The organism is Nocardia sp. BSTN01, assembly GCF_015354405.1.
Taxonomy (GTDB): domain Bacteria; phylum Actinomycetota; class Actinomycetes; order Mycobacteriales; family Mycobacteriaceae; genus Nocardia.
On sequence record NZ_JADKYP010000056.1, the window covers coordinates 1 to 41,793 of the forward strand.

33 protein-coding genes and 4 pseudogenes are annotated in these 41,793 nt (G+C 68.6%); 22 read left to right on the forward strand and 15 right to left on the reverse strand.

The genetic code is table 11. The features are described from left to right. The first annotated feature begins 286 nt into the window (after positions 1-286). Positions 287-1,246, forward strand: coding sequence for an alpha/beta hydrolase family protein (locus IRT45_RS29755; protein ID WP_194809140.1), 960 nt, complete (start codon positions 287-289; stop codon positions 1,244-1,246). A gap of 66 nt (positions 1,247-1,312) precedes the next feature. Here IRT45_RS29755 and IRT45_RS29760 read toward each other — a convergent pair whose 3' ends face one another. Further along, entirely contained in the window at positions 1,313-1,537 is a 225-nt protein-coding gene (locus IRT45_RS29760) for a DUF397 domain-containing protein (protein WP_223273481.1), read from the reverse strand. Between the two features lie 311 nt (positions 1,538-1,848). On the opposite strand from IRT45_RS29760, the gene IRT45_RS29765 reads away from it, so the two are divergent. From IRT45_RS29765 to IRT45_RS29775, 3 genes are all read left to right on the forward strand, one after another. Next, positions 1,849-2,061 (forward strand): hypothetical protein, encoded by a 213-nt coding sequence (locus IRT45_RS29765; RefSeq protein WP_063065915.1) that lies wholly within the window; start codon positions 1,849-1,851, stop codon positions 2,059-2,061. Between the two features lie 99 nt (positions 2,062-2,160). Beyond that, positions 2,161-4,338: a S9 family peptidase gene (locus IRT45_RS29770; protein ID WP_194809141.1), complete on the forward strand. Its 2,178-nt coding sequence runs from the start codon at positions 2,161-2,163 to the stop codon at positions 4,336-4,338. A gap of 105 nt (positions 4,339-4,443) precedes the next feature. Next, positions 4,444-5,163 carry a DUF2334 domain-containing protein gene (locus tag IRT45_RS29775; RefSeq protein WP_194809142.1) on the forward strand — a complete coding sequence of 240 codons (720 nt, stop codon included), beginning with the start codon at positions 4,444-4,446 and terminating at the stop codon, positions 5,161-5,163. 6 nt (positions 5,164-5,169) lie between these two features. Here IRT45_RS29775 and IRT45_RS29780 read toward each other — a convergent pair whose 3' ends face one another. Then, positions 5,170-6,615, reverse strand: coding sequence for a glutamate decarboxylase (locus tag IRT45_RS29780; RefSeq protein WP_194809143.1), 1,446 nt, complete (start codon positions 6,613-6,615; stop codon positions 5,170-5,172). Between the two features lie 163 nt (positions 6,616-6,778). On the opposite strand from IRT45_RS29780, the gene IRT45_RS29785 reads away from it, so the two are divergent. Continuing rightward, complete coding sequence (locus tag IRT45_RS29785; RefSeq protein ID WP_194809144.1) at positions 6,779-8,149, forward strand: dipeptidase; 1,371 nt, start codon at positions 6,779-6,781, stop codon at positions 8,147-8,149. Between the two features lie 27 nt (positions 8,150-8,176). Here IRT45_RS29785 and IRT45_RS29790 read toward each other — a convergent pair whose 3' ends face one another. After that, positions 8,177-8,821 (reverse strand): MBL fold metallo-hydrolase, encoded by a 645-nt coding sequence (locus IRT45_RS29790; protein WP_194809145.1) that lies wholly within the window; start codon positions 8,819-8,821, stop codon positions 8,177-8,179. Positions 8,822-9,014: 193 nt separating this feature from the next. On the opposite strand from IRT45_RS29790, the gene purS reads away from it, so the two are divergent. Both purS and purQ read left to right on the forward strand, forming a co-directional pair. Next, the gene (purS, locus tag IRT45_RS29795; RefSeq protein WP_194809146.1) at positions 9,015-9,248 is read left to right on the forward strand and encodes a phosphoribosylformylglycinamidine synthase subunit PurS; all 234 of its coding nucleotides are present in this window, start codon (positions 9,015-9,017) and stop codon (positions 9,246-9,248) included. Beyond that, a complete protein-coding gene (purQ, locus tag IRT45_RS29800; RefSeq protein WP_036497761.1) occupies positions 9,245-9,931 on the forward strand; it encodes a phosphoribosylformylglycinamidine synthase subunit PurQ in 687 nt (228 codons plus the stop codon). Before purS ends, purQ begins: the two co-directional genes overlap by 4 nt. A gap of 12 nt (positions 9,932-9,943) precedes the next feature. Here purQ and IRT45_RS29805 read toward each other — a convergent pair whose 3' ends face one another. Further along, positions 9,944-11,086, reverse strand: a complete 1,143-nt coding sequence (locus IRT45_RS29805; RefSeq protein ID WP_194809164.1) for a Glu/Leu/Phe/Val dehydrogenase dimerization domain-containing protein — start codon at positions 11,084-11,086, stop codon at positions 9,944-9,946. A 367-nt stretch (positions 11,087-11,453) separates the two neighbouring features. On the opposite strand from IRT45_RS29805, the gene IRT45_RS29810 reads away from it, so the two are divergent. Continuing rightward, positions 11,454-12,452 carry a LysR family transcriptional regulator gene (locus IRT45_RS29810; protein WP_194809147.1) on the forward strand — a complete coding sequence of 333 codons (999 nt, stop codon included), beginning with the start codon at positions 11,454-11,456 and terminating at the stop codon, positions 12,450-12,452. A gap of 20 nt (positions 12,453-12,472) precedes the next feature. Here the strand turns inward: IRT45_RS29810 and IRT45_RS29815 are convergent, their stop codons facing one another. After that, positions 12,473-13,540 carry a substrate-binding domain-containing protein gene (locus IRT45_RS29815; protein WP_194809148.1) on the reverse strand — a complete coding sequence of 356 codons (1,068 nt, stop codon included), beginning with the start codon at positions 13,538-13,540 and terminating at the stop codon, positions 12,473-12,475. 45 nt (positions 13,541-13,585) lie between these two features. Here IRT45_RS29815 and IRT45_RS29820 point away from each other — a divergent pair, with 45 nt between their 5' ends. Both IRT45_RS29820 and IRT45_RS29825 read left to right on the forward strand, forming a co-directional pair. Next, the gene (locus IRT45_RS29820) at positions 13,586-14,020 is read left to right on the forward strand and encodes a MarR family winged helix-turn-helix transcriptional regulator (RefSeq protein WP_039776008.1); all 435 of its coding nucleotides are present in this window, start codon (positions 13,586-13,588) and stop codon (positions 14,018-14,020) included. Positions 14,021-14,089: 69 nt separating this feature from the next. Then, the gene (locus IRT45_RS29825) at positions 14,090-15,388 is read left to right on the forward strand and encodes a M18 family aminopeptidase (RefSeq protein ID WP_194809149.1); all 1,299 of its coding nucleotides are present in this window, start codon (positions 14,090-14,092) and stop codon (positions 15,386-15,388) included. A 52-nt stretch (positions 15,389-15,440) separates the two neighbouring features. Here the strand turns inward: IRT45_RS29825 and IRT45_RS29830 are convergent, their stop codons facing one another. Continuing rightward, positions 15,441-16,736, reverse strand: a complete 1,296-nt coding sequence (locus IRT45_RS29830) for a glycosyltransferase 87 family protein (protein ID WP_309241215.1) — start codon at positions 16,734-16,736, stop codon at positions 15,441-15,443. 160 nt (positions 16,737-16,896) lie between these two features. On the opposite strand from IRT45_RS29830, the gene purL reads away from it, so the two are divergent. Then, the gene (gene purL, locus IRT45_RS29835; RefSeq protein WP_194809151.1) at positions 16,897-19,191 is read left to right on the forward strand and encodes a phosphoribosylformylglycinamidine synthase subunit PurL; all 2,295 of its coding nucleotides are present in this window, start codon (positions 16,897-16,899) and stop codon (positions 19,189-19,191) included. Between the two features lie 30 nt (positions 19,192-19,221). Here the strand turns inward: purL and IRT45_RS29840 are convergent, their stop codons facing one another. Further along, positions 19,222-19,503 (reverse strand): YiaA/YiaB family inner membrane protein, encoded by a 282-nt coding sequence (locus IRT45_RS29840; protein WP_039776015.1) that lies wholly within the window; start codon positions 19,501-19,503, stop codon positions 19,222-19,224. Positions 19,504-19,642: 139 nt separating this feature from the next. Here IRT45_RS29840 and IRT45_RS29845 point away from each other — a divergent pair, with 139 nt between their 5' ends. The 3 genes from IRT45_RS29845 (at position 19,643) to IRT45_RS29855 (ending at position 22,714) form a co-directional block, all read left to right on the forward strand. Next, on the forward strand, positions 19,643-21,400 hold the full coding sequence (locus IRT45_RS29845) for an alpha/beta-hydrolase family protein (protein WP_194809152.1): 1,758 nt from the start codon (positions 19,643-19,645) through the stop codon (positions 21,398-21,400). 55 nt (positions 21,401-21,455) lie between these two features. Further along, positions 21,456-22,127: a CPBP family intramembrane glutamic endopeptidase gene (locus IRT45_RS29850; RefSeq protein WP_194809153.1), complete on the forward strand. Its 672-nt coding sequence runs from the start codon at positions 21,456-21,458 to the stop codon at positions 22,125-22,127. Between the two features lie 200 nt (positions 22,128-22,327). After that, on the forward strand, positions 22,328-22,714 hold the full coding sequence (locus tag IRT45_RS29855) for a sterol carrier family protein (protein ID WP_194809154.1): 387 nt from the start codon (positions 22,328-22,330) through the stop codon (positions 22,712-22,714). Between the two features lie 19 nt (positions 22,715-22,733). On the opposite strand, the gene IRT45_RS29860 is transcribed toward IRT45_RS29855, so the two are convergent. Beyond that, positions 22,734-24,011, reverse strand: coding sequence for a YhgE/Pip domain-containing protein (locus IRT45_RS29860; RefSeq protein WP_194809165.1), 1,278 nt, complete (start codon positions 24,009-24,011; stop codon positions 22,734-22,736). Positions 24,012-24,150: 139 nt separating this feature from the next. On the opposite strand from IRT45_RS29860, the pseudogene purF reads away from it, so the two are divergent. Next, a pseudogene (gene purF / locus IRT45_RS29865) lies at positions 24,151-25,611 on the forward strand (amidophosphoribosyltransferase); the annotation flags it as partial. 288 nt (positions 25,612-25,899) lie between these two features. Here purF and IRT45_RS29870 read toward each other — a convergent pair. Then, positions 25,900-26,523 carry a TetR/AcrR family transcriptional regulator gene (locus IRT45_RS29870; RefSeq protein WP_194809156.1) on the reverse strand — a complete coding sequence of 208 codons (624 nt, stop codon included), beginning with the start codon at positions 26,521-26,523 and terminating at the stop codon, positions 25,900-25,902. Then, complete coding sequence (locus tag IRT45_RS29875; RefSeq protein ID WP_194809157.1) at positions 26,510-27,376, reverse strand: alpha/beta fold hydrolase; 867 nt, start codon at positions 27,374-27,376, stop codon at positions 26,510-26,512. The genes IRT45_RS29870 and IRT45_RS29875 overlap by 14 nt, the downstream gene beginning before the upstream one ends. A gap of 183 nt (positions 27,377-27,559) precedes the next feature. Here IRT45_RS29875 and purM point away from each other — a divergent pair, with 183 nt between their 5' ends. After that, complete coding sequence (gene purM / locus IRT45_RS29880; protein ID WP_194809158.1) at positions 27,560-28,678, forward strand: phosphoribosylformylglycinamidine cyclo-ligase; 1,119 nt, start codon at positions 27,560-27,562, stop codon at positions 28,676-28,678. Between the two features lie 296 nt (positions 28,679-28,974). Here the strand turns inward: purM and IRT45_RS29885 are convergent, their stop codons facing one another. The 4 genes and pseudogenes from IRT45_RS29885 to IRT45_RS29900 form a co-directional block, all read right to left on the reverse strand. Next, complete coding sequence (locus IRT45_RS29885; RefSeq protein WP_036497777.1) at positions 28,975-29,181, reverse strand: DUF3073 domain-containing protein; 207 nt, start codon at positions 29,179-29,181, stop codon at positions 28,975-28,977. A 185-nt stretch (positions 29,182-29,366) separates the two neighbouring features. Continuing rightward, positions 29,367-30,329 (reverse strand): asparaginase, encoded by a 963-nt coding sequence (locus tag IRT45_RS29890; RefSeq protein WP_194809159.1) that lies wholly within the window; start codon positions 30,327-30,329, stop codon positions 29,367-29,369. Positions 30,330-30,514: 185 nt separating this feature from the next. Next, positions 30,515-31,153 (reverse strand): annotated as a pseudogene (locus IRT45_RS29895) (MOSC domain-containing protein); the annotation flags it as partial. A 23-nt stretch (positions 31,154-31,176) separates the two neighbouring features. Further along, entirely contained in the window at positions 31,177-32,292 is a 1,116-nt protein-coding gene (locus IRT45_RS29900; protein WP_375540168.1) for a YgfZ/GcvT domain-containing protein, read from the reverse strand. 165 nt (positions 32,293-32,457) lie between these two features. Here IRT45_RS29900 and IRT45_RS29905 point away from each other — a divergent pair, with 165 nt between their 5' ends. The 6 genes and pseudogenes from IRT45_RS29905 to IRT45_RS29935 form a co-directional block, all read left to right on the forward strand. Next, positions 32,458-33,372 carry an aminodeoxychorismate lyase gene (locus IRT45_RS29905; protein ID WP_194809160.1) on the forward strand — a complete coding sequence of 305 codons (915 nt, stop codon included), beginning with the start codon at positions 32,458-32,460 and terminating at the stop codon, positions 33,370-33,372. A 168-nt stretch (positions 33,373-33,540) separates the two neighbouring features. Then, positions 33,541-34,989 carry a cytochrome ubiquinol oxidase subunit I gene (locus tag IRT45_RS29910; RefSeq protein ID WP_194809161.1) on the forward strand — a complete coding sequence of 483 codons (1,449 nt, stop codon included), beginning with the start codon at positions 33,541-33,543 and terminating at the stop codon, positions 34,987-34,989. 10 nt (positions 34,990-34,999) lie between these two features. Continuing rightward, positions 35,000-36,061 (forward strand): cytochrome d ubiquinol oxidase subunit II, encoded by a 1,062-nt coding sequence (gene cydB, locus IRT45_RS29915; RefSeq protein ID WP_194809162.1) that lies wholly within the window; start codon positions 35,000-35,002, stop codon positions 36,059-36,061. Between the two features lie 6 nt (positions 36,062-36,067). Next, positions 36,068-37,897, forward strand: a pseudogene (cydD, locus tag IRT45_RS29920) (thiol reductant ABC exporter subunit CydD); the annotation flags it as partial. A gap of 332 nt (positions 37,898-38,229) precedes the next feature. Continuing rightward, on the forward strand, positions 38,230-40,113 hold the full coding sequence (cydC, locus tag IRT45_RS29930) for a thiol reductant ABC exporter subunit CydC (RefSeq protein WP_375540169.1): 1,884 nt from the start codon (positions 38,230-38,232) through the stop codon (positions 40,111-40,113). 516 nt (positions 40,114-40,629) lie between these two features. Further along, positions 40,630-41,142, forward strand: a pseudogene (locus tag IRT45_RS29935) (Uma2 family endonuclease); the annotation flags it as partial. 13 nt (positions 41,143-41,155) lie between these two features. Here the strand turns inward: IRT45_RS29935 and IRT45_RS29940 are convergent. Then, a partial coding sequence (locus tag IRT45_RS29940) for an FABP family protein (protein WP_228535498.1) occupies positions 41,156-41,793 on the reverse strand: 638 nt, incomplete at its 5' end.

The following is a 41,793-nucleotide window of genomic DNA, read 5'->3' on the forward strand; positions in this document are numbered from 1 at the left end:
CTGCACGTCATTCCGCGCACGCCCGGCGACGGCTTCGGGCTGCGCAATCGCGCGACCACGCCGCCGCGTGCGGACCTGGACTACCTGGCCGCATCGATCCGGGGTGCGGCCGGGCGGGCGCAACCGAATGCCGCGAGCGGACAGGACGGAAAGTGGTGGCTCACCTGAGTCGTGCTGCGGACCGGGCGGTTTGCTGAGGAAACGCCAGGAGGTCGAAAGCTCCGCGCGGCACCACGGTGTGCGTTACTTTAAGTAGCAGTTGTGGTGGGTCGACGGAGGTGGGGACATGCGACGTTCACTCGTTGCTGCGGTTGCGCTGACAGTCGGACTGGGCGTCTTCGGTCCCTGGATGGGCCCACAGCCACGCGCATCGGCGGCGCGGGTGGTCGGAACAAACGATATGAGCCCGACCCGGACGGCGCTGTTCATCGACTCTCCAGCCATGGGACGCACCGTTCAGGTCCAGGTCCTGCATCCGGCCGGCGGAGGTTCGCGGCCCTCGTACTATCTGCTCGACGGGCTCGATCCCGGTGTGCAGCAGAGCACCTGGACCAACGCCACCGATGCCGAACCCTTCTTTTACGGTAAGAACGTCAATGTCGTCCTGCCGATCGGCGGGCAGGCGAGTTATTACACCGACTGGCAGCGCGACGATCCGCATTTCGGCCGCTACCGGTGGGAGACCTTCCTGACGCGCGAACTTCCGCCGATCATCGACGCCACCTTCTCCGGCAACGGCGTGAACGCGATCGGCGGCCTGTCGATGGGCGGAATCGCGGCGTTCGTTCTGGCCGTTCGCCATCCGGAGCTGTACGAGGCGGTGGCGGGCTACAGCGCGTGCCCGGATCTGGGTATCGCGCAGGGGGCGATCATGTTCTCGATCGCCAACCGCGGGGGCAATCCGTTCGATATGTGGGGTGCGCCGGGAAGTCCGGAGTGGGGTGCCCACGATCCGGCGCTGCTGGCGGATCGGCTGCGCGGCAAGACCGTCTACCTGTCCACCGGCACCGGCATCCCCGGCCCGCACGAGACCGAGATCAAACCGCAGTTGCCGGAGAACATCGTCCTGGGCGGGCCGATCGAGGCCGGGGTGGACGTCTGCGTCACCGCCTTCGAACAGCGACTGCGCGGTTTGCGCATTCCGGCCCGGGTCGATCACAGCCCGGTGGGGACGCATTCCTGGTCGTACTGGCAGGACTATCTGCACGCGTCCTGGCCGACCGTCGGCGCGGCGATCGGAGCCTGATCACCGGGCGTCCGATCGGCGCGGGACCGCGTCGGCCCGCGCGACCGGATTTCGTCAGGGCTCGGTTCAGTGCGGCTGGGCGCCCGGGCGGTTGAATTCGCCGTCCTTGGCGCCCGCGACGAACGCCCGCCACTCGCCGGGTGTGAAGATCAGCGCCGGCCCGTCCGGATTCTTGGCATCGCGCAGCCCGATATTGCCGCTGGCCAGGAAGGCCACCTCGACACCGCCCTCCCCGTCACCGCTGCGCTGCCAGACCGCCCCGGGCTCGATCTCGCGATTCTTCGCTTCCAACCTGTGCTCCTGCATCGATGTGATCGCCCGCCGGAATCCGCGCGGACGCTGCCGTCCCCGAGCGTAAGCGGTCGGAAGCCGCCGCACCGGCGTCGTTTCCGAATCCGCGCGTGTGGGCATGGCCGGAATCACACCGATATGCCGACCTGCGGAATGTGGCATTCGTCCACCTGTCCCGGCAACACCGCTGGTTTACGCCGCAACCTGATCGGAAACCCCATCCACTGTGGCAGTTGGAGGGCGTCGACTGGTCAAGAGACCGAGAGGGCGTGCCCTGCCGCACTGAAGGGACGACAAGGATGGAGCACCGCATGGCACCCGTCTTCGACAGTTGCGCGGTGGTGCCCCGGCACCTCACCGTCGAGCAGGCACACAACATCCTGCACAGTCACAGCAGCTGTCCCACCGACCAATGCCCACGCCGCAAAGCCGCACTGTTCTTCCTGATGGAATCTCGTCGTTCGGCCCGCGGCAACGGGCGTGACCTGCGTCGGCCCGCACCACGGACCACCGGGCTGGGGTAGCGCGGACCGAGTTCGCGCCCCCGCACTCGCCGATCCGCTCGTGTCGGCGGGCGTGGGGGTGCGCGCCCGGACTCGGCCACCGCGATTACGGTGGTCACCATGGCTCTCGACAGTGGTACCGGAACCATCCAGAACGCCGGCGACGACACGGCGGCGGTGACCCCGCCGGTGGCCAAGAAGGTCCCGGCCGAACGCACCCATCACGGTGACACCTTCGTCGATTTCTACGAATGGCTGCGGGACAAGGACGATCCCGAGGTCATCGCCCATCTCGAGGCCGAGAACGCCTACACCGACGCCCAGACCGCCCACCTGGCCCCGCTGCGCGCGCGGATCTTCGACGAGATCAAATCGCGCACCCAGGAGACCGATATGTCGGTTCCGGCGCGGCTGGGCGACTACTGGTACTACTCGCGCAGTTTCGAAGGCAAGCAGTACGGCGTGCACTGCCGCTGCCCGATCGCCGACCGCGACGACTGGACTCCGCCGCAACTCGACGTCGACATCGAGATCCCCGGCGAGGAGATTCTGCTCGACAGCAACGTGCTGGCCGAGGGACACGACTTCTTCGCCCTCGGCGCCTATTCGATCAGCCACGACGGCACCCTGCTGGCCTATTCCACCGACACCGTCGGTGACGAGCGATATGTGCTGCGGTTCAAGGATCTGCGCAGCGGCGAACTGCTCGGCGACGAGATCCCCGGCACCGCGCCGGGGGCGACCTGGTCGCTGGACGGAACCCACGTCTTCTATCAGACCGTCGACGAGTCCTGGCGGCCCGACACCGTGTGGCGCCACCGCCTCGGCACCGCGAAGACCGACGACGTCACGGTGTTCCACGAGCCCGACGAGCGCTACTGGGTCAGCATCGGCGCCACCCGCTCCGAGAAGTACCTGATGATCTGGGTCGGGTCCAAGATCACCACCGAGGGCTGGATTCTGGAATCCGACGATCCGGAGGGTGAGTTCCGGGTGCTGCTGCCGCGCCGCGAGGGTGTGGAGTATTCGGCCGAACACGCGGTGATCGGCGGCCGGGACCGGCTGCTCATCCTGCACAACGATGTGGTCGACGGCGTGAAGGCCGAGAATTTCGTCCTCACCGAGGCGCCGGTGGACGATCCGGCGGCGATGACCATGCTCATCGGCCATCGCGACGATGTGCGGCTCGAGGACGTCGACTGCTTCCGCGATCATCTCGTGCTCTCGTATCGGCGTGAGGCGCTGCCGCGAGTCGCGGTGTGGCCGTTGACTTCCGAGGGCTACGGCGAACTGCGCGAGCTGGAATTCGGCCTGGAGCTGTTCTCCGCCGGCGTGGGTTCCAACCCGGAATGGGCGCAGCCGACGCTGCGGCTCGGCGTGACCTCGTTCATCACCCCGATGCAGGTCTTCGACTACGTACCCGCCACCGGTGAGCTGATGCTGCGCAAACAGCAGCAGGTACTCGGCGGCTACGACCCGGACGACTATGTGCAGCACCGGGATTGGGCCATCGCGACGGACGGTACGAGGATTCCGATCTCGGTGGTGCGCCGCCGCGACAGCGAGGGGTCCGGTCCGAAACCGTTGCTGCTCTACGGATACGGCTCCTACGAGGCCAGTATCGACCCCGGTTTCTCGGTGTCGCGGCTGTCGCTGCTTGACCGCGGCATGGTGTTCGCGGTCGCCCATGTGCGCGGTGGTGGTGAGATGGGCCGGCTGTGGTACGAGAACGGCAAGACGCTCACCAAGAAGAACACCTTCACCGATTTCGTCTCCTGCGCACGCCATCTCGTCGACACCGCCGTCACCACGCCGCAGGTGCTGGTGGCCGACGGTGGCAGTGCGGGTGGGCTGCTGATGGGTGCGGTGGCCAATCTGGCGCCCGAACTGTTCGCGGGCATCCTCGCCAACGTGCCGTTCGTGGATCCGCTCACCTCGATCCTGGACCCGTCGCTGCCGCTGACGGTCATCGAATGGGACGAGTGGGGCAATCCGCTGGAGGATCCGCAGGTCTACGCCTATATGAAGTCCTATTCGCCGTACGAGAACGTAGCGGCCGTGGACTATCCGGCGATCCTGGCGATCACCAGCATCAACGACACCCGCGTGCTCTACGTCGAGCCCGCGAAATGGGTCGCCGCGCTGCGGGCGACGAAAACCGGCGATGCCCAGCTCCTGCTGAAGACCGAGATGAGCGCCGGGCACGGTGGCGTCAGCGGGCGCTACGAGAAGTGGAAGGAAGTCGCCTTCGAATACGCCTGGGTGCTCGACCGCGTCGGGCTCGGCGAGGTCGGCTGAGGACGGCTTCGGCCGGTCCGTGCGGTCGGGTGCCCGCTCCGGGAATTCGTCGGGGCGTCACCTCGGCTGCACGGGGCCGACACCTGCCGCGCGCACAGTGGAGTCATGAGCGGCAACGACCGGGGGTCCGGGCAGCTGATCGTCTCGGTGTCGGGTATTCGCGACACCACACTGGACCAGGCGCGTGCCTTCGCGGCCGAGATGGACGGCCGCGGGGTTCGGCTGTCGCTGCTGGTGGCGCCGCGGTTGAAGGGGAAGTACCGGCTCACCGAGGATTCGCGCACCCAGCAGTGGCTGCGGGATCGGCGTGCCGCGGGTGACGCGATCGTGCTGCATGGTTACGACCAGGCCGCGACCAAACGTCGCCGCGCCGAATTCGCCGCGCTGCCCACCCACGAAGCGCGCCTGCGCCTCACCGCCGCCGACCGGGTGATGGAACAGATCGGCCTGCGCACCCGGCTGTTCGCGGCACCGCGCTGGACGGCCTCCGAGGGTGCTGTCGCCGCCCTGCCCGAGGTCGGCTTCCGGCTGGCGCTCGGATTGACCGCCATCCACGATCTGGAACGGGATACGGCGCAACGCTGCTGGGTGCACGGTGTCGGTGAGGGTTTCCGGGCCGAACCGTGGTGGTGCCACGCACTGATCATGAGCGCGGCCCGTATCGCGCGGCGCGGCGGAACGCTGCGGCTGGCCGTCTCGGCCGCGCAGCTGTCCCGGCCCGGACCGCACCAGGCGATGCTGGACGCGGTCGATCTGGCCCTGTTCCACGAAGCGGTTCCGGACGTCTACCGGTGGGAGCCGTACGCCATGCCGCACGCGGCCTGAACCGTCTCAGCGAACATCGGCCGGATCCTCGTCGGCCGTGCGCCGCATGTCCTGCACCGCGGTGACGATCGCCTCGTCCGATACGACGGCGGTGGCGTCGTGGGTGAAGCCGCCGGCCTCCTTGCGGGTGAGTGAGGTCGACAGCGGATGCTTGTTCAGCTGGTCGATGCAACGGTCGATATCGGCCAGCAGCAGATCGGCCATATCGTGGGTGAAGCCGTGCCGGACGACCGCGCGCATGATCGTCTCGTCCTGCCGGTCGGCGGGGAGCGGATAGGCGGCGATCAGCCAGCCGCGCGAGCGCAGCCGTTCCGACAGGTCGTACAGATTGAAGCCGGGATCCTCGCGCAGCCGCCACGACACCGCGCTGATGCCCCGGGTGGGGTTGCCGTCGTGGATCATCTCGAACAGCCCGGTCTCGGTGAGTCCGTGGGCCAGATGTTCGGCGACGCGATAGATCGCCGACTGCAGCCTGGTGTATCCCGTCCGGCCGAGCCGGATGAAGTCGTAGTACTGGGTGATGGCCTGGCCGCCGGGGCGGGAGAAGTTCAGATTGAACGTGGCCATACTGCCGCCGAGGTAGTCGACGTCGAACACGAGTTCGTCCGGAAGGTCGGCGGCCGTGCGCCAGAGCGCCCAACCGGCGCCCAGCGGGGCCAGGCCGGTCTTGTGCCCGGAGGCATTGATGGACTTCACCCGCGTCAGCCGGAAGTCCCACACCAGATCCGGCGCCGTGAACGGGGCGAGGAACCCGCCACTGGCGGCGTCGACGTGCAGCGGGATGTCCAGGCCGGTGCGGGCCTCCAGATCGTCGAGGGCCGCGCACATCGCGGCGACGTCCTCGAACAGGCCGGTGAAGGTCTGTCCCATCGTCGCGACGACCATGATCGTGTTCGAATCACACTGTGCGGCAATGTCTTCCGGCTCCAGCGTGTACCGGTTCCCGCGCAGCGGCACCTGCCGGATCTCGACGTCGAAATAGCGCGCGAACTTCTCCCAGCACACCTGCACCGGGCCGCAGACGAAATTGGGGATGCCCTGGCCGCCGTTCTTGCGCCAGCGCGTCTTCGCGGCCAGCCCGCCGAGCATCGCCGCCTCACTGGACCCGGTGGTGGAGGTGCCGCGCGTCGACCCGGGATCGGGGCAGTGCCACAGGTCGGCCACCATGCGCACGCACCGGCGCTCGAGTTCGGCGGTCTGCGGGTATTCGTCCTTGTCGACGATGTTCTTGGCCAGGCTCTGCGCCATCAGCCGTCGGGCGTTGTCGTCGATCCACGTGGTGCAGAAGGTGGCCAGATTCATCCGCGACACCCCGTCGAGCATCAGCTCGTCGTGCACGATCTGATAGGCCTCCGGACCCGGTATCTCGCGGTGCGGAAAGTGGTCTTTGGGTGCGCCGCGATCCAGATCGGGCATCGCGAACAGGTCGTCGGATTCCGATGATGCAGACATCTCGTCCTCTCCGGTGGTCGGATCGCGGTCGAGCTCTCCCTCATCATGCCCCGCTGGGGTTGCGGGACGGTCGCGAACGCGAGGGACGAATCGGGCGAATTCCGGCCCGCACCGCGCCCGGCGCCGATGCGGCCGATCCGGGAAAGGGGGTTAGGTTGGGTACATGACCGACGAATCTCGGACGGCGGCCCTGCGCGAACAGGTGCGCGCCTTGATGCCGCAGGCGAAAGCCGATCTGGCCCAGTTGGTTTCGTATCGCTCCGTGGCCGATGCGCGGCAGTTTCCGCCGGAAGAGTGTCATCGGGCGGCGCGCTGGGTCGCCGACGCCTTCGCCGGCCTCGGTCTCACCGACGTCGGCCTGCACGAGACGCCCGACGGTAGCGAGGCGGTCGTGGCCCGGTATCCGGCTCCGCCCGGCGCTCCCACGGTGCTGCTGTACAGCCACTACGACGTACAGCCGCCGGTGGACGAGGCGGCCTGGGAGACGCCGGTGTGGGAGCTCACCGAGCGGGACGGGCGCTGGTACGGGCGGGGCGCGGCCGACTGCAAAGGCAATATCGTCGTCCATCTGACCGCGCTGCGGGCGCTGCGGAACACACTGGGAGACAAGGGATATCCGGTCGGTGTCACGGTGGTCTGCGAGGGGTCGGAGGAGCAGGGCACCAGCGGCCTGGAGGAATTCGTTCCGCAGCACACGGATCTGCTGCGCGCCGACGCACTGCTGATCGGTGACTGCGGCAACTTCGCGGCGGGCGTGCCGACCCTCACTCAGACTCTGCGCGGAAACGTGAATGTGCTCGTCACCGTCGAAACACTGTCGGGGCCACTGCATTCCGGCATGTTCGGCGGGGCGGCGCCCGATGCCGTCGCCGCGCTGATCCACGTCCTCGCGACGCTGCGGGACGAACACGGGAACACCACGGTCGGCGGGTTGCCGGCCGATCAGGTCTGGGACGGCGCGCAGTATCCGGTCGAGCAGTTCCGGGTCGATGCCGGCATCCTCGACGGTGTGCAGGTGCTGGGCAGCGGCAGTATCTCGGACATGCTCTGGGCGCGCCCGGCCCTGACCGTGCTGGGCATCGATGTGCCACCGGTGGTGGGATCGGCGGCGGCCGTCCAGCCGAGCGCGCGGGCCCGATTGAATCTGCGGATCCCGCCCGGGGTCGATCCGGCTCCCGCCTTGAAAGCCCTTACCGCGCATCTGGAATCGCATACGCCGTGGGGTGCGCGGGTGCGGGTCGAGACCGAGGGGACGGGTGCGCCGTTCCGCTCCGGTACCGGCGGCCCGGCGCGGCTGGCGATGGAGGACGCCTTCGCCGCCGCCTACGGTCGCACCGCCACCACGCAGGGGCAGGGCGGTTCGATTCCGCTGTGCAACGTCTTCGCCGAGACCTATCCCGACGCCGAGATCATGCTGCTCGGCGTCGAGGAGCCGAAATGCCTCATCCACGCCCCGAACGAGAGTGTCGACCCCAGCGAGATCGAGCACATGGCGCTCGCGGAGGCGTTGTTCCTGTCCTCGTATACGCGGTGACAGGTATGCGAGGACAGGAACAACCCGCTAGAAGGTCTTGTTGTCCTCCGGTTCGATGAGCGCGAATTCAGTGTCGGCCGGGCGCATTTCGGACAGGCGGCCGAAGTAGATGCCCTGTGCCTCCGGCGCGATGATGCCGTAGTGGATGGGGACGGCGGTGCGCGGCGCCACGGCGCGCAGATAGTCCACCGCCTCGCTGATCTTCATCCACGGCGCGACCGCCGGCACCGCCAGCACTCCGACCGATACCGGCGGCACCCACAGCGAATCGCCCGGGTGCACGAACTGTGCCGGATCGTCGGCGGTGCCGAGCTGGAAGACGGTGTTGTCGATGACCGGCAGCTCCGGATGGATCACCGCGTGCTTGCCGCCGCCCCCGGTGATCTGCAGATCGCCGAGGGTGACGATATTGCCCGCGTGCACGGCCTGCCACGGTTCTCCGCGCTGCTGTGCGGTCTGCGGATCGCTGAGCAGGCGGGCGCTCGGATTCGCGTCGACCAGGGCCTCGATCCGGTTGGGATCGATGTGATCGGGATGTTGATGGGTGATCGCGATCGCGTCGAGTCCCGTGATGCCTTCGAAGCCGTGCGAGAAAGTGCCCGGATCGAACAGGATCTTCGCGCCGTTCAATTCGACGAGGACGCAGGAATGACCGAAGTGGGCGATGCGCATGGATTCACGCTATATCCCCCGGCCGCGGCGTGGGCCCGGAGGCGGCAGCCCGCGTAACCACGGAGGGGCCGCGCGGAGTCCGGCCGACAGGCGCTGTGACGTCCCTCGCAGCGGCCGCGGCCCGGCGCGGCGCCCGGGAGTAGCCCCGATTAAGCTGTTGTGGTAATCCCCCCACCAGCTTGAGGAGCAACGCGTGGCACGAGTTGTGGTCGAGGTGATGCCGAAGGCCGAGATCCTGGATCCCCAGGGTCAGGCCATCGCCGGCGCGCTCGGACGTCTGGGTTTCCCGGGTGTGTCGGATGTGCGGCAGGGCAAGCGGTTCGAACTCGACATCGACGACAGCGTCAGCGATGCCGAGCTCGAGAAGATCGCCGAGGCCCTGCTCGCCAACACGGTGATCGAGGACTGGAAAGTGGTGCGGCTGTGACCAGCTCTGCGCGCATCGGTGTCATCACCTTCCCCGGCACGCTCGACGACGTCGACGCGGCGCGCGCGGTCCGGCTGGCCGGCGCCGAAGCGGTGAGCCTGTGGCATGCCGATGCCGACCTCAAGGGTGTCGACGCGGTGGTGGTGCCGGGTGGATTCTCCTACGGCGACTATCTGCGCGCCGGTGCCATCGCACGGTTCGCGCCCGTGATGGGCAAGGTCGTCGAGGCCGCCGGTAAGGGTATGCCGGTGCTGGGAATCTGCAACGGTTTCCAGGTGCTGTGCGAGGCCGGGCTGCTGCCGGGCGCGCTGACCCGCAACGAGGGTCTGCACTTCGTCTGCCGGGATCAGTGGCTGCGGGTGGAGTCCACCGCGACCGCGTGGTCCTCGCGCTACGACGCGGGTGCGCAGATTCTGGTCCCGGTGAAAAACGCCGAGGGCCGCTACCAGGCCTCGCAGGCCGTGCTCGACGAACTCGAGGGCGAGGGCCGGGTGGTCTTCCGCTACGTGGGCGGCAACCCCAACGGTTCGCAGCGCGATATCGCCGGCATCGCCTCGCCGAACGGTCGCGTCGTCGGTCTCATGCCGCACCCGGAACACGCCACCGAACCGCTGACGGGGCCGAGTGACGACGGACTGGGAATCTTCCTGTCGGTCCTCGACAGCCTCGTCACCACGGCCTGATCGGCCCGTCGCTCAGGGAATCACGACGGCATCGGTGGCCGGTGCCGGGTCTTCCGCCCAGCGTCGACCGGTCTCGCGCGGCGTGATGACGTCGTCGGTCCAGGCGGACAGCAACCGCGCGACCTTGGTGTGCATGGTGGTGCGCAGGCGATCGAAGGACGTGTCCGGCACGTCGTCGACCTGACCGAGCAGCAACCACCACGCCCAGGCGACCGCACCGGCATTGGCGACGAAGTCCGGCAGCACCGGAACGCCGCGGGCGGCGAGCATGGCCTCCGCCTCCGGGGTGGTGGCGGCGTTGGCCGCCTCGACGACGACGCGGGCGCGCACGTCGAACGAGTTGTCCGGCGTGATCGCGTACGAGATAGCCGCGGGGACCAGAATGTCGACCTCGGCGGACAGCACCGCGGTGCGTGGCAGTTGCTCGACATCGGCCGGCAGCCGGGAGCGATCGATTTCGCCGTAGTCGTCGCGCAGCGCCAGCAGTGCCGGGATATCCAGTCCGCCGGCCCGGTGCAGGGCCCCGGCGGCATCGGCCACGGTGGTGACGCGCATACCCGCCTCGTGCAGGTAATAGGCCGCGGCACCGCCCATCGTGCCGACGCCCTGAATCGCGACCGTCGTCTCCGCCGGCATCCGGCCCCAGGAGACGGCCGTGGCGAGGCAGGCGTGCGCGACACCGTAACCGCCGATCACATCGCCCAGCAGGAAACCGCCCTCGACCGCCGCGTTCAGGCCGTCGCGGACCCGTTCCAGGGTGGCGGCCGGATCGGCGGCGCGGCGGATCGCGGCGTGATAGCTCTGGCCCAGGCCCAGCTTCTCGAAGACCTCGTCGATCAGATGCTGCGGGACACCCAGGTCCTCCGCGGTCACCCAGTGCGCGTCGATCCACGGGCGCATGGCCTCGCAGAATCGCTCCAGCACTCCGACGGCGCGCGGATCTTTCGGGTCGAAGTCGATGCCGCCCTTCGCACCGCCGATCGGCAGATCGAAGGTCGCGGTCTTGGCGGCCATGCCGTGCGCCAGATCCTCCACCTCGCTCAGCGTGCAGCCGGCCCGCATGCGAGTGCCGCCCGTGGCCAGGCCGCCGCGCAGGGTGTGGACGACGAGGTAGCCGACGGCACCGGTGGCCGCATCGGTCCACTGCAGTCGCATGTACGGCTCGGGGCGGCGGTTCACGGGGATTGCCGGGGCGGTCGCGGGCACTGCCGGGACGGCGTGTGCGGTGCTCTCGGCCGGGTTGTGGATCGTCGTCACGGCGAACTACCTCCTTCGGGTTCGGATGGTCCGACCACCATCCGCGCGGAACGTCGAGTCGCGCGACGATCGGCGTCCGGACCACGTCGTCCCGGCTGGTGATTCGCTGTCACCAGCGTGCGTCCCGCCCGGTCACACGTCTATTTACGGTTCGTTCACGGCCATGTTCAGTGTTTCTGCACAGCGCTCCTGGTTTCCGCACAGCGCTTCCGCGCAGCGTCGTCAGCCGCGCGTACGGTTTCCGTTCACCGCTTACGCTCGATGCATGGATCTGTCGCTGGCCCGACTGCGCATGCTGCGCGAGCTCCATCGGCGCGGCACGATCACGGCGGCCGCGAGTGCGCTGCACTACACGGCGTCGGCGGTGTCGCAGCAACTCGCGCAGTTGGAGCGGGACGTGGGGTTGCGCCTGTTCGAGCGGCGTGGGCGCCGGCTGCAGCTCACCGATCGCGGGGTGCTGCTCGCCGAGCACGCCGAGGAGATCCTCGCCTCGGTGGAGCGAGCGACACAGGCACTCGAGGAGTCCGGGGAGTCGGTATCGGCGACACTCACGGCGGGTGTGTGGGCCTCGGTCGCCTCGGGGCTGCTGCCCGACGCGCTCACCGCGCTCGCCCGCGCCCATCCGGGCATTCTGGTGCGGACCAGGGAACTCGTGCCGGAGGCGACGGCCGCCGCGGTGCGCGACGGCACGTTGGACCTGTCGTTCGTACTCGACTATTCGAATTATCCGATGACCTGGGATCCCGGTCTGGAACGTGCCGTCATCGCGGTCGAGCGGCTCTACGCGGCGGTGCCGGCCGGAGCGGTGCCGGCACGGACGGCGACCTTGGCGGATCTGGCCGAACATCCGTGGATCCTCGCGCCCGCTCGCTCCCATTTCGGTCACGCGGTTCGGCTGGCCTTCCAATCCGGCGGGGTCGAACCGCGCATCGACCACGAGGTGGAGGAGCAGTCGACCGCGATGGCGATGGTCGCCGCCGGACTCGGTGTCACGCTGGTCTCGGATCTGGGACTGGCGCTGCGACCGGCGGGCGTGGACATCGTCGGACTCAACGAGGGGCTCACCAGGACCGTCTCGCTGGCCTACCGCACCAATACCGCACGCCGGGCGGCGCTGCTGTTCGTCGTCAACGCGTTCCGGGCCGCCGCCGTCGACAAGGGACTCGGTCCGGACCGGCCGCTGCTCGCCGCGCCGGACCCGGAAACCGTTGTGCCACCGAACGATTCGGTCGAGGTCACCCACAAGGCGCTCGGACTCGAGTGAGCCGGACGCGGTGCGCGGCGTCAGTACAGCGTGTCCAGAATCCGCAGGTCCACGCCCTCTGCGCGGGCGATCAGGCTGGGCGGGCGGACCACGTGATTGTCGCGGTACATCCGCGCGCCCGACGGCGTCTCCAGCACCACACCGTCCTCGAGCGCGGCCCGCATCCGCGGCACCTCGAGGGAGCCGACCGCATGGGCCATCGCCCGCAGCGTGTGCAGCGCCTCGTAGGCGGTGTTGCCGAAGTAGGTGAGTTTCGGCGCGAAGCGGCCGTGCATGTGGTGGTAGCGCGCGAGCCGGTCGGGATCGGCGTTCACATCCGGGAACAGACTGGACGCGACATAGAGATCGGTATTGGCGCCGGGGCCGGCGGCGAGCAGGAGTTGTTCGTCGACGACCGGGCTGACCCGCAGTTGCGTCGCGGCCCGGCCCATCGCGGTGAACTGCTGATTGAACCGGACCGCGTCCATTCCGACCAGCAGCATCACGATGCCGTCGGCCCGGTCCAGCAGCGGATCGGTGAGGATCGATCCGAAATCCCGGGTGCCCAGCGGCACATAGCGCTCGTAGTGGATGGCCTCGCGGTACGCGGCACGGACGTCACGGCCGGTGGCCACCGGCCAGATGTAGTCGTTGCCGATGATCGCCCAGCGCCGGGTGCCGAATTCCCGCGACAGCCACCGCATGGCCGGCAGGATGTGGCCGCTGGGCGCCTCGCCGATCATCACCACCTCGGCCGGTTCGTTCGGCAACTCCTCGTAGACGTTGGCGAACAGATAGGGGACCCGCCCGCCGGTCACCCGGGCAACCGCCTGGCGTACCGCCGAGATGTGCCAGCCGGTGATGGCATCGACCATTCCGGTGGCCAGCAGCGCCGAGACCTCGTCGGCCACCTCGGCCGGACTGCGGCCGCCGTCGATGGTCGTCACCCGCACCTGGCGGCCCAGAATTCCTGTGCCACTGTTGATTTCTTCAGCGGCCAAGGAAATCGCGGCTTCACAGGACGGCGCGACAATTCCGACGGGGCCCTGCAGCGGGACGATATTCAGTACCTCGACCACTTCGTCCGGGCTCTCGCCGAAGGAGAACATTCGGTACCCTTCTTCGTATCCGAGCGAAATGATGGGGCGGAGAATATGTCGACCATTGTAAGTGGCGCTGCCACGCTGCACGGGGCGCTGCGCGCTGCGGAACGCGGTTGGCTCCGGCACCTCGACGCGGCACTGTGTGCCAGGCAGCTGACCGCCGACCAGTGGGCCATGCTGTCGAATCTGTCCGACCGCTCCGGCATCACCATGAGCGAGCTGGCGGTTCGCGCCCAGCTACCGCCCTCGTCGGCCACCCGCCACGCCGACGCCCTGGCCGAACGCGGCCTGATCTTTCGAATTGCGGCCGAGGACGATCGCCGCCGCATTCTCATCGGTTTGACCCACCGCGGCAAGGATCTGGTGGATTCGGTTCGCGAGCAGGAGTCACTGGCCGAAGAGGAATTGCGGAAACGAATCGGCGCGCGAAATCACGCGGAATTGCTCCGGCTACTCGAGTTGATGGTCGAGACGCAGTCGGAGTGATCCCGTTCGGGATGCGACGGCCGACTCGGCAAAAATACGGCAATTCCGGCAGCCGTTAGGATCGCCGGTATGCCGGTCTCCACCACCGCGACGGCCTCCGGGCTGTGCGCCTTCGTCGATGCCTCGCCGTCCCCGTTCCACGTATGCCGCACCGTGGCAGCCGAATTGGCGGCCCACGGATTCACCGAACTGCCCGAGGCCCGGCCGTGGGCCGAGGCGGCGCAGACGAACGGGGGAGTGGGCCGCTACTTCGTGATCCGCGGCGGATCGCTGGTGGCATGGGCCGCGACCGATACCGATCCGGCCGGGGCGTTCCGGGTGGTCGGCGCGCACACCGACAGCCCGAACCTGCGCGTCAAACAGCACCCCGACCTGGCCGTCGCGGGCTGGCAGATGATCGGCCTGGAGCCCTACGGCGGCGCCTGGCTCAATTCCTGGCTGGACCGCGATCTCGGCATCTCGGGCCGGCTCACCGTGCGCGAGGGCGACGGGCTGGGTCAGCGGCTGGTCCGCATCGATGATCCGCTGGTCCGCGTGCCGCAACTGGCCATCCACCTGTCCGAGGATCGCCGCGGGGTGACATTGGATCCGCAACGCCACGTCAACGGTATCTGGGGGCTGGGGGAGCGGCCGCGCTCGTTCATCGCCTACATCGCCGAGCAGGCCGGCGTCCGCGCCGACGACGTGCTCGGATGGGAACTCATGACCCACGACCTGGAACCGAGCCGGGTGGTCGGCCGCGACCAGGATCTGGTGAGCGCGCCGCGGCTGGACAACCAGGCCACCTGCTATGCCGGACTGCATGCGTTCCTGGCCGCCGCCGACCGGGACGGCGAGGTCACCCCGGTGCTGGCGATGTTCGACCACGAGGAGGTCGGCAGCCAATCCGATCGCGGCGCGCAATCGGATCTGCTGCCCGCGATCCTGGAGCGGATCGTGCTCGCTCGCGGCGGTGGCCGCGCGGATTACCTTGCGGCACTGGCGGGTTCGATCTGCGCCTCCGGCGATATGGCCCATGCCACCCATCCCAACTATCCGGACCGGCACGAGCCCTCCCATCGCATCGAGGTCGGCGGTGGCCCGGTGCTGAAGGTGAATCAGAATCTGCGCTACGCCACCGATGCGGTCGGTGCCGGAGCCTTCGCCCTGGCCTGTGCGCAGGCCGGGGTGCCGCTGCAGCGGTACGTGCATCGCGCGGATCTGCCGTGCGGTTCGACCATCGGCCCGATGACCGCGGCGCGCACCGGCATGCCGACCGTCGATGTGGGTGCACCGCAGCTGGCGATGCATTCGGCCCGCGAACTGATGGGAGCCGCGGACGTGCCCTCCTATTCGGCGGCGCTGGCGGCCTTCCTCACCCCGGCGTGAGCGGCGCGGCCCGGAGGCGGCAGCGCGGCGCAACCACGGAGGGCCGCGTCGCTCACGCCGAATCGGACCCCGCGGGCCGATAGGCGATCGCCGCGATCACGAGGGCGGCGAAAGTCACCAGCACATAGCTGCTGCCGATGATCTGCTGCCACCACGCCCAGCGCAGTTCGCGGTCGGCGTTGTGCGGCAGCACCCACTGCGGGCCGACCATGAACAGCACGGTGATCGCGGCCGTGACCGCGATCCACATCCGTCGCCGCCGCGCCGCGCGTCCCGGGGTGTCCGGGGCGTCCGCGGCCGGCATCCGGGCGATCAGGTCGCCCGCGACCAGGAGCGCGGGCGCGACCCACACCCAGTGGTGCGACCACGAGACCGGCGAGACGAGCAGGACCGCCGCCGAATTCACCAGCAGCGCGGACACCTCATGGCCGGCGTCGAGCAGCCGCTTCATCCAGAGCGCGGCCAGTCCGATCGCGATGAGCGACAATCCGATCCAGATCCCCGTCGCGGCCGCGTCGGAGACGCCCAGGCGGAATGCGAAACCCTTGAGCGACTGGTTGCCCGCGTACTGCGGCGGCCCGATGCGACCGGTATCGATCAGCGTGTGGAACCAGTATTCGGTGGAATCGTGCGGGAACAGCAGGTATGCCAGCGCGATCGCGCCGATCGCCGAGCCGATGAGCGTGAGGCAGGCGCGCCAGTCCCGGCGCAGCAGGAAGTAGAGCAGATAGCCGGCCGGGATCAGCTTCACCGACACCGTGATTCCGATCAGCATGCCGCGCGGCCAGAACGGTTTGCGCACCAGCGCGTCGAGCGCGACGGCCGCCATCAGGATCAGATTGATCTGGCCGAAGTTGTAGGTCTGGCGCACCGGTTCGGACAAGCCGAGCAGGGCGAGCGCCCCGATCACCAGGATCACCCGGGTGGAGCGGTCCATCCGCGGCCGCACCCGGACCAGCACCAGCCACAGCGTGACCGCCAGGCTCGCCATCGAGGTGAGCAGCACCAGCCATTCGGCGACGGCGAGCGGCATCAGCGCGAGCGGCGCGAAGAACAGCGCGGCCAGCGGCGGATAGGTGAACGGCAGGCCGATGCCCTGGACCTTCGGCATCGGCCCGTACAGGTCGCCGCCGTCGAGCCAGGTGTGCGCGCCGTTGCGGTAGACCTGGAGATCGATGTAGCCGGTCCAGATATGGGTGGCCCAGGAGACGATCGCCGACGCGGCGAACAAGGCGATCGCGATGATGAGCAGCCGTCGTTGCCGAGTCGTCAGCCCCCCGGTGGACCGCGCGGACGACGAGGTCGCGGGCAGTTCGTCCGGATCTGCGACCCTGGATCGATCGTTCACCGGCCCAGCGTACCGGTGAACAGGTGCTGCCTGGTCGGGGTGGGTTTGCCACCCATTAGACTGGCCTGGACTCCCCATCCGCGTGCATTCCGTCTCTCACTCCAGCGTCGGAGCTCGTAGCTGCACGTTTGCCCGGCCGAAAGGACCTAGGTAGCCCACCGTGACTGTCCACGTCGACACCGTCAGCGCCGCCGCAGCCACTCCGGATACCCCGCAGCCGTACAAGGAGCTGGGTCTCAAGGACGACGAATACGCGCGCATCCGCGACATTCTGGGCCGCCGCCCCACCGATGCCGAGCTGGCGATGTACTCGGTGATGTGGAGCGAACACTGCTCCTACAAGTCCTCGAAGGTGCATCTGCGCTACTTCGGCCAGACCACCACCGACGAGATGCGCGCCTCCATGCTGGCCGGTATCGGCGAGAACGCGGGTGTGGTGGACATCGGTGACGGCTGGGCGGTCACCTTCAAGGTGGAAAGCCACAACCACCCCTCCTATGTCGAGCCGTATCAGGGTGCGGCCACCGGCGTCGGCGGCATCGTGCGCGACATCATGGCGATGGGCGCGCGGCCGATCGCGGTGATGGACCAGCTGCGCTTCGGCGCCGCCGACCACCCCGACACCCGGCGCGTGGTCGACGGTGTCGTGCGCGGTGTCGGCGGCTACGGCAACTCCCTCGGTCTGCCCAATGTCGGCGGCGAGACCGTGTTCGACGCCTCCTATCAGGGCAATCCGCTGGTGAACGCGCTGTGCGCGGGCGTGATGCGGGTGGAGGATCTGCACCTGGCCTTCGCCTCCGGGACCGGCAACAAGATCGTGCTGTTCGGCGCGCGGACCGGTCTGGACGGCATCGGCGGTGTGTCGGTGCTGGCCTCGGACACCTTCTCGGATGACGAATCCGGTTCCGGCCGTAAGAAACTGCCCAGCGTGCAGGTGGGTGACCCGTTCGCCGAGAAGGTGCTCATCGAGTGCTGTCTCGAGCTGTACCACGCCGGTCTGGTGGTCGGTATCCAGGACCTCGGCGGTGCCGGATTGTCCTGTGCGACATCGGAATTGGCGGCGGCCGGCGACGGCGGCATGCGCATCGATCTGGACCGGGTGCCGCTGCGCGCGGCGAATATGACTCCGGCGGAAGTGCTTTCGAGCGAATCGCAGGAACGCATGTGTGCGGTGGTGACGCCGGACAACGTCGAGGCGTTCATGGCCGTGTGCCACAAGTGGGATGTGCTGGCCACCGTGATCGGCGAGGTCACCGACGGCGACCGCCTGGTGGTGAACTGGCACGGCGAAACCGTGGTGGACGTGCCGCCGCGCACCGTCGCGCACGAAGGCCCGGTCTACGAGCGGCCCGTGCAGCGCCCCGAGGAACAGGACGCACTGGTCGCCGACACCACCGCCGGGCTGGCCCGGCCGAAGTCCGGCGACGACCTGCGGGCCACGCTGCTGAAGCTGATCTCCAGCCCGCCGCTGTGCAGCCGCAAGTGGATCGTCGAGCAGTACGACCGGTACGTGCGCGGCAACACGGTGCTGGCCGAACATGCCGACGCCGGTGTGATCCGCATCGACGAGGCGTCCGGCCGCGGTATCGCCCTGGCCACCGACGCCTCGGGCCGCTACACCAAACTCGACCCATACACCGGCGCGCAGCTGGCGCTGGCCGAGGCCTACCGCAACGTGGCCAGCACCGGCGCCACCCCGAAGGCCGTCACCAACTGCCTCAACTTCGGTTCCCCCGAGGATCCGGGCGTGATGTGGCAGTTCCAGCAGGCCGTGCGCGGCCTCGCGGACGGCTGTGTGGCCCTGGGCATTCCGGTCACCGGAGGCAACGTCAGCTTCTACAACCAGACCGGTCGGACCGCGATCCTGCCGACCCCGGTGGTCGGCGTGCTGGGCGTCATCGACGATGTGCACCGGCGCATTCCGACCGGATTCGGCACCGAACCCGGTGAGACGCTGATCCTGCTCGGCGAGACCCGCGACGAATTCGACGGATCGATCTGGTCGCAGGTCGAGCACGATCACCTGGGCGGTGTGCCGCCGCGGGTGGACTTCGCCCGCGAACAGTTGCTCGCCGAGGTGCTGACCGCCGGTTCTCGCGACGGAATGATCAGCGCCGCACACGATCTCAGCGAGGGCGGACTGGCCCAGGCGGTGGTCGAAGGAGCGCTGGCCGGTGAAACCGGTGTGCGCATCCTGCTTCCCGAGGGCGACGACCCGTTCGTCACCTTGTTCTCGGAATCGGCCGGACGTGTCCTGGTCGCCGTACCCCGGTCGGAGGAGACGCGTTTCACCAAGATGTGCACCGCCCGCGAACTGCCGTGGGTGCGCATCGGCGTCGTGGATCAGGGCTCGGACTCGGTCGAGGTGCAGGGCCAGTTCTCGATCACGATGGATGAACTGCGCACCGCCCACGAGGGCACGCTGCCCGCGCTGTTCGGCGCCACCGCGGAGTGACCCGATGCGGACCGCGGCGCCGCGGTCCGCTCACATCCGGAACGGATCGTGCTCGGCCATCAGCTTTTCCACTCGGGCCTCGTCGATGCGCTGATGTACGCGCGCGGATTCGAACTGGTCGCGGATCACCTTGGCGAGGGTGAACGCGCTCGAGACCATGAACAGCGTGGTCATCAGCAGGAAACCGCGTTGCCAGATGTCCAGCGGCAGATAGACGATGCCGGCGGTGGCGGCGACGAAACTGACACCGAAGGCGATCGCGGCCTGGGCCAGGAACGCGGGGCTGCTCTTCTGCTGGGTGGGAGTGCTCATACCCTCGAGTCTGCGGTCCCGGGCCGCGAGGATCGTGCGTAGAACTACTCGAGTACCCCGGGTAATTCCCGTTGTAGCAGTTGTTTGCCTCACGTCGAGAGGTCCCCGATTTCCGCACGCCGACCGCCATACTTGACGGGTGCTCGATACCGCCGAGACTCTCACAACGCTGCGTACGCGCGGCGTTGTGGTCTATCGGCGAGGTTTGCGCCTGCTGCGGCGGCTCGAGGACGACATCATCGCGCTCAATTACGTCGGACTGGTCACCGCGACAGTCTTTTTCGCCTGGTCGGTAACGCCGTCGCTACTGCCGCGCGACTGGCTGTTCCAAGGCCTGATCAGCGGTCTGAATGCGGCCATCGGTTACGGCGTGGGCTGTCTGCTGGAGTGGGGCTTTCGCAGACTGATCCGGCCGCGCTTGCGTTTTCGCACACCGTCGCTGCGGATTCGCTATGCGGTCAAGGTGACGATCCTGACGATCTGCCTTCTCACCGCGATCTACATGCTCGTCCTCTCCGCCGACTGGCAACGGCAGATCTACGACCTGATGGATATGGAAGGCACCACGCGTGCCGCCTATCTGCGCACCGGTGGGCTCAGTGTCGCGGTGGCCGCGCTGGTGGTGGCGATCTATCGCACGGCGCGGTGGATCGTGCGGTTCTTCGCCCGGCTGCTCAGCCGCTGGGTGCGGGTGCCGCCGCAGCTGGCTCCGAGCGTCGGCGCCATCGTGCTGGCCGTGGTGGCGGTATTGCTGTTCAACGGTGTGCTGTCGGAGGCGTTCTTCACCGTCGCCAACTCGGCGTTCAGCGTGCGCAACGACAAGATGACGCCGTACGCGGTGCAGCCGACCGACCCCGGGCGCTCCGGCAGCCCCGCATCGCTGGCCGAATGGGACACGCTCGGTTCGGAAGGGCGATGGTTCGTCTCGCACGGACCCGATGCCTTCCGGATCGGCGCGGTGACGGGTAAGCCCGCGCGCGAACCGGTCCGGGTCTACGTCGGTCTCGGCTCGGCGGGCGAGGGGCGGACCCAGGAGCAGCTGGCGGTCGCCGAACTCGAGCGCACCCACGCCTTCGACCGCAAGGTGCTGGTCATCGTCACCACCACCGGAACCGGATGGGTGAACTCGACGTCCGCGGGTGCGCTCGAGTACATGTACGGCGGCGATACCGCGATCGTGGCCTCGCAGTACTCCTATCTGCCCAGCGTGCTGTCGTTCCTCGCGGACCGGGAGAAGGTCGCGGTGGCCGGGAAGAAGATGTTCGACGCGGTGTATGCCGCCTGGTCCGCGCGGCCACCGCAGTCGCGGCCGAAACTGCTGGTCTACGGGGAGAGCCTGGGGTCGCAGGGATCGGAGGCGGCCTTCGACGGGCTGGCCGATCTGCGCACCAAGGTGGACGGCGCGCTGTGGGTGGGACCGCCGAATACGAATCGGCTGTGGAAGCAGTTCGTCGAGCGCCGCGATCCCGGCACCCGCGAAGTGGAACCGATCTACGCCGACGGCCTCGTGGTCCGATTCGCCTCCGGTGCACCGGATCTGGCGAAACCGTCGCCGGAATGGCGGCGTCCGCGCATCGCCTATCTGCAACACCCGTCCGATCCGATCGTCTGGTGGTCGCCGGATCTGATCTTCTCCCAACCGGATTGGCTCTCCGAACCGCGCGGCTCGGACGTGTCCACGCAGATGCGCTGGTGGCCGCTGGTCACCTTCTGGCAGGTCGCCGCCGACCTGACCAACGCTCAGGGGGTCAGCGACGGGCACGGCCACAACTACGGCACCCTGGTCCTCGACGGCTGGGCGGCCGTGCTGCCACCGCCGGATTGGAATCCTCGACTGGAGGAGAGCATTCGGACCCAGCTGGAACTGTCGGAAGCGTTCGAACGCGTGGTGAAATGAGCGGCGGAACCTTCGCCGCCACGGCGGACGACACGCACTCGCACGGTGCGGGTCGATGAGTCGCCGAGGCCCGGTCCGCACCCTCCTGGCGGCCTCCGTCGCCCTGGTGTGGAGCAATCTCGTGCTGCCGCGGCTGGGGTCGGGTATACGAGGCCGCACAGTGGCCAACGCCGCGTTCGCGACCGGATACGCCGCTGTCTTCGCCGGTAGGCCGGAGTGGATCTCGCGGCGCGGATTCACCTGGGGCGCAGTCGCATTGGGGTCGGTCGGTGCTGCGTACGGCGTGGGCCTCGCCGTGCCGGGAATCCGTGCCCGGATAGCGGCGGTCGCCGATCGCGAGCCGGAGGTGAGTACGGCCGAATGGGTCGGCCTCCACATTCCGGTCGGCACCGTCTACAGCGAGGAGCTGATCTTCCGCGGCACGCTGGATCGGCTGTTCGAGGATGCGGGGCCTGTACGAAGGCATGGCGGCGCACTGGTATTCGGTCTCTGGCACATTCATCCGGCGCGCTCGGCGGGCGACAACGTCGCGGCCACCGTCGCCGTTACCACCGCCGGTGGCCTGGTCTTCTCGTGGCTTCGCCGCCGCACCGGCAGCGCGACGGCGCCCGCCCTCGCCCACCTCGCCCTGAATGCCGGCGGCGCGCTCGCTCCCCGGGCGGCCCGCGCACTACGGAACCGCCGCGCCAGGACTCCTCCTCGCGCCGAAGGTGGCGCTCCGCGTTAGCGAACCAGTTCGCCGGGCGTCGCATCCACCGCCGGAGCCCGGGCTCCCGACTCCGCACGTCGCCCGCACCGGCAGACGTCGTCGGCCCGGTCTGTCCATGAGCAGCCCTGTTGACAGTTGTGGACAGATCGCGTCGGGCATGCGACCGATGCCCGGCCCACCGGCGCGAGATGTCCGGCCCGCTCGCTACCCTCGGTGGAATGGCGCGACATTCGGCTGTGGACCCTGCTCAAGTGCGTGATTCGGTGGCCGCGGTCGGTGCGTGGCTGCGCGACGAGTCGGCAGCACAGCCGGGGCGGTCGGAGCTGGCGGCGGCCGTGCGCGGGACCGCGCGGAGTCTGGCCGCGGCGGCGCCGGGCGCCTCGGTGGAGGTGCGGGTTCCGCCCTTCGTCGCGGTGCAGTGCATCGAGGGTCCCCGGCACACCCGGGGGACGCCGCCGAATGTGGTGGAGACCGATCCGCGGACCTGGCTGTTGCTCGCGACGGGACTGCTGGATTTCGAGACCGCGGTGGAGACGGGGGCGTTGAGCGCGTCCGGCATCCGGGCGGGGGAGTTGGCGCGCTGGCTGCCGCTGGTGGCGCTGTGAATCCGGTGCGGGCTCGAAACTAGGCCGGAGCGGGCGCTGTGCGATTGATCGGCTTGCGCTCCAACCCTTTTCGATCGTAGAAGCGCGTCACGATCAACCCGAGCGCCACACCGATCCCGAGGCCGAGCACGGTCATCCAGAATCCGCGGGTGAAACCGGCCGCGCCGTTGCCGTCGAAATACAGCAGCGAACGCACCGCCAGGAACACCTGATGCATGGGTTCGAAGGTGGCCAGCCAGCCGAGGTACTTCGGCGTCGCCTCGATCGGCACCGTGCCACCCGAGGACGGCAGCCCCAGCACGATGAACAGGATCATGTTCACCAGCAGACCCGCCGAGCCGATCGCGGCCAGGATGGAGATACCGGTGAATCCGACCGCGATGATCGCGAGCACCCCGTAGAGATACAGGCCCAGCGGATTGTCCAGCGGCATCCCCAGCGCCGCGCCGATACCGAGCAGAATCGCGGAGACCACCACCGCGGCGACCGCCATGACCGCCCACTTGATCAGCAGCGTGCGGAGTCTGGAGACCGGTGTGGCGGGATAGTGCACGTACCACGGCCCGTATTCGGTCGGCACGAAGCCGAGGGCCGAGTCGATCATCGTGTGCACGATCATCGCGCCGAGCATGCCGGCCATCAGCAACAGCAGTGCGTAGAAGAAGGCGGTCAGCCCCTGGCCGGATCCGCCCGGCAGGGGATGGAATTCCTGCACCAGGATCTCCAGCGGCTGCGCGAGCGTGAGGCGGGTCGCGCCGGACAGTTCGGGGGCGGGCGGGCCGCCCGGCGCGGGAGTGAGCTGAGCCCGCACCTGCTCGACGAGCTGCTGACCCACCGTGTCGTTGATCCGCGGCAGCGCCTGATTACCGAAACGCACCACGATCTGGGTGGCGTAGGTGCCCGAACGCGGATTGGTCATCAGGGTGATGATCGGGCGCTCGATATCGCCGGGTATGACACTGCCCACACCCAGGATCCCCAGCCGCTTGCTGAAATCGCTGGGAATGACGACCGCGCCGTAAACCTCGCCGTTCTGCATCTGCTGCTGGGCCTCGGGCAGCCCGAGTACGCGCAGATCGATCTGATCGGCGGGCACGGCGGCCCGCAGTCCGTCGGCGACCTGGTCGCCGAAGTTCACATGTTTCTGCTGGCCGGGTGCGCCGAGCGTGTCACCCACGTCCTGGTTGACCAGGGCGATCGGGAAGTCGTGCAGATTCCGCTGCGGATCGACGACGTAGTCGAGATAGAGCAGGCCCAGCAACGCCGCCACCACTGAGAGGACCGCCACAGGGAACATCCATCGAAACGGAATCAGCCGCCGCAAATTTCGACTCTGTAGTGCGGTGTCGGTGCTCGCCACGGTCGAACCGTAGCAGCAAACAGCTCGCCACCCGGCGGATCCGGACGTGGGTTTCGCGCGGATGACCCGTAGAATGATGAGTGCCCCCCGCCCGACTAACAGGGAGCAAACGGTGACCCACGCCGATCTGTCGATCCCGAAGACCGCCGCAGGCCGAAACACCTCAGCAGTCGACGAGCCTGAGAACGAGCCCCGCGAGGAGTGTGGCGTCTTCGGCGTCTGGGCTCCCGGCGAAGATGTGGCGAAGCTCACGTACTACGGCCTCTATGCCTTGCAGCACCGCGGACAGGAGGCCGCCGGTATCGCGGTCGCCGACGGTTCACAGGTGCTGGTGTTCAAGGACCTGGGCCTGGTCTCGCAAGTCTTCGACGAGCAGACGCTGGCGGCGATGCCCGGACATATCGCCATCGGGCACTGCCGGTACTCGACCACCGGTTCCACCATCTGGGAGAACGCACAGCCGATCTTCCGGACCACCGCGGTCGGCACCGGACTCGCGTTGGGACACAACGGGAATCTGGTCAACACCGCCGAATTGGCGACCCGGGCCCGGGAATTGGGCCTGATCAACGGCCGCCTGCCGGGCAGCTCGATCACCGCTACCTCCGATTCCGATGTGATGACCGCGCTGCTGGCCCATGCCGCGGCCGACAAGAGCATCGAGCAGGCGGCCATGGAGTTGCTGCCCACGCTGCGCGGCGCCTTCTGCCTGACCTTCATGGACGAGCACACCCTCTACGCGGCACGGGATCCGCAGGGTGTGCGGCCGCTGTGCCTGGGCCGCCTCGACCGCGGCTGGGTGGTTGCCAGCGAGACCGCCGCGCTCGACATCGTGGGCGCCTCGTTCGTTCGTGAGATCGAGCCGGGCGAACTGCTGGCGATCGATGCGGACGGGGTGCGTTCGCTGCGATTCGCCAATCCCGAACCGAAGGGCTGTGTTTTCGAATACGTCTACCTGGCTCGGCCGGATTCGACGATCGCCGGTCGCTCGGTGCACGCCACCCGGGTCGACATCGGCCGCCGGCTGGCCGCCGAACATCCCGTCGACGCCGATCTGGTGATCCCGGTCCCGGAATCCGGTACGCCCGCCGCGGTGGGCTACGCCCAGGGCTCCGGGGTGCCCTACGGCCAGGGACTGATGAAGAACGCCTATGTCGGCCGTACCTTCATCCAGCCCAGCCAGACCATCCGCCAGCTCGGTATCCGGCTCAAGCTCAACCCGTTGCGTGAGGTGATTCGGGGGAAGCGGTTGATCGTGGTGGACGACTCGATCGTCCGCGGCAACACCCAGCGCGCCCTGATCCGGATGCTGCGCGAGGCCGGGGCGCTGGAGATCCACGTGCGCATCGCCTCCCCGCCGGTCAAGTGGCCGTGCTTCTACGGCATCGACTTCGCCTCGCCGGCCGAGTTGATCGCCAACGGTGCCGGACCGGAACTGGCGGAGGGGTCGCAGGATTCGGAAGCGGCGATGGTCGAGAGCGTGCGCCGTTCCATCGGCGCCGACAGCCTGGGCTATATCTCGCTCGACGGCATGATCGCGGCCACCGAGCAGCCGCGCACCCGGCTGTGCTGCGCCTGCTTCGACGGCAAATACCCGATCCCGCTGCCCGACGAGGCTTCCGTGGGCAAGAACGTGCTCGAGGGGATTCTCTCCGGTAAGCCGGAATCGGAACTGCTGGGCGAGAACGCCAACGCGAGTGCGCTGAGCCGCCCCTGAGCGGCATGCGTGACGTGGCCGGGCCTGTCGTCGTGGCGGCCCGGCGTGTTCATCGGCCGTCGATCAGCCTGTGGCGCAAGACTTTCGCCGTCGAACCGGTTCGCGGGTCTAGGGGCTCGGTGACGTGCTCGGCGGTGTGAGCAATCCGCCGACCATCATCAGAATGCACTGCTCGGCCTCGGCGCCGGCCGCATCCGGATCGTCGGCGTGCGCGACGATCATGCCCGCCTCGGTGACAGCGGCCAGAATCAATTGGGCCAGGGTGCGGACTGGGACCGCGGGCGCCAGTCCGGACTCGACGGCCAGTTCCAGCTGATTCATGATCAGGCCGAGGCCGTGGCGCGCTTCCATTTCCCGCCAGCCCTGCCAGCCGAGTACCGCCGGACCGTCCGACATGGCGATCCGGACCGTTTCCGGGCGGCGGCTGAATACCAGGAAGGTGTGCAGGCCGGTCGCCATCGCGGCCAGCAGATCGGTCGGGTCGGGCAGAGAGTCGATCGCCTGCCGGATCTCCGCGGTGTTGTCCGACTCGAGCTGTTCCAGTACCGCGATGAACAGGCCGCGCTTGTCGCCGTAGTGATGATGCAGCGCGCCGCGGGTGACACCGGCCGCGGCGACGATCTCTTCGGCCGACACCGCGGAATAACCGCGTTCGGCGAACAGCCGCCGCCCGGCCGCCTCCAGACTCGCCCGCGTCGCGCGTGATCTGTCCTCCTGGCTACGGCGTGGCATGCAGCCGAGTGAACTCCACGATCAACCGGCTGAGCAACTCGGGCTGGTCCTCGGCGATGAAGGTGAGCGAATCCTCGATCGTGCGCAGGGTGGCGTCGGGCAGATCGTTCGCCAGCCGCTGCGCGAACTCGAGCCGGAACACCTTGTCCTCGGGCGCCCAGGCCAGCAGCACCGGCAGATCCCACTCGCCGAAACTGCGTGCGGCCGCGAGGGTGTGACGCTTGTGGATATCGCGCAGGAACCGGCGCAGGTCGGCGCGGATCGCCGCGGAGTTGCGGCTCGGCAGCAGATACGAATCCGCGATCTCGTGCGGCAGTGGCTGTTTGGTGACCAGCCCGTAGGCGATGGGCAGACGCTGCGCCGGCCGGAAGCGCAGGCTCTGCAGAACCGCGGTGAGCAGGCCGGGTACGCGCGAGAGCCGCGGCAGCGGAGTGAACGGTTGCGGGAAGAACTTCTCATAGGCGTCGCAGTTGGTGAACACCACGCGCCCGACCCGGCTGCGGTCGCGCGAGAGCATGATCTGCGTGATCGCCCCGCCGGTGTCGTTGGCCACGAGGGTGACGTCGGTGAGATCGAGTTCCCGCAGGAACGCCGCGATCAGATCGGCCGCGCCGGTCGGGGTGAGGTCGGCGGCGGGCATCGGCTCCGAATGCGAGCCGAACGGCCAATCCGGGGTGAGGCAGCGATGCCCGGCGGCGGCGACGTCCGGCACCACCTTGCGCCACAGATCGGCGTTGACGAGCAGGCCGTGTACGAAGACCACCGGCGAACCGGAACCGGTGTCGTGATAGCGGATGCGGCCGCCCGGCACCGCGATGTGTCGAACCGGGCCGAGACTGGTGCTGATTCCCATGACATGCCTTCCGGAGTGGGGGTGATGTGTTCCAGAGTTACCTACATACCGTATGTATGTCAATGGTGGATGTGACGGTAGCCTCGAATCCGTGCAGTCCGATACCGGTGCAGTCTCGTTATCCGGCTCCGGTAGCGTGATCAGGCATCTGTCCGCCGATTCGGTTTGGAGCTTTCCCGAACAATGACTGAGCAGACCCCGAGTGGTGCCGGTGTGAACGACGCCGGCGCCGACGAGGCCCAATCCGGAGGCGCGTCCTACGCCGCCGCCGGTGTCGACATCGAGGCCGGCGACCGCGCAGTCGAGTTGTTCGCGCCGCTGGCGAAGAAGGCAAGCCGGCCCGAGGTGCAGGGCGGTCTGGGCGGTTTCGCCGGATTGTTCGCGCTCAAGGGTGGCTACCGGGAACCGCTGCTGGCCGCCTCCACCGACGGTGTGGGCACCAAGATCGCGGTCGCGCAGGCGCTGGACAAGCACGACACGGTCGGCCTGGACCTGGTCGCCATGGTCGTCGACGATCTGGTCGTCTGCGGCGCGGAACCGCTGTTCCTGCAGGACTACATCGCCGTCGGCAAGGTGGTTCCGGAACGGGTCGCGCAGATCGTGTCCGGTATCGCCGAGGGCTGCATCCAGGCCGGATGTGCGCTGCTGGGCGGCGAGACCGCCGAGCATCCGGGCCTGATGGGCGCCGACGACTACGACATCTCCGCGACCGGCGTCGGCGTCGTGGAGGCGGACGAGGTGCTGGGGCCGGACCGGGTCCGCCCCGGTGACGTCGTCATCGCGATGGGCTCCTCGGGCCTGCATTCCAACGGCTACAGCCTGGCGCGCCGGGTTCTGCTCGATATCGATCGAATGGCTCTCACCGGGCACGTCGAGGAATTCGGCCGCACCCTGGGCGAAGAGTTGCTGGAACCTACCAAGATCTATGCCAAGGATTGTCTGGCGCTGATCGCCGAGACCGATGTGCGCACCTTCGCTCACGTCACCGGCGGCGGCCTGGCGAACAATCTGGCTCGGGTGCTGCCGGCCGGGCTGGTCGCCGAAATCGACCGCGGTACCTGGAATCCCGCGCCGATCTTCAAGTTGATCGCGCAGCGCGGCCGGGTCGAGCGGGCGGAGATGGAGAAGACCTTCAACATGGGCGTCGGCATGGTCGCCGTCGTCGCCCCCGAGGATGCCGATCGTGCGCTCGCGGTGCTGACCGCGCGGCATATCGAATGCTGGACCCTGGGATCGGTCAAGAAGGCCAAGGACGCCGACGCCGCGCGGGTGGCGTTGCTCGGCGAACATCCCCGATTCTGACCGGAAACTCGATCGCCTCCTCGACCCGGGTACGACCCGGCTCGGGGAGGCGATTGTCGTTCGGCTGAGCCGCTGCGGCATCCGAAGGCGACCGGCGGAAGCGCAGCCGGGCGGCAGTGTGCCGAGGCACGTTCAACCCGGGTAGTGCCGCCCTCGGTATCACTGATACCCGCGGCGGCAACCCGTACTACGAGCCCTCATCGAGGTGGGATCGGTCGACCTATCGGCCGAAAACGCTGCTCGACGTGCGAAGGGGGAGGCCCCTCAGGCCTCCCCCTGCAACACGTCGATTCGAGTCAGCGGCGCCAGTCGTCGTAGTCCTCATCTTCCTCCCAGCGCTTGAGCGATTCGTCCGAATCGTGTTCTTCGGACAGCACACCGCTCCGCCGGGGGGTGTGCCCCGACAGCTCGCGCTGAAGGCTCGCGAAGTCGGTCGACGGCGAGCTGTACTTCAGCTCGCGTGCAACCTTGGTCTGCTTTGCCTTAGCCCGGCCACGGCCCATGGCTGACCCCCTCGCGTCACTGCGGGGCGGCCTGGGGTGGTTGGCGGCCCCGTTCGAATTAATAATCTTCCTGACAGACACTTTAGCGTGTGTCAGGCGGTCGCGCTTCCAGGAGTGGGTGAAGACTGCGGAACATCCACCGTCGGCGGGCCGGTCCGGCGGGGCTTCGGCGAAATGGTGAGCTTCTACACCGTGCCCGGGATTGCTCGGATGATGCCGACCCGCGCCCCGCCGCCCAGGACCGGCGGCCCGGCGAGCGCGGTGTGGGCCTCGGTCCACTCGACCCCCATACGCTGGAGAATCGCCTGCGTCAGCGGCATCCGGGCCCGGTCGTGGCCGTCGTCGATCTTGTAGGCGAAGGCGCGGCCGTCCGGCAGGGCCCCCGCGTGCACACCGTCCGCCCCGATCTTGCAGACCAGTCCCGGGGTCGCGCGCATGGTCTCGAGATCAGGGGCGTCCGTGCCCGAAATCACTCGGGGATGGTGGCGAATCGCGTCCGCGACCCGGCGTTCCGGTGATCCGGGGGCCGCGGTGGCGAGACGGGCGTAGGCGCGGGCGAGGTTGATCAGCGAGACCGGGACGATCGGCAGGCCGCAGCCGTCGATGCCGAGGTCGGTCTCGGGTTCGCCGGTGATGTCGGCGATCGTCGCCGTGACCGCCTGCTGCAGCGGATGGGAGGGGTCGAGATATCCGGTCGCCGGCCAGCCGTTGATCACACAGGTCGCCAGCATCGCGGCATGTTTGCCCGAGCAGTTCATGTAGATCTTGCGAGGGGCCGAGTGACGATCGCGGCCGGCCAGCGCCTCGGCGCGAGCCTGTTCGCCCATCGGCAGATCCGGCGGGCACTCCAGGCTCTCCTCATCGAAGCCGAAGCGCTCCAGCAACCGCCGCACCAGCGCCAGATGGTCGGCTTCGCCGAAATGCGAGGCGGTGGCGATGGCCAGCTCGGCCTCGTCCACCGGCTCGAAACCGTGGCGCAGCAAGGTGATCGCCTGCATGGGTTTGTTCGTCGACCGCGGGAAGATCGGCAGATGCACCTCACCCAGGGCGAGCGAGGGCTCCCCGTCGGGTTCGACGATCACCACCGACCCGCGGTGCACACATTCGCGGAAGCCGGAGCGAACCACCTCCACCAGTTCCACACTCATGGCCGGTCTCCTCGCTCCACGCTGCCGGCGGCCGTCGCATCCGATGACTCCGCCCCCAGCACTGCCCCGCTCGGCATCGCCGAGTGCGGCGTACCGGCCCCGGTCGCCCCCGGCTTCGACGCAGACCGGCCCGCCGCGATGCCGAACCCTTCGGAGGGTGCGGTGATCCGCGCCCCGTTGGCGGCCCGCCGCGCATGCCGGGCGATCTGCATGCGCACATCGTCGGAGATCGTCGGTTCGGCGGCGAGCAGCTGCTCCAGCCGGGCTGGATCGTGGCCGGTGAACAGGTCGCGGACCGTGATCCCGTGCTCGGGAATGTGGTCGACGTGCACCCGGTCACCGGCGCCGATCGTGCCCTCGGTCAGCACCCGCAGGTAGGCGCCGGTATCGGCCTGCAGGGTGAAGCGCTTGACCCACTGCTTCTCACCGGACCAGTGCCCGAAGGTCGCGCACGGCACGCGCGGCGCACTCACCTCGAGCACCGCCTCGCCGACGCGCCAGCGTTCACCGATCACCGCATCGCTGACCGGCAGCCCGGACACCCGCAGATTCTCACCGAACCAGCCGGGAGCCAGCGTGCGGCCCAGCTGCTCGCCCCACTGCCGCGCGTCCTCGTCGGCATAGGCGTAAACGGCCTGGTGGACGCCGCCGTGGTGTTTCGTATCGCAGACGTGGTCACCGGCCAGGCCCAGTGTGCGTACCGCGACCCGGTCGGCGACCGGGCGCTTGTCGATCGCGGTCCGGCCGACCCGGCTCACCTTCGCGGGCACCTCGAGTTCGGCATGCAGGACACAGACCGCGAGCACGTGGCCGATCGCGCCGATTTCCCGGGGCGCTGCGGGCGCGCTCACCGGCCGCGCAACTTGTCCACGGCGAGCCGGCCGGCCTGGGGCTCGTCATCGGACGGGATCGAATCCGGATCGATGGCGGCGGCCATCGGACCGGCCTCCAGCCGGGTGTCGGCGGGGATGGCGCGTTTGATCAGCGCGAGTGCGATCGGCCCCAGTTCGAAGTGGTCGATCACCGTGCCGAGCCGGCCGACCGCGCGGCCGCCGGCGGTCACCGCGTCCCCGGCCGCGGGCCGGGCATCGGCGGAGCCGTCGAGGTGCAGCAGCACCAGATGCCGCGGCGGTTTACCGAGATTGTGCACGCGGGCGACGGTTTCCTGTCCGCGATAGCAGCCCTTGTTCAGATGGACCGCGCCGAATTCGTCCGGGCCGCCGATCCAGTGGGCCTCGTGCGGAATGGTCCGATCGTCGGTGTCGACGCCGATCCGCGGCCGCAGCGCGGCCACTCGCAGCGCCTCGAATGCCCACAGTCCGGCCGGTTCGGCGCCGGCCGCGGTCAGCGCCGTCCACAGCTCGCTCAGTCGCTCGCGCGGCACGACCAGGTCGTAGGAATCCTCGGTGGGCCACGGCATCCGGCGCAGGAATCCGCCGCCGGGCAGGGCGACCGCGCCGTACACCTGCGGCAGGGCGGCGATTCCGAGCGTCCCGGTCAGGTCGCTCACCCGAGGTCCGAGCAGGCTCAGGACCGCGTGATCCGGTGCGGCTTCGGGTTTCGCGTCGGCCCAGAAGACCATCTTCTGCAGGAAGTCGAGCAGCGCGGGGCCGCGGTCACCTTCGGTATCGATCCACACCGTGCCGTCGAGTTCGGTGAGCACGAAATGGTGCTGGACGCGGCCGTTGAGGTCCAGATCCAGATTCTCGGCGGACCGGCCGTCGCTCAGGTCGGCGATGTGCTGGCTGGAAATCGTGTGCAACCAGCTCAGCCGTTCGGCGCCGGTGATCCTCGCCACGAAACGGTGGGAACGGTCCACGAGGGCGACGCGCTGGGCCGCGGCACGCTGTTCCCCGAAGGGATCGCCGTAATGCCAGGCGACCGCGGCATCGGGACTTTCGGGCGGGCCGGGCACGGCCCCTGGGAGACCGAGCAGTGGACTGGGGGCGGCAACCACGGACACGTTTTCCACAATAGGCGGTCGCGCCGGCCCGCGCCGCGCCACGGGTTGCCGCAGGTGTGCGGTGAGTATGCCGTGGATATGCCTGCCGCCGCGGGGCTCGCCCGGGCGTTGCCGGACGATTGCGTACCCACGCCTGGAGCGCTCGATTCGCCTAGGCTGCCACGCATGGTGGATCGAGTTCTGGTGACACTCGACGGTACCGTCCGGAATCCGGACGAGCCGTTGCTCTTCGCGGACGACATCGGCGCGTTGCGCGGCGACGGCGTCTTCGAGACGGTGCTGGTGCGTGACGGTAAAGCGAGTGCACTGGAATTACACCTGGCTCGGCTACGCCGCTCGGCCCAGGCGCTGGACCTGCCGGACCCCGACGTCGCCCAGTGGCGCACCGCGGTGGAAGCCGCGGTCAAGGAATGGGGATCCGACCGCGAGGGCGTGCTGCGCATGATCGTGACCCGGGGCCGCGACGGCGCGGAGTCCAGACGGGTCGGTTCGGGCGAACTCTCGGGCCCGGCACCGGATCTCACCGGCTACGTGCTGGTGAGCGCGGTCGCCGAACGGGTGAGTAAGGCGCGCGCCGAAGGTATTTCGGTGATCACCCTCACGCGCGGCATCTCCACCGAACTCGCGACCACCGCTCCGTGGCTGCTGCTCGGCGCCAAGACGCTCTCCTATGCGACGAATATGGCGGCGCTGCGCTTCGCGGCCCGCCAGAATGCCGACGATGTGATCTTCACCAGCACCGAGCATCGCGTGCTGGAGGGACCGCGCTCGACGGTCGTGATCCAGCGCGACAAGCAGTTGCTCACCCCGCCCGCGCGCGACGGCGTGCTGCCCGGCATCACTCAGCGAGCCCTGTTCGCCGAGGCTGGGAAGGCCGGTTGGGACTGCAGCTACAAATCGCTGTTCACCGCGGATCTCGTTACCGCCGACAGTGTTTGGCTACTGTCGAGCATCACGCTGGCCGCGCGGGTGGCGACACTGGACGGGCTGCGTATGTCCGCTCCGGATTGTGCCGAGGAGATCGCGGATCTCGTGAATCGCGGGATCGAGCGGGCCTGGAATATCGCCGACTGGACCTGATTCGGATCGTCCGGTGTGAGCGTCGGAATCGGAACCCGTTACCGCGCAGCAAGGATTGTTGGAATGTCGTGACGTAGGACTCGTTGCCCCACGGCTGTTCCGGCGTAGGCTCTACTACGACATGTCGTAGTACGTGTGGATGTCCCGCATGACACAGGAGGCCGCCGGATGGATGTCGTCGACGTCTCACGTTGGCAGTTCGGGATCACGACCGTCTATCACTTCATCTTCGTACCGCTCACCATCGGCCTCGCGCCCTTGGTCGCCGGGATGCAGACCGCATGGGTGATCACGGGCAAAGATCATTGGTACCGGCTGACGAAGTTCTTCGGCAAGTTGTTCATGATCAACTTCGCGCTCGGCGTCGCCACCGGCATCGTGCAGGAGTTCCAGTTCGGCATGAACTGGAGCGAATACTCGCGGTTCGTCGGCGACGTCTTCGGCGCCCCGCTCGCCATGGAGGGCCTGGCCGCCTTCTTCCTGGAATCGACCTTCCTGGGCCTGTGGATCTTCGGTTGGTCGCGGCTGCCGAAACTGGTCCACCTGGCCACCATCTGGCTGGTCGCGATCGGCGTGAACGCCTCCGCCTACTTCATCATCGCCGCGAACTCGTTCATGCAGCATCCGGTTGGCGCTCGCTACAACCCCGAATCCGGCCGCGCCGAACTGGAGAGCATCGGCGCACTGCTGACCAACAACACCGCGCTGGCGGCCTTCCCGCACGTCGTCGCGGGGGCGTTCCTCACGGCCGGCACCTTCGTGGCCGGTATCGGCGGCTGGTGGATGGTCCGCAACGCCCGCTCGGGCCATCCGGACCTGATGGCGGAGGCCCGTGGTATGTGGCGGCCCGCCGCCCGCGCCGGCATGTGGGTGATCGTGATCGCCGGTATCGCACTGGTATTCACCGGCGATATCCAGGGCAAGCTGATGTTCAAGCAGCAGCCGATGAAGATGGCCTCGGCGGAATCGTTGTGCCACACCGAAACCGATCCGAACTTCTCGGTGCTCACCGTCGGCACGCACAACAACTGCGACAGCGTCACCCACGTGATCCAGGTGCCGGGCGTGCTGCCGTATCTCGCCGAGGGCCGATTCAGCGGCGTGACATTGCAGGGCGTCAAGGATCTGCAGGTCAGCTACAACGAGAAGTTCGGGCCCGGCGACTACCGCCCCAACCTGTTCGTCACCTACTGGACCTTCCGCGCCATGATCGGCTGGGCGATCGGCTCGGCGGCGATCGCGGTGCTGGGCTTCTGGATGACTCGCCGCGGCCGGGTGCCCGATCAGAACTGGTTCAAGTGGTTGAGCCTGATCTGTATCCCCACCCCGTTCCTGGCCAACAGCGCGGGCTGGGTGTTCACCGAGATGGGCCGGCAACCATGGGTGGTCGCACCGAATCCGACCGGCAATCCGGCCATCCGGATGACCGTGCAGCAGGCCGTCTCCGGACATACCGCCGGCACCGTGCTGACCTCGCTGATCGTCTTCACCCTGGTGTACGGCGCCCTGGCGGTCGTGTGGTTCTTCCTGATGCGGCGCTATGTGATCGAGGGACCCGAACAGCCACCCGCGGAGACGGAAACGCCTGCGGTCGAAAAGCTTTCGTTCGCGTACTGAGGAGCCGAGGATGAGTCTGCCCGAATTCTGGTTCTTGCTGATCGGTGTGCTGTTCACCGGCTACTTCGTGCTCGAGGGTTTCGATTTCGGCGTCGGCATACTGATGCCGATCATCGGACGCGGCGACGAAACGCGAAAACGCGCCGTACTCAACACGATCGGGCCGGTCTGGGACGGCAACGAGGTGTGGCTGATCACCGCCGGCGGTGCGATGTTCGCCGCCTTCCCCGAGTGGTACGCCAGTCTCTTCTCCGGGTTCTATCTGGCGCTGCTGCTGATTCTGGTGGCGTTGATCGTGCGCGCGGTGGCGATCGAATGGCGTGGCAAGATCCATGATCCGCGCTGGTACAGGTGGTGTGACGCCGCGATCGTCTTCGGCTCCTGGGTGCCCGCGCTGGCCTGGGGGCTGGCCTTCGCCAATATCGTGCACGGGGTACAGCTCAACGCGCACAAGCAGGTCGAGGGCGGTCTGCTCGGCCTGATCAATCCGTACGGACTGCTCGGCGCCCTGACGCTGCTGTTGTTGTTCGTCCTGCACGGCGCGGTCTTCATCGCCTTGAAGACCGGTGGCGATATCCGCGACAACGCCGAGCGGATCGCCCGGGTCGTCTGGTTGCCGGCCACCGTGGTCGCCGGCGCGTTCGCGCTGTGGACCCAGTTCGCCCACGGCCAGGGGTGGACCTGGATTCCGTTGGGTGTGGCCGTCTTCGGCCTGCTGCTCGCCGGTGGTGCGGTACTGCGGCATCGTGACGGCTGGGCGTTCACCGGCACCGCCGTCACCGTGGTCGCCGCGATCGTGCTGCTGTTCGGTGCGCTGTTCCCGTACGTGTTGCCGTCCACCATCGACGCCGCCTACGGGCTTACCGTCGACGGGCGGATGGTCGACGGACATCCCACCGTCAGCGCGTCCTCCACGCACTACACGCTGGTGGTGATGAGCTGGGTCGCGGTGGTGCTGACCCCGGTCGTGCTGATCTACCAGGGCTGGACGTACTGGGTCTTCCGCAAGCGCATCACCGTCGAGCAGATCCCCGCGCCCATCGGCCTGTCGATGCGCAGCGGCGCGCGGTAGGTCCCGATGGCCCGACCCGTCGATCCCCGGCTGTGGCGCCACGCCCGCTCGGCCCGCCGCTACCTGATCATCAGCGTGGGACTGTCGCTGGTGATCACGGCGGGCATCGTGGTCGCGGCACTGATGCTGGCCCGGATCGGGGCGGGGGTGATCACCGATCCCGGCCGGCGCGCGATCGGCGCGTGGACGGCCGAGCTGGCGATCCTGGCGGCGGCGATCGCGGTGCGGACACTGGCGAGCTGGTGGCAGTCGCGGCTCGCGCATCGGGCCGGAGCACAGGTGGTCGCGGAACTGGAGAATTCCGTGCTGGCCGCCGGTGCCGCCCTGCCGCCGCGCGAGATGGAAAGCCGGCGTACCGAACTCGCGGTGGTGGTCGGCGACGGATTGGGCGGTCTGCGCGCCTATCTCACCGGCTATCTGCCGGCGCTGCTGCTCGCGACGCTGGTACCGCCCATCGTGCTGACCGTGATCGCCGTGCACGACCTCACCGCGGCGATCATCATCCTGGTGACGCTGCCGCTGATCCCGATCTTCATGATCCTGATCGGGCTGATGACGCAGGGCCGTGCCGCCGACGCCCTGGCCGCCACCACCCGGCTGTCGGAGCAGATGCTCGACCTGTTCGCCGGTATGCCGACGCTGCGGGCGCTCGGCCGGGAAACCGGTGCGCCCGAAGATGATTCGCCGACCATGCGGCATCGGGTCCGCGAGCTGGGCGAGGCGCTGCACAAGCGGACCATGGCCACACTGCGGATGGCGTTCCTGTCGTCGATGGTGCTGGAAATGCTGGCCACCCTGTGCGTGGCGCTGGTCGCCGTGTCGATCGGCATGCGGCTGGTCTTCGGGCATATGGGGTTGTATGCGGGCCTGCTGGGCCTGATCCTGGCCCCGGAGGTCTATCTGCCGCTGCGCGCGGTGGGGGAGAGATTCCATGCCGCGCAGGACGGAATGGCCGCTGCCGAACGGGCTTTCGCGGTATTGGACCCGGACCGGACCGAGCGGGACCTGTCCGCGCGCGTCACCGGTGCGCGGGACCTCTCGGCGGCGGACTCCGCGCCGCCCACCGAACCCCCGCGAGCAGATGCCCGCAGTGCCGGGCGATCCGGCGAGCCATCCGCGGCGCGAGTCCCGGCCACGGTCGAACCGGGGACCGCGGACATCGAGCTGTCCGATGTGTGGGTTCACGCGCGGGACGGGTACGCACCCGCCGGATTGTCGGGTGTGCTGCGACCAGGAGCGGTGACCGCCCTCGTCGGTCCCAACGGGAGCGGGAAGTCGACTGCGCTGCAAGTGATACTGGGCCTGATGTCGCCGGAGCGGGGTGGGGTTCTGGTGGGTGGGTGCTCGGTCGGGGCGTTCGAGCCCGACGCGTGGTGGTCGCATATCGCCTGGTTACCGCAGCGCCCGGTGCTGTTGCCCGGCACCTTGCGCGAGAACCTTGAACTCTTCGGCGCGCGCACCCGCGACGCCGGGCGCGGTGATGGCGGCGACGAGACGGCCCACCGCGCCGAGGCTGTCGACAAGGCCTGCGCGGCAACGGGTTTCGACGCCGTCCTCGCCGAACTTCCCGATCGTTGGGACACCGTGGTGGGCCCCGGCGGCCTCGGACTGTCCCTCGGCCAGCGCCAACGCCTGGCATTGGTGCGTGTGCTGGCCGCCGACCGCCCGATCCTGCTGTTCGACGAGCCCACCGCCCATCTCGACGAGCGCAGCGAAGCCACCGTTCTCGCCGCCCTCACCGCACGGGCCCGCGCGGGTGCGACGGTCGTCGTGGTAGCGCACCGTCCGACGGTGCTCGCCATCGCCGATCACATCATCGAGGTCCACGCGCGCACGGAGCCGAAGCCAGCGGAATATCCTGCCGCGCAACGGGAGTCGGCCGATCTCCGCCTTCTCCGGGCGCAGCCACCGATCGACGGGTCCGGCGGTTCTCGGGCGTACGACGACGTCGGAGAAGGGCTGACGCATCGCGCCGTGAGGTGGACTGGGCGCACGGGCGATGGCTTCCCCGTGGATTCCGAGCTTCCCGGCGGCGAGGATCGTCACTCCGAAACCCCGGGCACGGAGGGACAGGACTCCGCCTGTTCCGGGCCGGGTACCTCGCACGCCTCGGGCACGCCCGTTGCGCCGATCGGAGTCGGCCCGACGAAGACGGGGGAGTGGACGCCGTGAAATCTCTGTGGGCCGAACTGCGAGAGCTGCGGCGAGTTTCGGAGATCTCTCCGTGGCGCGTGGTCGTATCGATCTGCTGGGGGACGATCGCGCTGGGCAGTGGACTCGCGCTGGCGGCGCTGGCGGCGTGGCTGATCGCGCGGGCGTGGCAGATGCCGCCGGTGCTGGACCTCAGCGTCGCCGTGGTCGCGGTGCGGGCGCTGGGAATCTCGCGCGGGCTGTTCCGCTACATCGAGCGGCTGGCGACCCACGACGTGGCACTGCGCGCGATGACCACCGCCCGTACGTCGGTGTACGCGGCCCTCGCCCGCGCCGATTTCTGGACGCTGCGACGCGCCGGCCGGTCCGAGGGCGATGTCACCGGTTCGAGGGCACGCGCCGCCGACAGTGCTCCTGGTTCGTCGTCCACGCCGGCGCGTGCGGGCGTGGGCGACTCGTGTGATGCCGGTCGGGCCGAGCGGTCGCAACATCGGCCCGCAGGCCTGTCACCTGGGAGAGAACGCGGCCGTCCGGACTCGGGTAGTGGTGCCGGACGGGGGATCGGTCTGCTGCGCCGGGGCGATCTGCTCACCCGGATCGGCGCGGATATCGACGATCTGGGAGCGGTGGTCGTGCGGGCGGTGGTTCCCATCGCGGTGGCGATCCTGCTCTCGGTCGCCGCCGTCGCCCTGCTCGCCACCATTTCCGTGCCGGCCGGTGTGATCCTCGCGGTCGCCCTGCTGGTCTCCGGTGGGTTCGCGCCCTGGCTGTCGGCGCTGGCGGCCAGGGACGCCGAACTGGCCGTGCAATCCGATCGTGCCGAGTTCCGGGCCGCGGCCGTCACCGTGCTCGATCACGCCGCCGAGCTGCGGGTCGCCGGACGGCTCGACGCGGCGATGACGGCGGCCACGACGGCCTCGGCACGCGCGGTGCACGCCGAGGACCGGGCGGCCGCACGCAGCGCCGGGGCGGCCGCGGCGACCCCGCTGTCCGTCGGAGCCAGTGTGCTCGGCGCGTTGCTGATCGGAATTGTGTTGTACGGCAACGGCTTCGGTGCGCCGGCCGAGCCGCTGCAACCCGCACCGGCGGGCGGTATCACCCCGATGGCCTTCGCGATACTGGTGCTGCTGCCGCTGTCGGCATTCGAGGCCGTGGCGGTGCTGCCCGCCGCCGCGCAGGCCCTCACCAAGGGCCGCGCCGCCCTGCGCCGCATTCGTGCCCTCGACCCGGCCGAGCCGGCGTCACGGGCTGTCGCTGTCGACGACGTCGACGACATCGCCTCGGCGCCGGGCGATTACGCGTCCGGTGCTCTGCGTGCCCGGCTGATGAGCGCGCTGCCCGACCTTCCGCCGGGCCGCCGGATCGCGGTGGTCGGCCCGAGCGGGTCCGGTAAGACCACGCTGCTGATGAGCTGGGCCGGACTGTTCGCTACACCGCGCCTCGGCCGGACCTTCTTCGCCGAGGACGCTCACGTCTTCGGCACGTCCGTCCTGGAGAACCTCCGAGTGGCCCGCGGCGACGTGACCCAAGCGGAGGCCGAAAACGCTCTGCGTGCGGTCGGTTCCGGGCCGTGGCTCGACGCCCTGCCGGAGGGCGTGGAAACGGATCTGGTCGGCGGCGCGGCCGCACTCTCGGGCGGGCAGCGCCGTCGCCTGCTGCTGGCGCGCGCCCTCGTCGCCCCCGCCGACACGCTGCTGCTGGACGAACCCACCGAACATATGGAGGCGGCGGCGGGCGCCGAACTGCTGCGCGCCCTGCTCGACGAAACCAGCGGCCTCGTCGACCCGGACCGCACGGTGGTCGTCGTCACCCATCAGCTGCCCGCCGACCACCGCGCCGACACCGTGGTCACGGTCGCACCCGGCGGCGAGATATCGATCACTCGCCGCGTTCCGGCCTGACCCGTCGAACGCCCAGGTCGGCGCCGGAATTCGGCTCTGCGAAAAATCCGTTGCGGCCTCGTATCCGCGGCCGGTAGTTTCGTCTGTACACGGGAAAGGAGGTGGTTCGAAGAATGGATATTCAGAGGACGCGTGAGGTGGCTGCCGGTTGAGCGCCACAGCCGCGGTCCCCGTACCGCGGCCCGCTGCAGTGGATTCGGTCCCCGCGCGAGCGCTGAACTAATCCAAGGCAGTCACCCGGCCCCCGAGCCCCCGGTTTGTCCGACCGGGACCGCGAGAGACGAGATCTCCGCGGTAAGGCTCGGGGGCCGTGCTCTTCCGCCTCCCCGGGTATTTTGGCCAGATTTTGGGGCGGGTTTCTTCGCATCGGCGGGTGCGGTGACAGGGTGGCCGAGTCAGCCCGTACCCGGTGAGTTACCCATGTGCTGGCGAGATCAGGGACGGCGTTGCCGATAGCACCGAGCTGTTCATGATCGCGAAGTTCCGCCGGGCGGGGCGACGGTAGATCATTTCCTACGGCTCGACGAACTGCCGGAGCGGTCCGAACTGATCGACGGAACGATCATTATCCCTGCGCCGCAACAGAAGTGGCACAGCTACGTGGTGACGGCACTGTGGCTCGAGCTGGACCGGCAGATACCGAACGGGTTTCGGGTGCAGATCGGCATGGCAGTCGAATTGGGTAGATGGCAGATGCCAGTGCCGGAACTGCTCGTCGTCAGCGCGGCCGCGTTTCACCGCGAGGAACCCTCCAACTACTACGCCGAGGATGTCAGCCTGGCGATCGAGGTTGTGTCACCGGATTCCGAAGAGCGAGACCGGGATACGAAGCCGGCCAAGTACGCCAAGGCCCGGATACCACACTATTGGCGAGTGGAGCGTCAGGACGCGGCCGTCGTGGTCTACGCCTACGGGTTGGATCCGGCGTCGAACAGTTACGGCTTGGTCGGGATCTTTCACGACCGGTTGAAAGTCTCGGTCCCGTTCCCGATCGACATCGACTTGACCGACCCCGGCCGAAAACTCTGAGGCCGGGCTCGGCTCAGCCGATGTAGCGCTGGAGGCGGGCGGAGAGGCGCGGCTTCAGGGCGCCGTCGGCTTCCACTCGTTCCTCGACGTAGCCCAGGTCGCCGCCTTCGACGATGCCGTACAGGCGTTTGGCGCCGCCGACGACCGCTCCGGACTGGCTGCGGATCACGACGTCGGTGGCCAGCTCCCAGGACGACTGGGTGAGGGCCTGGCCGTAGAAGAGTTCGACGATGCCGGAGCTGTGGGTCAGCAGGAGTTCGATGACCTCGTCGTCGCCGTCGATGCCGACCCGCCAGAAGCCGCTTTCGCGCAGATCGGGGCCGGAGTAGTTGCCTTCGGCGTCGATGACCCAGGAACGGGAATCCCAGGACAGATAGTCGCCACCGTCGTGGGAGACGATGATCTGCTGGCCGAAGTGGTAGTCGCCGCCACGCTCGGGATCGTTGCCCTCGCCCTCGCCGCGCCAGACCCCCACCAGGGGCAGCAGCGCCAGCATCGACGCGCTCAGGTCGGGACCCAGCCGCAGGTTCGCGGTGTCCTCGGGCAGCGGCGGACCCGGCAGCTGCGGAATGTTGCGGCCGCCGGTGGATTTGGCGCGCTCGGCAGCCTCGGTTACCGCCTCGTCGCCACTGCGGCGAGCCGCGTCGTCGG

Coding starts and splice junctions, on each gene's coding strand:
- IRT45_RS29905 (WP_194809160.1), top strand. CDS start 32,458: ATGGTGGATCGAGTTCTGGTGACACTCGACGGTACCGTCCGGAATCCG.
- IRT45_RS29875 (WP_194809157.1), bottom strand. CDS start 27,376: ATGGGAATCAGCACCAGTCTCGGCCCGGTTCGACACATCGCGGTGCCG.
- IRT45_RS29775 (WP_194809142.1), top strand. CDS start 4,444: ATGAGCGGCAACGACCGGGGGTCCGGGCAGCTGATCGTCTCGGTGTCG.
- IRT45_RS29755 (WP_194809140.1), top strand. CDS start 287: ATGCGACGTTCACTCGTTGCTGCGGTTGCGCTGACAGTCGGACTGGGC.
- IRT45_RS29780 (WP_194809143.1), bottom strand. CDS start 6,615: ATGTCTGCATCATCGGAATCCGACGACCTGTTCGCGATGCCCGATCTG.
- IRT45_RS29815 (WP_194809148.1), bottom strand. CDS start 13,540: ATGTTCTCCTTCGGCGAGAGCCCGGACGAAGTGGTCGAGGTACTGAAT.
- IRT45_RS29840 (WP_039776015.1), bottom strand. CDS start 19,503: ATGAGCACTCCCACCCAGCAGAAGAGCAGCCCCGCGTTCCTGGCCCAG.
- IRT45_RS29825 (WP_194809149.1), top strand. CDS start 14,090: ATGCCGGTCTCCACCACCGCGACGGCCTCCGGGCTGTGCGCCTTCGTC.
- IRT45_RS29855 (WP_194809154.1), top strand. CDS start 22,328: ATGGCGCGACATTCGGCTGTGGACCCTGCTCAAGTGCGTGATTCGGTG.
- IRT45_RS29810 (WP_194809147.1), top strand. CDS start 11,454: ATGGATCTGTCGCTGGCCCGACTGCGCATGCTGCGCGAGCTCCATCGG.
- IRT45_RS29805 (WP_194809164.1), bottom strand. CDS start 11,086: ATGCGACTGCAGTGGACCGATGCGGCCACCGGTGCCGTCGGCTACCTC.
- IRT45_RS29820 (WP_039776008.1), top strand. CDS start 13,586: ATGTCGACCATTGTAAGTGGCGCTGCCACGCTGCACGGGGCGCTGCGC.
- purM (WP_194809158.1), top strand. CDS start 27,560: ATGACTGAGCAGACCCCGAGTGGTGCCGGTGTGAACGACGCCGGCGCC.
- IRT45_RS29885 (WP_036497777.1), bottom strand. CDS start 29,181: ATGGGCCGTGGCCGGGCTAAGGCAAAGCAGACCAAGGTTGCACGCGAG.
- IRT45_RS29910 (WP_194809161.1), top strand. CDS start 33,541: ATGGATGTCGTCGACGTCTCACGTTGGCAGTTCGGGATCACGACCGTC.
- IRT45_RS29765 (WP_063065915.1), top strand. CDS start 1,849: ATGGCACCCGTCTTCGACAGTTGCGCGGTGGTGCCCCGGCACCTCACC.
- IRT45_RS29860 (WP_194809165.1), bottom strand. CDS start 24,011: ATGTTCCCTGTGGCGGTCCTCTCAGTGGTGGCGGCGTTGCTGGGCCTG.
- cydB (WP_194809162.1), top strand. CDS start 35,000: ATGAGTCTGCCCGAATTCTGGTTCTTGCTGATCGGTGTGCTGTTCACC.
- IRT45_RS29850 (WP_194809153.1), top strand. CDS start 21,456: ATGAGTCGCCGAGGCCCGGTCCGCACCCTCCTGGCGGCCTCCGTCGCC.
- IRT45_RS29790 (WP_194809145.1), bottom strand. CDS start 8,821: ATGCGCATCGCCCACTTCGGTCATTCCTGCGTCCTCGTCGAATTGAAC.
- IRT45_RS29890 (WP_194809159.1), bottom strand. CDS start 30,329: ATGAGTGTGGAACTGGTGGAGGTGGTTCGCTCCGGCTTCCGCGAATGT.
- IRT45_RS29870 (WP_194809156.1), bottom strand. CDS start 26,523: ATGCCACGCCGTAGCCAGGAGGACAGATCACGCGCGACGCGGGCGAGT.
- IRT45_RS29785 (WP_194809144.1), top strand. CDS start 6,779: ATGACCGACGAATCTCGGACGGCGGCCCTGCGCGAACAGGTGCGCGCC.
- IRT45_RS29770 (WP_194809141.1), top strand. CDS start 2,161: ATGGCTCTCGACAGTGGTACCGGAACCATCCAGAACGCCGGCGACGAC.